Genomic DNA, 56350 nt, shown 5'->3' with positions numbered 1-56350 from the left:
GGTCAAGCCGGAGCCCGCCGACGACGCCCTGCTCACCCGCGTGCACCACCCGGCCTACCTGGCCGCGGTGCGGGCCGCGCCGCGTGACCCGCTGTTCGCCGGGTACGGGTTGGGCACCTCCGACAACCCGGTCTTCGAGGGGATGCACGAGTCCAGCGCGTTGATCGCCGGCGCGACCGTGGCCGCGGCCGAGGCGGTCTGGCGCGGTGACGCCCGCCGGGCCGTGAACGTGGCCGGTGGGCTGCACCACGCGATGCCCGCCCGGGCGTCCGGGTTCTGCGTCTACAACGACCCGGCGGTGGCCATCGCCCGCCTGCTGGATCTGGGCGCCGAGCGCGTCGCGTACGTCGACGTGGACGTGCACCACGGCGACGGGGTGCAGCAGATCTTCTGGGACGATCCCCGGGTGCTCACGGTCAGCATGCACGAGACACCGCTCGCGCTCTTTCCGGGCACCGGCTTCCCGGACGAGACCGGCGGGCCGGGCGCGCAGGGCAGCGCGGTGAACATGCCGCTGCCGCCGGGCGTCGACGACACCGGCTGGCAGCGGGCGTTCCACGCGATCGTGCCGTCGGTGCTGCGCGCGTTCCGGCCGCAGGTGCTGGTGAGCCAGTGCGGCGCGGACGGGCACCGACTGGATCCGCTGGCCGACCTGAACCTCACGGTGGACGGGCAGCGCGCCACCTACCTGGCGTTGCGGGCGCTCGCCGACGAGCTGTGCGAGGGCCGCTGGGTGGCCACCGGCGGCGGCGGGTACGCGCTGGTCGAGGTCGTGCCCCGGGCCTGGAGCCACCTGTTGGCCGTGGCGACCGGCGACCCGATCGACCCGGCGACGCTCACCCCGCCGGCCTGGCGTGAGCTGGCCGCGGCCCGTCGGCCGGGCCGGGAGATTCCGCTGCGGATGACCGACGACGCGGACCCGTCGTACGAGCCGTGGCAGCCGACGGGCGAGCCGAACGCGGTGGACCGGGCGATCGCGGCGACCCGCAAGACCGTCTTCCCGCTGCTCGGGCTCGACCCGTACGACCCGCGGGACTGAGCCGGGCCGTTTCCTGTGACGACCGTGGACCAGCCGGTGGACGTGCTGCTCAGCGACGGCAGCACGGTCCAGTTGCGACAGATCAGCCCCGACGACGCGCCGGCGATCGTGGCGATGCACAGCCGGTTCTCCGAGCGCACCCGCTACCTGCGCTACTTCTCGCCGTACCCGCGCATCCCGGAGCGGGATCTGATCCGGTTCGTCACTGTCGACCACCACGACCGGGAGGCGTTCGTGGTGCTGGCCGGGGACCGGCTCGTCGCCGTCGGCCGGTACGAGCGGCTCGGCCCGCAGGCGCCGGAGGCGGAGGTCGCCTTCGTGGTCGAGGACGCCTTCCAGGGCCGGGGCATCGGCCCGGTGCTGATGGAGCACCTGGCCGACGCCGCGCGGCGCAACGGCATCGGAAGCTTCGTCGCCGAGGTGCTGCCGGCCAACGGGACGATGCTGCGGGTCTTCTCCGACTTCGGCTACCAGGTGCAGCGCGCGTACGCCGACGGCGTGGTGCACCTGAGCTTCCCGATCGCCCCGACGGAGGCGACCCTGGAGGTGCAGCGCGGCCGGGAGCACCGCACCGAGGCCCGCTCGATAGCCCGGCTGCTCGCCCCGCGAGGCATCGCCGTCTACGGCGCGAGCGCCACCGGCCAGGGTGTCGGCGCGGCCGTGCTCGGGCACCTGCGCGACGGCGGGTTCACGGGCGCGGTGGTGCCGGTGCACCCGAGCGCGTCGACGGTGGCGGGGCTGCCCGCGTACCCCTCGGCGGTTGACGCCGGGGTCGCGGTGGACCTGGCGGTGGTGGCGGTCCCGCCGCAGGCGGCGACCGCGGTGGTCGCCGACGCGGCCGCCGCCGGGGTGCACGGCCTGGTCGTGATCTCGGCCGGCTTCGCCGAGGCCGGCCCGGAGGGCGCGGCCACGCAACGGGCGCTGGTCCGCGCGGCGCACGCCGCCGGGATGCGCGTGGTGGGCCCGAACTGCCTGGGCGTGGCCAACACCGACCCGGCGGTACGCCTCAACGCGACCCTCGCCCCGGCGCTGCCGCCAGCCGGTCGGGTCGGCATCTTCAGCCAGTCCGGCGCGTTCGGGGTGGCGCTGCTCGCCGAGGCGGACCGGCGTGGCCTTGGGCTGTCCAGCTTCGTGTCGGCCGGCAACCGGGCCGACGTGTCGGGCAACGACCTGCTGCAGTACTGGCAGGACGACCCGGGCACCGACGTGATCATGTTGTACCTGGAGACGTTCGGCAATCCGCGCAAGTTCGCCCGGCTGGCCCGGCGGATCGGCCGGGCGAAACCGGTAGTGGCGCTGGCCTCGCCGGCCCGCCCGGCCGGTGTGGGCGACACCGCCGCCCCGGACGAGGTGGCGGTGGCCGCGCTGTTCGCCCAGTCCGGGGTGATCCGGGTGGACACCGTGCCGGAGCTGCTCGACGTGGGGGTGTTGCTGGCCAACCAGCCGCTGCCGGCCGGCGGCCGGGTCGGCGTGGTCGGCAACTCGTCGGCGCTGACCGGCCTGGCCGCCACGGCCTGTGTCGGGCAGGGCCTGACCGTCGCCGACGGCTACCCGCGTGACGTCGCGCCGAGCGCCGGCGCCGACGAGTTCGCCGCCGCCCTCGCCGAGACGGCCGCTGACGACCGGGTGGACGCTCTCGTCGTGGTCTTCGCCCCGCCGCTGCCCGGCCAACGCACCGAGGTGGACGCCGACGTCACCGCCGCGTTGCCGGCCGCCCTCGCCCTGGGCAAGCCGACCGTGGCGACGTTCCTGGTCGGCCGGTTGCCGGCCGGGGTGCCCGCGTACGGCGGCGTGGAGGAGGCCGTCCGGGCGCTCGCCCGGGTGCACCGGTACGCCGAGTGGCTGCGCCGCCCGCCCGGGGTCGCGCCCGAGCTGCCCGGGATCGACCGGGACGCCGCGGCGGCCGCGCTGCGCGCCGACGGTACCGACGCGGAGGCGCTGCTGGCCGCGTACGGCATCGAGACCGTGCCGTCGGTGCCCGTGGACTCGGTCGACGCGGCTGTCGACGCGGCGGCGCGGGTGGGTTACCCGGTGGCGCTCAAGGCCGCCGCCGCGGGGCTGCGGCACCGGGTCGACCTGGGCGCGGTCCGCCTCGATCTGCCCGACGAGGCGAGCGTCCGCCGCGCGTACGCCGACATGGCCGCCGGCTTCGGCGCGGACGTGCTGGTGCAGCCGATGGTCGCGCCCGGGGTGGCCTGCGTGGTGGAGCTGGTGGAAGATCCGGCGTTCGGGCCGGTGGTCGGCTTCGGCCTCGGTGGGGTCGCCACCGAGCTGCTGGGCGATCGGGCCTGGCGGGCGGTGCCGCTGACCCACACCGACGCCGCCGAGCTGGTCGACGAACCCCGGGCGGCACCGCTGTTGCGGGGGCACCGGGGCGCCGCGCCGGTGGACCGGGCGGCCCTGGCCGACCTGCTGCTGCGGGTCGGTCAGCTGGCCGACGAGCAGCCCCGGGTGCGCTCGGTGACCCTCAACCCGGTCCTCGCCCGCCCGGACGGCATCTCGGTCCTGCACGCCCAGGTGCGGGTGGGCGGCGTGGCCGCCCGCCCGGACACCGGCCCCCGGCGTCTCTGAGCGCGGCCGCTCAGGCCCGGCTGGAGATCTGCTGGACGCCCCAGGTGTTGCCGTCCGGGTCGGCGAAGAAGATGAAGCCGACGTTGTCCAGCGGGTCCGGCACCGGGCGCGGGTTCTGGCCCACCACCTGGATGTCGCCGACCTCCACGCCACGGGCGACCAGCTCCGCGTGGGCCCGCTTCAGGTCGGGCACCACCAGTTGCAGGCCCCTCAGCGAACCCGGCGGCATCTCCGGGACCACGCCCTTGCCGATCACAATCGAGCAGCCGGAGCCGGGCGGGGTCAACTGCACGATGCGGGCGTCGTCGCTGATCACCGTGTCGTGGTCGACGGTGAAGCCGAGCTGGTCGGCGTAGAACGTCTTCGCCCGGTCCAGATCGGAGACCGGCACGATCACCACTTCCAACGTCCAGTTCATGGAACTCTCCTCGCTCGTCGCGGAGCCGGTCGGCGTCACAGTCAAGCACCCCGACAGCAGGGAAGGCCCCGGCGAACCGCCGGGACCTTCCCTGCTCATCCGGTGCGTCAGCAGGCGTACGCCTCCAGGCGCTGCGCCCGCTCCGGAGCGCGCAGCTTCAGCAACGTCACCTTCTCGATCTGCCGGATGCGCTCACGGGACAGGCCGAACTCGCGGCCGACCTCGTCCAGGGTGCGCTGCCGGCCGTCGTCCAGCCCGAACCGGAGCCGGATGACCGCCTGCTCCCGCTGCGACAGCGTGGCCAGCACGATGCTCACCTCGTTGCGCAGCTCGCCCTGCGCGGCACCCTCGCCCGGGTCGGTGCGCGGGTCCACCGAGGCCACGAAGTCACCGAGCGCGCTCTCGCCGTCGTCGCCGACGGCCTGGTCCAGGCTGACCGGCTCGCGGTCGTACGAGATCAGCTCGATGACCTGGAACTCGGGGATGTCCAGGGCCCGGGCGACCTCGGCGACTCCTGGCTCGCGACCCAGCGTCACCGCCAGTTCCCGGCGGGCCCGGACCATCCGGTTGACCTGCTCGACCATGTGCACGGGAATGCGGATGGTGCGGGCCTGGTCGGCCATGGCACGGGTGATCGCCTGCCGGATCCACCAGGTGGCGTACGTGGAGAACTTGTAACCCTTGGCGTAGTCGAACTTCTCCACCGCCCGGATGAGGCCGAGGTTGCCCTCCTGGATCAGGTCGAGGAAGGCCATCCCGCGTCCGGTGTAGCGCTTGGCGATGCTGACCACCAGCCGCAGGTTCGCCTCCAGCAGGTGGTCCTTGGCGGCGCGGCCCTCGGCGACGATCAGCTCCAGGTCGGCTCGCAGATCCTCGGAGACCGGGGTGCAGGTGGCGAGCTTCTCGTCGGCGAACAGGCCGGCCTCGATCCGCCGGGCCAGGTCGACCTCCTGCGCCGCGGTCAGCAGCTTCGTCCGGCCGATCCCGTTCAGGTACGCCCGGACCAGGTCGGTGGAGATGCCGCGCTCGTCGGTGGCGTCCAGGTCGGTGAGGGCCTCGGCGGCCCCGTTGGTCTCGGCGCTGGTGGCCGGGCGCGTCCGGTGTTCCGTCATCTGCAGGACCATCTCTGTCTCTCCCCGTGTCCACGTCTGTGCCGTGTCTCCGGCCCAGTGGTGCCGGTGTGACACACAGCTTGGCGGGCAGGGCGTGAAACGGGAGTGAGGCGATCGGGCACCCGACAGGAATCCGGCCGGATCGTTGCCGCGGTGTGTCATCCCGGCGGTTGCGTGCCCGGCCCGGCTACGTTGCGGACGGTCGGCCGCCCCGGGTCGGCGTGGTCCGACGATGGAGGACGGTGTGGTCTTCAAGCGGCTCATGAAGGCGATGGGGGTCGGCGGCCCCTCGGTCGAGACGGTGCTCGCCAACCCGAACTGCCGCCCCGGCGGGCAGTTGGAGGGCCACATCCAGGTGCTCGGCGGCGACCATCAGGTCGACATCGACGACGTCACGCTCGGCCTGGTCACCCGGGTCGAGGTGGAGAGCGGCGGCAACGACTACGACACCACCGAGGAGTTCCACCGCCAGCGGGTCACCGGTGCGTTCCGGCTGGAGCCGGGGCAGCGCCACGATCTCCCGTTCCGCTTCGACGTTCCCTGGGAGACACCCGTCACCGAGCTGTACGGGCAGCACCTGCACGGCATGACGATGGGGCTGCGGACCGAGCTGGAGGTCGCCCGCGCGGTCGACACGAGCGACCTGGACGCCGTGTCGGTGCACCCGCTGCCCGCTCAGGAGCGGCTGCTGGAGGCGCTGCTGCGGCTGGGCTTCCGGTTCGCGCGCGCCGATGTGGAGCGTGGACACCTCTACGGCGTACGGCAGACGTTGCCCTTCTACCAGGAGATCGAGTTCAGCCCGGCACCGCAGTACGCCCGCTCGATCAACCAGTTGGAGGTCACCTTCATCGCCGACGCGCGACAGATGCAGGTGGTGCTGGAGGTCGACAGGCGCGGCGGCGTCTTCACCGAGGGCCGGGACGCCTTCGGCCGGTTCACGGTCGAGCACGCCACCGCCGACAACACCGACTGGACCGCCGAACTGGACACCTGGCTCCGCCAGTCCCTGTCCCGCCGAGGCCTCTTCTCCTGACCCCCGGCTGCCCCGGTGATCAAGAGCTTTGCGTCACTTTCGGGCCGGATTCTGACGCAAACCTCTTGATCACCGGAAAGAGGGCGGGGTTAGAGGTCCAGGAGGAGGGTTTGGGGGCCTATGTTGAGGCTTTCCACAAGCATGTGAGCTCGGAAGCGGCCCGTTTCGACAGTGGCTCCGCGTTCGCGTAGGGCGTCGACCACCGCTGTCACCAGGGGTTCGGCGACCTCGGCGGGCGCTGCCGCCGTCCAGCTCGGACGGCGTCCCTTGCGGGCGTCGCCGTAGAGGGTGAACTGGCTGACCAGCAGGATCGGCGCGCCGGTGTCGGCGGCGGACCGTTCACCGTCCAGGATGCGCAGCTCGTGCACCTTGCGCGCCATCGTCTGAGCGGTCTCTGCGGTGTCGGTGTGGGTCACTCCGAGCAGCACCAGCAGGCCGTTCTCGATCGCGCCGACCACCTCACCGTCGACGGTCACGCTGGCCCGCCCGACGGTCTGCACCACCGCCCGCATCAGCGCGCCACCGCGCACATCGCCGGCATCGGCGGGCCACCGCACAGCGCCGGCATCACGCGGTCACCGGTTCGATGAAGCCGCGCTCCACCAGGTGCGCGACGATCGGCCCGGCGGCCTCCGCCATCTCCGCCGGTTCGACGTCGTGGGCCGCCGCGAGCAGGGCGAGCTGGTCGCGCAGCGGCAGCCGGCCGTCGGCCCCACCGACAAGTGCCAGCACCAGCGGGTCGATCTCCTCGGTCCAGCGCAGGCCGTGCGGCATCGCGAGCACCTGCCGGTCCACCGCCCAGCCCTCGTCGCCCATGGTGGCCTCCTGGCGCAGCTGGAGGCCGTCGGTGGCCCGGTAGCGCTCGGCGAGCAGCGCCTCGGTGTCGCGTACCCGCAGGAAGTCCTGGCGGTCGAACCAGGCGTCGATCTGGTCGCCCAGCGGCGGCTCGACCCGCTGACGCAGTTCCTCCACGCGGACCACCGGGTCGGCGTGCCCGCCCTGGCGCAGGGACACGATGCCGAAGCCGATCGCCTCGATCTTGTGCGCGTCGAACCAGTCCAGCCAGACGGCCGCCCGCTGCGGGTTGGCGCCCTCGCCGACGTCGGTGAGCCACAGGTCGACGTACGCCATCGGGTCGGCCACCTCGCGCTGGATCACCCAGGCGTCCAGGCCGGTGCCGGCGAACCAGCCGGCCACCCGCTCGTCCCACTCCTCGCCGGCGACGTGCACCCAGTTCGCCAGGTACTGCATGGTGCCGCCCTCGGTGAGCAGGCCGGGGGCGGCGGCGGCCAGTTCGGCGGCGATCGCGTCACCCACCCGTCCCGAGTCGCGGTAGACGTGCGTGGTGGTGCCCGGACCGACCACGAACGGTGGGTTGCTCACCACCAGGTCGAAGCGGCGGCCGGCCACCGGGGCGACCAGGTCACCCCGCAGCAGCTCCCAGTCCTGGCCGTTGAGAGCGGCGGTGGTCGCGGCGAAGTGCAGAGCCCGCTCGGAGAGGTCCGTGGCGGTCACCGTGTCGGCGTGGGTGGCCAGGTGCAGGGCCTGGACGCCGGAGCCGGTGCCCAGGTCCAGCGCGCTGCCCACCCGCCGGCGCACGGTCGCGCCGATCAGGGTCTGGGTGGCGCCGCCGATGCCCAGCACGTGCTCGGCGTGCAGCGGACGACCCGGCCGGGCGCTGGCCGGCACGTCGGCGAGCACCCACCAGTCGTCGCCGTACGGCTCCAGGTCGACGCCGGCACGCAGACCGTCGCCGTACCGCTCGACCAGCCCGCCCGCCAGCGCCTCCGCAAGACTCAGCGGCGCCAGCGCGGCAGCCACCGCGGCCTCCGGCTCGGTCTGGTCGCAGATGAACACCCGGATCAGGGTGCCGAGCGGGTCGCCGTCCTCGGTGGCGCGCAGCGCGGCCCGGTAGTCGTTGCGGGAGACCGCGGCGGTGGCCTGCGCGCCCAGCCGCTCGGCGATGCCGTGGCTGGTGAACCCCGTTCGGGTCAGCGCGGTCCGCAGCGCGTCGACGCCGGCGGGGGAGAGCAGCATGTCGTGTTCGTCCACGCCCTCATCCTGCCTTTCGCCCCGTCCCGCGTCGGCAGCACCCGCCGGGCGACTGCCGGAGCGTCGGTGTCCGCCCGGATCGGCGGGCCAGGCAAGATGGCAGGTATGACGCTCGTGCTGCCCATCGATCCGGAGGCCAACCGGCTGTTGGAGCGGAGCCCGCTGGCCCTGCTCATCGGCATGACCCTGGATCAGCAGGTGCCGATGGAGAAGGCGTTCTCGTCGCCGTACGTGCTCACCCAGCGGCTCGGCCACGACCTGGACGCGGCGGAGCTGGCCGGCTACGACCCGCAAGCGCTTGTCGCGCTCTTCGCCCAGCCGCCCGCGCTGCACCGGTTCCCGAAGGCGATGGCGGCCCGGGTCCAGGAGGTCTGCCAGGTGCTCGTGGAGCGCTACGACGGCGACGCCGCGCTGCTCTGGGCCGACGTCGCCGACGGGCCCGAGCTGCTGCGGCGGGTCACCGGGCTGCCCGGATTCGGCAAGCAGAAGGCGCAGATCTTCGTGGCCCTGCTCGGCAAGCGGTTCGGGGTGACCCCGCAGAACTGGCGGGAGGCGGCCGGCGGGTACGGCGATCCCGGCGCGTACCGGTCGGTGGCGGACGTCACCGACGCCGATTCGCTGCGCCGGGTGCGGGAGTACAAGCAGCAGATGAAGGCGGCGGCGAAGGCTGCGGCGGGCTGACGCTCAGGCGGCGGTCGGGTGGGCCAGCGACGCCAGCGCCCGCCGGACGTCGGCGAGGGAGACGGTGGCGGAGTCGTCCAGGTCGGCCAGGCCGGCGTCGATCCACTGCCGCATCAGCGTGGTGACGCCGATGCCCCGGGCGTCGGCGGCGGCGCGGACCCGCTCGTAGGTCTCCAGCGGCAGCCGCACCGATCGGCTCACCATCGGCACGTCGGTGTCGGGGGTGGGCAGGTCCACCGCCGGGCTGTCGTCGATCAGGTCGGCGAGCCGGTCGTCGCCGCTGTGGAACTGCTTGGTCGCGTCGTTACGGTGCATCGTCACGGCCTCCTCATCGGCGATCTCTCCGCACGGCCTCGTCGTAGCGCTTGGACTCGACGTCGCTCAACTCGCGGGCGGAGAGGATGTCCCAGTCGTTGTCGGTGCCGTCGGCCTCGGCGAGCAGCACCGCCAGGCGGCGGCCCCGCCGGGCGGCGGCGTAGACCACCATCACGTCGTCGCCCAGGTGGCGGATCACCCGCCGCGCGCTGTGCAGCGCCTCCCAGACTTCCCCGGGTGTGACGTCGTAGACCCTCAGGTTGGCCAACGCCTCGTCGGTGAAGCTGAACCTGCTGCCCACACCGCGCAGCGTACCACGCACGTAACACGGACCGGGCTGGGTCAATTTTCGCTGATCACGCCTGCGTGGTGACAGGATGGGGCGTAATCCCCTCCGAGGAGGTCCATGGTGAAGCGTCAGGCGTACCAGCCGATTCTGATCACCGATGCCTCGCGCAGCCAGAATGATCAGCTCACCAGCCGTCAGCGCCGCTATGTCCTCATGATGGGTATCCGGGTGGCCTGCATCATCGCCGGCGCGATCCTGGTCGGCGCGAACGCCCCACTGCTCTGGGTCTGGCTGCCGCTGTGCGCCCTCGGCATGGTGCTCATTCCGTGGCTGGCCGTGCTGCTGGCCAACGACCGGCCGCCGAAGGAGGAGCACCGGCTGGCCAATCGGTTCCATCCCCGGCGGCAGGACGAGGCGCCGCCGATGAGTCTCACCGCCGAGGAGCGCCCGCACAAGGTCATCGACGTCGAGCCCTGACCCGCGAGCGGGCCAGGGCTCGACCGTCACGGTCGCGCGGTGAGTGCGGCGTCCTTAGGGCTGCGGCCGTGCGCCGGCTGTGGAGACGGCCAGCGCGCCCAGGTCGGTGGCGCGGCTCAGTGCCGCGGTCGGGCTGGCGCCGGCGAGCCACGCGGTGAGCAGACCGGCCGCGAAGGCGTCTCCCGCTCCCGTGACGTCCACCACCGCCACCCGGCGGGCCGGAGCCGTGCAGACCGGCGTCGTGCGGTCGACCCAGACCGCTCCCGCCGCGCCACGTTTGACCACCACCCGCCGAGCCGTCGCCGACAGCGCCCGCCCCTGTGCCGCCGGGTCCAGCCCGCCGGCCAGCACCGTGGCCTCGTCCGCGTTGACCAGCAGCAGGTCGACGTCGCGTACCCAACCCAGGAAGGTCCGCGCGCCGACCCGCCGCAGCGGCGCCGCGGACGCCGCGTCGACGCTTGTGGTGAGCCCGCGCTCGCGGGCGGCGGCCAGCGCCCGCAACCCCGCGCCGCGCGACCCGGCGTCCAACAGGGTGTACGCGGACAGGTGCAGATGCCCCGCGTCGGGCACTGCCGCGAGGGCCTTCTCCACGTGCTCGGCGCTCAACGCGAGGTTCGCGCCCCGCGACGTGACCATGGTCCGCTCGCCGTCGGCGGCCAGCACGATCACCGTGCCGGTCGGGGCGTCCACCACCCGCTCGATCGCGCAGTCCACGCCCGCGCGGTCCAGCTCGGCCATCCGGTCGCGCCCGGCGTCGTCGTCGCCGACCGCGCCGACGAGCGTGACGGCCACGCCCTGCGCGGCGATCCAGGCGGCGGTGTTGGCCGCCTGCCCGCCGCCGCCGAAACTGATCTCGGCCCCGGTGTCCGAACCGGCCGCGAGCGGCCCGGACAGCACCGCCACCACGTCGGTGATCACGTCCCCTACGACGACCACGCGGGCCGGACGGGTCATGCCGGGACGGCGGAGGTGCGGGCGACCGCGGCGACCGCGATGCGCGCGGCCAGGTCGGCGTTGCGCAGGATGATCCGGACGTTCACCGCCAGGCTCGCGCCCTCGGTGGCCGAGTGGAAGTGCGCCAGCAGGTACGGCGTGACGGCCTTGCCGGTCACCCCGTCCCGCTCCAGCAGGGCCAGGCCCTCGGCGAGGGTCCGGTCGTGCAGCTCCGGGTCGAGCTGCTCGTCGACCGGCAGCGGGTTGGCGACGAGCAGGCCGCCGAGGTGCACGGCGTGCCCGTCCCGGGCGGCCAGCACGGCGGCGACCTGCTCCGGCGAGTCCACCGACCAGTCCAGGTCGAAGCCCGCGTCGGTCAGATAGAAGCCGGGGAACCGGCGGGTGCGATAGCCGATGACGGCGACCCCGAGGGTCTCCAGGCGCTCCAGCGTCGCGCCCACGTCGAGGATCGACTTGACCCCGGCGCAGACCACCGTGATCGGGGTCTGGGCCAGGGTGACCAGGTCCGCCGACTCGTCGAAGGTGTGCGCCGCCTCCCGGTGCACCCCGCCCAGGCCGCCGGTCGCGAACACGCCGATCCCGGCGGCGGCGGCCACCGCGCTGGTCGCCGCCACGGTGGTGGCGCCGTCCGCGCCGGTCGCCGACGCCACGGCCAGGTCGCGGACGGAGAGCTTCGTCACGCCATCGACGGTGGCCAGCCGGGTCAGCTGCGCGTCGTCCAGGCCGACCACCAGCTCGCCACCGATCATGCCGATCGTCGCCGGCACCGCCCCGGCGTCCCGGACCGCCTGTTCGATCTCCCGGGCCACCCGCAGGTTCTGCGGACGGGGCAGGCCGTGCGAGACGATGGTGCTCTCCAGGGCGACGACGGGCCGGCCGTCGCGCAGGGCTTCGGCGACCTCGGTGCCGTAGCTGATGCGAAAGTCAGTCACACCGGCACGGTACGGGGTGGGACCCCGGCCGGGCTCAAGTGGACCCGGCCGTGATGACCTGCCAAACTTGACGGTTGGAGGTGCAGACGTGAGCACAGAGGTTCTCGAGCGTCCGGAACTGAAGGACGCCGACACCGGTCCCGAGATGTTCCACTACGTCCGCAAGGAGAAGATCGCCGAGAGTGCCGTCATGGGCACCTTCGTCGTCGCGCTCTGCGGGGAGACCTTCCCGGTCACCAAGGCGGCCAAGCCGGGCTCGCCGGTCTGCCCCAAGTGCAAGGAGATCTACGACTCGTACCGCGAGTGAACCCCGGCCGGCGCTCCGGCCGGCGACGTAGCCTGCGGCGGTGACCACCTCCACCGCCCTGCTCCTCGCCGACCTGACCGGAGTGGCGGTCTTCGCCGCCTCCGGCGCCTCGGCGGCGGTGGCCAAACGACTCGACCTGTTCGGCGTCGCGTTCGTCGGCTTCGTGGCCGCGCTCGGCGGCGGGATCCTCCGCGACCTGGTCATCGACGAGGTGCCGCCGCTCGCCTTCGCCGACTGGCGGTACGCCGCCACCGCGGCGGTCACCGCGCTCGCCGTCTTCTGGCTGCACCCGCAGCTCGCCCGACTGCGCACCACGGTGCTGGTGCTCGACGCGGCGGGCCTCGGTCTGTTCACCGTCACCGGCACGCTCAAGGCGCTCGACGCCCGGGTGCCGGCGGTCGGCGCCTGCCTGATCGGCATGCTCACCGCGATCGGCGGCGGGCTCGGTCGGGACCTGCTGACCGCCGAGATCCCGGTGGTGCTGCGCCGGGAGATCTACGCGGTGGCCGCCCTGGCCGGATCGGTCGCGGTGGCGCTGCTGTACGTCACCGGCCACACCGGGCCGGCACCACTCACCGCCGCAGCTGTCGGGGTGGTCGGGCTGCGCCTGATCGCGTTGCGCCGCCGCTGGTCCGCCCCGGTGGCGACGCTGCGGCCACCGCACGCGAGGGGGGCCGATCCGCGTGCCGACCGGGAGTGGTGAGGCCTACCGTGCTCCGGTGGTGAATGTGACAGGCGTGGTGTCGCCTGGGCCCGCGGGCCCGCGCTGGTTATGCTGAGTCGGCCTTCGCGGCAGCTTCTGCGCGGAGGCGTTTTCATGGGCGGCGGTACTCGTGGCCCTCGCCCGGTGTCCGCCCTCGTGCGGTCGGAGAGGAGCTTTCGCGTGGCAGCCCGGACGCCGGTGCTCGAGACGTTCCCGGCACTACGTGCCTGGCAGCGCAAGGCCCTGGTGGAGTACCTGCGCCGGCGTTCCGAGGACTTCACCGCGGTCGCCACGCCGGGCGCCGGCAAGACCACCTTCGCCCTGCGGATCGCCGCCGAACTGCTCGGCGACGGCACCGTCGAGGCGGTCACCGTGGTCGCGCCCACCGAGCACCTGAAGAACCAGTGGGCCGAGTCCGCGGCCCGGGTGGGCATTCAGCTCGACGCCGCGTTCCGCAACGCCGACGTGCACTCGGCGGCCGACTTCCACGGCGCGGTGGTCACCTACGCCCAGGTGGGGATGGCCCCGCAGGTGCACCGGCGGCGCACCATGACCCGCCGCACCCTGGTCATCCTCGACGAGATCCACCACGCCGGCGACTCCCGCTCCTGGGGCGACGGCGTCAAGAACGCCTTCGAGCCCGCCGTACGCCGGCTGATGCTCACCGGTACGCCGTTCCGCTCCGACGACAACCCGATCCCGTTCGTCACCTACGAGCGGGGCGGTGACGGGCTGCTGCGCTCCCACGCCGACTCGGTCTACGGCTACGCCGACGCGCTGCGCGACGGAGTCGTCCGGCCGGTGCTCTTCCTCGCGTACTCCGGGGAGACCCGCTGGCGCACCAACGCGGGGGACGAGTTGGCGGCCCGCCTCGGCGAGCCGATGACCCAGGATCTGGTGGCGCAGGCGTGGCGTACCGCCCTGGACCCGGCGGGGGACTGGATGCCGCAGGTGCTGCGGGCCGCCGATGCCCGACTCACCGTGCTGCGCAACGCCGGCATGCCCGACGCCGGTGGCCTGATCATCGCCACCGACCAGCAGACCGCCCGCTCGTACGCCAAGCTCATCGAGCAGGTGACCGGCGAGAAGGCCGCCGTGGTGCTCTCCGACGACCAGGGCGCGTCCGCGCGGATCGCGACGTTCGCGGCGTCCGACCAGCGGTGGCTGGTCGCGGTGCGGATGGTGTCCGAGGGGGTCGACATCCCGCGACTGGCGGTCGGTGTCTATGCCACCAGCGCCAGCACCCCGCTCTACTTCGCCCAGGCGATCGGCCGGTTCGTGCGGGCCCGCCGCCCCGGCGAGACCGCGTCGGTCTTCCTGCCCAGCGTGCCGCACCTGCTCGGGCTGGCCAGCGAGATGGAGAACGAGCGGGACCACGTCCTGGGCAAACCCAAGGACTCCGACGGCTTCGACGACGACCTGCTGGAACGCGCGCAGCGCGACGACCAGGCCAGCGGGGAGCTGGAGAAGCGGTTCGCCGCGCTCTCGGCCACCGCCGAACTGGATCAGGTGATCTTCGACGGTGCGTCGTTCGGGACCGCCGCCCAGGCCGGCACCCCCGAGGAGGAGGAGTACCTCGGTCTGCCCGGCCTGCTCACCGCCGATCAGGTCTCCCTGCTGCTCACCAAGCGGCAGGCCGACCAACTCGCCGCCCAGCGCCGCCGTACCGCCGAGCGGGCCGCTCAGCCGGCCGCTGCGGCCACCGCGGCGCCACCGGTACCCCTGAGTGCCGCCCAACGCCGCGTGGCGCTCCGGCGCCAACTGAACGCTCTGGTGGCCGCCCGGCACCACCGCACCGGCCAACCCCACGGCAAGATCCATGCCGAGCTGCGCCGGCTCTGCGGTGGCCCGCCGAGCGCCCAGGCCACCATCGAGCAGCTCGAGGAACGTATCGCCACCGTGCAGACCCTCTAGCCTGCGTGCACCGAGTGTGCGACGCCGGTGAGTCGCGGGGCGCGGTTGGGCAAAAGTGAAAAGCCGGCCGGAGGCGCCCCGTGGGGTGCCTCCGGCCGGCTATGTCGGTTTGCGGACTCAGTTCGCCATCAGATCGGCGCCACGCCAGCTGAACTCGGGGTCCGTCGCGAACCGGACGGTGATCTTCACGAGATCCTCCGCGTACTTGTTCGCGTGGTGCCCACAGAACACCAACTCGCTCCCACCCGAGAGAGTGATCCGGAGCTTGCCGGCAGCATTGCAGCGGTCGCACCGTTCATCGGCGGCTGGGGGAGCCACCGTCTCGGGCGGCGGCGTGAGGGTCGGGGTCATCGCCTTCCTCCTCTGGTCGTCACCGATGAACAATCTCTTCGGTCGTTGCTCACCTATCGTGCAACACCCATGCCGGGCCTTGCCTTCCCTGTGTGCCCGCGGGGGACCGAGGTCACACATGGCAGGGACAGTGTGCCGTGAACCCAGGGTGCCACGTCAACGATCACATTCGTGCATCCGGACGATCACCATCTGGCGTTGCACACCAGGTGGTCAAAACGACACGTTCGGTTGACGAAACCGGCTCAGTCCAGGTAATCCCGGAGAACCTGCGACCGGGACGGGTGACGCAGCTTGGACATCGTCTTGGACTCGATCTGCCGGATCCGCTCCCGGGTCACCCCGTAGACCTGACCGATCTCGTCCAGCGTCCGCGGCTGACCGTCGGTCAGGCCGAAGCGCAGGCGTACCACACCTGCCTCACGCTCGGAGAGCGTCTGCAGCACCTGCTGGAGCTGGTCCTGCAGGAGCGAGAACGAGACCGCGTCGACGGCGACCACAGCCTCGGAATCCTCGATGAAGTCACCGAGCTGGCTGTCGCCCTCGTCGCCGATGGTCTGGTCCAGCGAGATGGGCTCCCGGGCGTACTGCTGGATCTCCAGCACCTTCTCCGGTGTGATGTCCATCTCCTTGGCCAGCTCCTCCGGCGTGGGCTCACGGCCCAGGTCCTGGAGCAGCTCGCGCTGTATGCGGCCGAGCTTGTTGATGACCTCGACCATGTGCACCGGGATGCGGATGGTGCGGGCCTGGTCGGCCATGGCGCGGGTGATCGCCTGCCGGATCCACCAGGTGGCGTACGTGGAGAACTTGTAGCCCTTGGTGTAGTCGAACTTCTCGACCGCGCGGATCAGGCCGAGGTTGCCCTCCTGGATGAGGTCCAGGAAGGCCATGCCGCGCCCCGTGTACCGCTTGGCCAGGGAGACGACCAGACGGAGGTTTGCCTCGAGGAGGTGGTTCTTGGCGCGCTCGCCGTCGCGGGAGATCCAGCCCAGGTCGCGGACCATCTCCCGGGCGAGCTTCTCCTCGCCCTCGTCGGCCGCGCGCAGCTGCTCGGCGGCGTAGAGCCCGGCCTCGATCCGCTTGGCCAGCTCCACCTCCTGCTCGGCGTTGAGCAGCGGGACCTTGCCGATCTGCTTCAGGTACGCCCGGACGGAGTCGGCGGAGGCGGTCAGCTCGGCGTCGCGCCGGGCCTGCTTGAGCGCCTCGGACTCCTCGTCGTCCCACTCGAAGTCGTTGTCGGTGGCCGACGCGGCGGCGTCGGTCTCGGCGGCCTGGGCCAGCTCGGCCGGCTCCTCCACCACCACGTCCTCGATGGCGGCGGCGAGCTCCTCGGGGTCGATCTCACCCTCGGCGCCCTCGCCCTTGGCCTTGCCGCCGGCCTTGACCGGCTTGGCTCCGGCCGCCGCGGCGACCGTCGCCTTGGTGGCGCGGGTGGACTTGGTCGCCTTCGCCGGGGTGACTGCGGCGGCGCCGCCCTCGGCGGTGCTGCCGGCGACCTTGCGGGCGGCCACCTTGCGCGGTGCCGGGGTCGACGGCGCCTCGTCGGAGGCGGGCGCCTGCTTCGGGGCGGGCGCGGCGGCCTTCTTGGTGGTCTTGGCGGTGGTGGCCCGGGACGCGGGGGTCGTCGAGCGGGCCGCGGCGACCCGGCGGCGGGTGCTCGCCGAGCCGTCCACCACAACGGTCACTCCCGCCTCGGAGAGCGCCCGCAGGATCTTCTTGGCCTGGGCCGGAGTCACCTCGGCGGTCTCGACGGTGCGCGCGAGCTGGGCCGACGTGAGCTGACCACCGGCGCTCTGCGCGTGGGCGATCAGGGTGTCGGTGAGCGAGCGAACGTCGGCGCCGGGCTGGCGGGGTTCTGTCACGAATGACCTTCCGGAGGCGAAGAGCGGGCACGGCCGGGTCGTCCGGCACAGCGTGGGGCAACCGGGCCGGGCGATGTGGTTGAGGGACCCCCGTGTCCCGGGCCGGCCGGTGGTCGGCGGTCCGTGGCGCGTGGGCAGGGGTGAATTGTAACGCCGTCTGCGGCGATCATCCTGCGCCGCACGGCGTAACGGCAGCGGGACCGCCGATTCGGCGCAGATGTGGACTTTGTAAGGATGATACTCGCGCACGGCCCGGAACGCCCCGGTCGTACGGGAAGGGGACCCTGGAATGGACCGTTCGGCGCCGACACCGCGGGAACTGTTGGCGATCGCGCTCGACGTGGCGCGGGACGCCGCGGCCACCGCGTACCGGATGCGGGTCGAGGGCGTCTCCGTGGCGGCGACCAAGAGCACGGTCACCGACGTGGTCACGGCGGCTGACCGGGCCGTCGAGCGGCAGGTCCTCGACGCGCTGCGCGCGCTGCGGCCGGGGGACGCGGTCCTGGGCGAGGAGTACGGCACCCAGGACACCGGTCCGGCGGAGCCGGGCGGCGTGCGGTGGATCGTCGACCCGATCGACGGCACCGTGAACTACCTCTACGGGTTGCCGTACAGCGCGGTGTCGCTGGCCGCCGAGGTGGACGGGGTGGTGGTCGCCGGCGTGGTGCGCAACGTGCACACCGGCGAGGAGTGGACCGCCACCGCTGGTGGCGGCGCCTGGCGTGACGGCGTCCGGCTGCGCTGTTCCGGCGAGACGGACCTGGGGCAGGCGCTGGTCGGCACCGGCTTCGGCTATGACGCCGGCCGGCGGGCGCACCAGGCGTCGGTGGTGGCCGGACTGATCGCGTCGGTGCGGGACATCCGCCGCCTCGGCGCCGCCGCCCTGGACCTCTGCCTGGTGGCGGAGGGGCGGCTGGACGCGTACTTCGAGAAGGGTCTGTCGGCCTGGGATCAGGCCGCCGGCGGCCTGATCGCCGCCGAGGCGGGCGTGCGGGTCGCGGGCCTGGCCGGTCACCCGGCCGGCCCGGACCTGGTCATCGCGGCCCCACCGGCCCTCTTCGCCGGGCTGCACGACCGGCTGGCCGCCCTGGACGCCTCCGGCGGCCCCTGACCACCGGGTCAGGGGCACACCGGCCCCACCGTCACTTCTTCTTGGCGGCGGGGGACGGGCAGGCGCCCGCCGGCGCGACAGGTGGGCCCAGGTCGCCCAGGGACTGGTTGACCTCGGTGGTGGTGGCGAGCTGCTGGAAGCCGTTGCCCAACACCACGTCCACGGTGTCGTCGGTGCGCTTCTCGTCGTAGACCGGCTCGGCCTGGTTGAGGAAGTACGCCTTGAGCAGGTGGGCGGAGCTGACGCCCTTGGGGCCGAACTTCAGCACGGCGACGTCGTCGATGCCCTTGGGCGCGTTGCCAACCTTTTTGACCTGGAACTTGCGGTTGCGGAAGTCGTCGGCGACGGTGCCCGCCCGGCCCGGCTCGTCGGTCGCGTTCAAGACGTTGATCTTGACGTCCTTGGGCTCGTGCAGGGTGACGTCGGCCAACGGCCAACCGTCCGGGCAGCCGCCCGCCGCGCCGGCCTCGCCCTGGCTGTCACGGACGATCGCGGTGATCACGAAGGCCAGGGCCAGGACCCCCAGCAGGCCGACGACGACGAGTGCTCGCACTCGCGCAAAACTCATCTGGGCGCTCCCGGGACCTCAGGTGGGTGGCGGCGGCCGCCAACGATCGCACTGACCGCCGGCCGTCGAATACGCCGCTGAGGTTAACGGTTGTCCGGCCGTCGCGTGGAAACAGTCCGACATGCCGGCGCGCCGACCCTGAACCGGGTACTACTACCCCTATCTTCGTGTCGCCTGAATCACATTGGGAACAACTTCGCGTGCGGGGGCGTACATCTCAGCCGCAAGGGCGGTATACATGCCTCGCCCAAGGGGGGGTAAGGTTCCGCGCTCGCAGGGGAGTGGCCCCAGCGGTCCCGACCCGTACGGTCCCGCGGGTCGGGTGCCCGACACAAGTGGTTGCCGGCCAGCGGAACCGAAACAGCGTCGTCCGGCGTTACAACCGGAAGCGACAACATCGATATGGGAGAGTGACATCCGATGGCCACCGACTACGACGCCCCGCGTCGCGACGAGGTCGACCTCGGCGAGGACAGCCTGGAAGAGCTCAAGGCACGGCGCGTCGACTCACAGTCGGGCGCGGTGGACGTCGACGAGGCCGAGGTCGCCGAGAGCTTCGAGCTGCCCGGTGCCGACCTGGCCGACGAGGAGCTCACTGTCAAGGTGCTACCGATGCAGCAGGACGAGTTCCGGTGCGCCCGCTGCTTCCTGGTCCACCATCGCAGCCAGCTGGCGGTCGAGCGCAACGGCGAGCTGATCTGCCGAGAGTGCGTCTGACACTCACGACACCGGCGGCGGCCTCCTGATCGGGGCCGCCGCTACCGGTGTAGGCGTGCGACGCCGGTGGGTACCTGCTTGACTCGTAGCGGGTAGCCACACCACCGGGAGGTCCGACCCATGAGCGATCGAGGCGACACCACCGACGACGGCGCGGACGACCTCGGCGCCACCGTCGCGGCGTTGACCGCGGACGACATCGAGCCGGCCCGGCGGCGGCAACTGCTCACCCGGATGGTGGGACAGGCCCGCAGCCGCGGTATTTCCGACCTGTTCAAGCCCCGCGCCGCCGTGCGCTGGATGACCGACACGGTGGCCGAGATCGCCCCGCACGTACCGGTGCGGGACCTGGCCACCCTGCGTCGACACTTTCCCGGCCTGGACGACGCCGCCCTGGCCGAGCGACTGATCCGCAACGCCTCCCGTGCCACCGCCGGGATCGGCGCGGCCGGCGGCGGAGTCGCCGCCGTCGAATGGACCGTCGCACCCACCCTGCTCTCCGCGCCCGTGCTGCTCGCCGCCGAGACCGTCGCCGTCGTGGCGGTGGAGCTGAAACTGATCGGTGAGCTGCACGAGATCCACGGCGTGTCGCTGCCGGGCGCCGGCAGTCAACGAGCGGTGGCCCTGGTGCACTCCTGGGCCACCCAGCGCGGGGTCAACCCGATGGTGCCCGGCGTGGGGGTGGGCGCGGTGCTCGGCACCGCCGCCCGCAAGGAGATGCGGGACATGCTGCTGCGCCGATTCGGGCGCAACCTCACCACGCTCGGGCCGTTCCTGACCGGCGCGGCGGTGGCCAGCTTCCTCAACCGCCGGGCCACCCGGCAGATGGCCGACCAGCTCCAGGTGGACCTGCGCCGTCGCGGCATCGCCCGGCCGGCGCCGCCGCCGGCCCTGCCCGGCCCGCCGACGGGCACCTGAGCGGGGTCGTCGGCGTCGGTCAGCCCGGCTCGCCGGCCGTACGGTCGGCCGGCCGGCCGGCGTCCCGCGCGGCCAGCACCGCCTCGGCCAGCTCGACCGGACGCCTCGTGCTCACCACCCAGAACGGGGTCGGGTCGGCCGGGTCGTCGAGCACCACCTGCACGGCGCCCCCGATCCAGGGCCGCTGCACCACGAAGGCGAGTGGGTCCGCGCCCACCCCGAGCACCTCACGGCGACCGGCCACATCCAACGGGATCACGTCGGCCACGAAGCGCACCGGCAGTCGGGCGTCGTCCACCCGCAGCTCGGAGTCAGCGACCGCGACGCGGATCCGGCCCAGCCACCACAGCCCGGCGGCGCTGACCGGCAGCAGCACCGCGAAGGGCAGCCAGGCGCGGACGCCGGGGCCGCCCATCCAGATCTCGACGGCCAGCAGCGCGGCGGCCACCAGCCCGGTCAGCCACAGCCACCAGGGCAGGTCCAGCCGTTCGGCGTACGCCGGACGGGCCGGGACCGGCGGCCGATCGGCGGACGGGGAGGGCGACATGCTCACTCCTGCGAGGGTACGGCGCACGGCGGGCCGGCCAACCGGCAGGATGGCAGGGTCACCGGAGACAACCGGACGAAGAGGGGACCCGTGACCGACGTCGTACCCGTGCCCGTACGGCTGCTCGATGCCGAGCTGCCGCTGCCCACGTACGCCCATCCCGGCGACGCCGGGGCCGACCTGGTGGCCGCCGCGGACGTGGAGCTGCCGCCCGGCGGTCGGGCCCTGGTGCCCACCGGCGTGGCCGTCGCCCTGCCGGACGGCTTCGTGGGCCTGGTCCATCCGCGGTCCGGCCTGGCGGCCAGGCTCGGCGTGACGGTGCTCAACGCGCCCGGTACGGTCGACGCCGGCTACCGGGGTGAGATCATGGTCAACCTGATCAACCATGATCGGGACACGCCCGCGAAGATCTCCCGTGGCGACCGGATCGCCCAGCTCGTGGTCCAGCGGGTCGCGCGGGCGCGGTTCGAGCCGGTGGCCGAGCTGCCCGGGTCCGCGCGCGGGACCGGCGGGCACGGCTCGACCGGCGGGCACGCTCAGCTGGTGCCGTCACCGGCCGGCCAGGAGTGGGCCGACCAGCGGCCGGCCGAGCCGGGCCACGGGCAGACGGAAGAGGTGGCAGGGTGATTGTGAACAGCGGAGGGTGGGCGCAGTGATCTTCTCCCGAAAGCGGGCCGATGCCGGGCGGCACACCCGCGACGAGCGGACCACCGAGGTCCTCGACGAGGGCACCGGGACGTCGGCGCCGGCGCTCGTGCGCGGGCCGTACGACATCTCCGAGGTCGACGACGACGTGCAGCGACTCGACCTCGGCAGCCTGCACATCCCGGCGGTGGCCGAGGTGGAGGTGCGGGTGCAGGCCGACCCGCAGGGCGTGATCCAGCAGGTGGTGCTGGTGCACGGGGACAACGCGCTGCAGCTCGGCGTCTTCGCCGCCCCCCGGTCCGAGGGAATCTGGGACGAGGTGCGCGAGGAGATCCGGCAGTCGCTGCTGAGCGACGGCGCCGCCGCCCAGGAGGTCGAGGGCGAGTACGGCCCGGAGCTGCACGCCCAGGTGCGCACCCCGGACGGCCCGACGAACCTGCGGTTCGTCGGCGTCGACGGGCCGCGCTGGATGGTCCGGGGCGTCTTCCAGGGCCCGGTGGCCACCGACCCGGCCAGCGCCGGGCCGCTCGCCGAGTGCCTGGACGGCCTGGTGGTCGACCGTGGCCAGGAGGCGAAACCGGTGCGTGAGCCGCTGCCGCTGCGACTGCCCCGCGAGATCGCCGACCAGGCCGACGCCGAGGGCGGCGCCACGTCCGCCGCCGCCGAGCCCCGCCAGGTCTGACCGAGCGCCCACCGGCCCGCCGGAACCGGCCCCGTCGGCGTACGCTGGCGGGACGGTTCCGGCGTCGCCGGAGCTGGGCGGTGCCGGCCAGAGTCGGCGAGCGTGGAGAGGGTGACGCGGAGGTCATGACGACCGACGAGAGCCGGGTGTCGCTGCGGCGCATCCTGCAACGGTTCACCGCCAGCGAGGCCGAGATCGACGCGCAGGAGCTGCGGCAGGAGAGCGCCGAGTGCGGCGGTGTCCTGGCCCAGCAGTGCTCCCGGGGCCAGGTGGTCTCGGTCGCCGGTCGGCTGCGCACCGTGGTCTACACGCCGCGCACCAACCTGCCCACCCTCGAGGCCGACCTGTACGACGGCAGCGACGTCGTCACCCTGGTCTGGCTGGGCCGGCGGCACATCTCCGGGATCGAGCCGGGGCGGCACCTGACCGCGCGCGGCCGGGTGGCCATGCGCGACGACCGCAAGGTCATCTACAACCCGTACTACGAGCTGGACTCGCCGAAGTGACGGCACCGCGGACGGAAGGCCGGGCATGACGACGGGACAGCACCGGGCAGCACAGCCGGAGACCGATCCTCCGCAGGACGACGAGCCGCTGCCCACGATCGCCGAGCAGATGGCCGACCAGCTCGGCGGCTGGCGGGGGCTGGTCGAGTCCAGCATCCCGGTGGTCGTCTTCGTGCTCGCCAACATCATCGGCGACCTGCGACCCGCCGTGATCGCCTCGGTGGCCGTCGCGCTACTGATCGCCGGGTTGCGGCTGGCTCAGCGTCGGCCGATCCGGCACGCGGTCAACGGGCTGTTCGGCGTCGGCATCGGCGCCGCCATCGCCTGGCGCACCGGCGACGAGCGGGATTTCTACCTTCCCGGCATCCTCTACGGCATCGGCTACGGCATCGCCCTGCTGATCTCGGCGGCCGTCCGGCAGCCCCTCGTCGGGTGGATCTGGTCGGTGCTGGTCGCCAAGGGCCGCTCCGAGTGGCGGACCGACCCGAAGCTGGTGCGCGTCTTCACCCGGCTGACCGTGCTCTGGGGCGTGGTGTGGCTCGCCAAGGTGGGCGTGCAGGCCGGGCTCTACCTGGCCCACCAGGACACCGCGCTGGGCGTGGCCCGGCTGGCGCTGGGCTACCCGCCGTACGCGCTGCTGCTGCTCATCACCGTCTGGACGGTGCGCCGGGTCACCCGGGAGCCGCAACCCACCCCGCTGCCCGGCGCCTGAGCGCCCGCGCCCGGCGGCTCAGTGTGAGCCGCGGGTCCGCTCGACGCTGTCCGGGCCGAGGATGACCGCGCGGACATCGTCCTCCACCTCGGCGGTGCAGACGAAGATCAGCTCGTCGCCGGCCTCGATGGGGTCGTCCGGGCTCGGCACCAGGACGCGCTTGCCGCGCAGGATCGCCACCAGGGCGGAGTCGCGGGGCAGCGGCACCGCGTGCAGGGGCTGACCGACGTAGGGAGCGGTCGGCGGGAGGGTGATCTCGACGAGGTTCGCCTCGCCCTGCCGGAAGGTCATCAGCCGGACCAGGTCGCCGACGGTGACCGCCTCCTCGACCAGGGCGGCCATCACCCGCGGCTTGCTCACCGCGACGTCCACGCCCCACTGCTCGGTGAACAGCCACTCGTTCTCCGCCCGGTTGACCCGGGCCACCACCCGGGGCACCGCGAACTCGGTCTTGGCCAGCAGCGACAGCACCAGGTTGGTCTTGTCGTCACCGGTGGCCGCGACCACCACGTCGCAGCCGGCGACGTTGGCCTCCTCCAGGCTGGCCACCTCGCACGCGTCGGCGAGCACCCACTCGGCGGCCGGAACCCGGTCCGGCCGGAGCATCTTCGGCTGCCGTTCGATCAGCATCACCTGGTGGCCGTTCTCGATCAGCTCCTGGGCGATCGAACGGCCCACGTTGCCGGCGCCCGCGATGGCGATCCGCATGGCTCAGTGCCCCCCTTCCGGCGGGGTCGCCGCCACCGACGTGACCGTCGCCACGATGTCGTCGCTGACCAGCATGAAAACCTGGTCGCCCTCCTGTACGACGGTGGACGCGGTGGGCAGCGTGCCGATGCCGAAGCGGATCAGGTAGGCCACCCGCGCGCCGGATGCCTCCTCCAGGACGCGTACCGGCCGGCCGATCCACTCCTTGTGCACAGGCACCTCGACGATCGACACGGTGCTCGTCGGGTCGCGGAAGATCTCCACGTTGCCCTCGGGCACGAGGTGCCGCAGCATCCGGTCGGCCGTCCAGCGCACCGTCGCCACCGTGGGAATGCCGAGGCGCTCGTAGACCTGGGCCCGGCGTTGGTCGTAGATCCGGGCCGCGACCCGGGACACGCCGAACGTCTCACGGGCCAACCGCGCCGAGATGATGTTGGAGTTGTCGCCGCTGGAGACGGCCGCGAAGGCGTCCGCGCGCTCGATGCCGGCCTGGCGCAGCACCTCGCCGTCGAAGCCCGCCCCGGTCACCGTGATCCCGGCGAAGTCGGGGCCGAGCCGGCGGAAGGCGTCGGCGTCCTGGTCGATCACCGCCACCGAGTGCCCCCGGGACTCCAGGCTGTGGGCGAGGGTCGACCCGACCCGGCCACATCCCATGATCACGACGTGCACGCTGTCCCTCCCAAGGTGCGTACCGCTGCCGCTGGCCCTTTCGCCGCCGGTGGCTCCGAGTCCGAGCCTGCCACGTCCGGGTCGACAGCGGGACCGACCGTACCGCGTCCGGTCGGCCGGCGGTGATCGCCCACCCCCGCGTTCTCACCGTGGTGGTCGTACCCTTGGCGTTCGTGGCCAGACCCACCTCGCTGCTGAAGCGACTGCTGCTCGGTCGACCGTTCCGGTCCGACCGTCTGCAGCACACCCTCCTGCCGAAGCGCATCGCGCTGCCCGTGTTCGCCTCCGACGCGCTGTCCAGCGTCGCGTACGCGCCTGACGAGATCCTGCTGACCCTGTCCATCGCCGGGGCCTCGGCGTTCCTGTTCTCCCCGTGGATCGCCCTCGCGGTGGTCGTGGTGATGCTCACGGTGGTGGCCAGCTACCGGCAGAACGTGCACGCCTACCCCTCCGGCGGCGGCGACTACGAGGTGGCCACGGTCAACCTCGGGCCGAAGTTCGGGGTCGGGGTGGCCAGCGCCCTGCTGGTCGACTACGTGCTCACGGTGGCCGTGTCGGTCTCCTCCGGCGTGGCGAACCTCGGCTCGGTGGTGCCGTTCGTGGCCACTCACAAGGTCATGATCGCGGTGCTCGCGGTGGTCCTGCTGACCGCCGTCAACCTGCGCGGGCTGCGCGAGTCGGGCACCGCGTTCGCCATCCCCACGTACGGCTTCGTGATCGTGATGGGCGGAATGCTGCTCACCGGGCTGTTTCGCGTCTTCGTGCTGGGTGACGACCTCCGTGCGCCCAGCGCCGATCTGGTCATCCAGGCCGAGCACAGTGTGACCGGTTTCGCGCTGGTCTTCCTGCTGCTACGGACGTTCAGCTCGGGCGCCGCCGCGCTCACCGGCGTGGAGGCGATCTCCAACGGCGTGCCCGCGTTCAAGGCGCCGAAGAGCCGCAACGCCGCCACCACGCTGCTGCTGCTGGGCGCGATCGCGGTGAGCCTGCTCGTCGGGATCATCTGGCTGGCCCGGCTGACCCACCTGCAGTTCGTCGAGGACCCGGCCCTGCAGATCGTCTCGGGCCCCGAGGGGTACGTGCAGAAGACGGTGACCACCCAGCTCGGCGAGACGGTCTTCGGCTCCGGCTCGTTCCTGCTCTACGTGGTGGCCGGGATGACCGCGCTCATCCTCTTCCTGGCCGCGAACACCGCGTTCAACGGCTTCCCGGTGCTCGGCTCGATCCTCGCCCAGGACCGCTACCTGCCCCGCCAGTTCCACACCCGGGGCGACCGGCTGGCCTTCTCCAACGGCATCACCTCCCTGGCCCTCTTCGCGATCGTGCTGATCGTCGGGTTCCAGGCCGAGGTGACCCGCCTCATCCAGCTCTACATCGTCGGCGTCTTCGTCTCGTTCACCGTCTCCCAGGCCGGCATGATTCGACACTGGAACCGACGCCTGCGCACCGAGCGGGACCCGGAGGCGCGCAAGCGGATGCACCGCTCCCGGGCCATCAACACCTTCGGCATGGGTCTGACCGGCACGGTGCTGGTGATCGTGCTGATCACCAAGTTCCTGCTCGGCGCCTGGATCGCGATCGCGGCGATGGCCGTGATCTACGCGCTGATGCTGGCCATCCGCCGGCACTACGACCGGGTCGCCACCGAGCTGACCCCACCGGACGAGGGCCGGGCCGTGCTGCCCGCCCGGAACCACGCGATCGTGCTGGTCAGCAAGCTGCACCAGCCGACGCTGCGGGCCATCGCGTACGCCCGGGCCACCCGGCCGGACACGCTGACCGCGGTGACCGTCAACGTGGACGAGAAGGACACCCGCGACCTGCAGGCCGACTGGGAGCGGCGGGAGATGGCGATCCCGCTCACCGTTGTCGACTCGCCGTACCGGGAGATCACCCGGCCGATCCTGGACTTCGTCGCCTCGACCCGTCGTACGTCACCGCGCGACGTCGTCACCGTCTTCATCCCCGAGTACGTGGTGGGGCGCTGGTGGGAGAACCTGCTGCACAACCAGAGCGCGCTGCGCCTCAAGGGCCGGCTGCTCTTCGAACCGGGGGTGATGGTGGTCAGCGTTCCGTGGCAGCTCGCCTCGACCGCGAGCAAGAACCTGGACCGGCTGGACGCCACGCTCTCCCGTACCCCGGCGCGCGGGCCACGGGGCACCGTGCCCCCGGCCGTCACCGCGCCGCCGCCGGACGAGTCCGGCCCGGTGGAGAGCGAAACGGTCGGGAACGGCCGTGACTGAGCGGACCGCGGCGGCCTCGCCACCCGTCGGGGCCGAACGTGGCCTGGCGGAGGCGGAGCGCGTCGAGCTGACCGTCGACGCGGTCGCCCCCGGCGGGCACTGCGTGGCCCGGGTAAACGGGCAGGTGGTGTTCGTCCGGCACGCGCTGCCCGGCGAGCGGGTGATCGCGGAGGTCACCGAGGTGCACCGGGGGTTCGTCCGGGCCGACGCCGTGACCGTGCTGGACCCCTCACCGGACCGGGTGGAGCCGCCCTGCCCGTACGCGAGGCCGGGCGCCTGCGGCGGCTGCGATCTGCAACACGTCTCCCCGGACGCGCAGCTGGCCTGGAAGACCGCAGTGGTGCGCGAGCAGTTGGTCCGCCTCGGCGGGCTCAACGACGCCGAGCTGGACCGGCTCGGCGTCCAGGTCGAGGCGCTGCCGGGCGGGCTGCTGGGCTGGCGTTCGCGGGTCCGCTACGCGGTCGACGCCGCGGACCGCGCCGGCCTGCTCAAGCACCGCTCGCACGAGGTCGTGCCGATCGACCGCTGCCGGATCGCCCACCCGGCCATCCAGCAGCTGCCGGTGCTCACCCCGACCGGGACGCGCTGGCCGGCGGCCGAGGCGGTGGAGACCGTCGCCAGCACCGGCGGGGACGTGAGCGTCGCCGAGGTCCGCGACGGGGTGGCCACGCCGGTGAGCGGGCCGACCGAGGTTCGCGAGGTGGCCGCCGGGCGGGAGTGGGCGCTGCCCGCGTCCGCCTTCTGGCAGGTGCACCCGGCCGCGGCGGACACCCTGTCCACGGCCGTGCTGGAACTGCTCGATCCGCGTCCGGGCGAGAGGGCCTGGGACCTCTACGGCGGCGCCGGGCTGTTCGCCGCCGGGCTGGCCGCCCGGGTCGGCGCGTCCGGTCGGGTGACCCTGGTGGAGGCTGCCGAACAGGGCGTCGCCGCCGCCCGGGAGAACCTGGCCGACCTGCCTTGCGTGGAGGTGGTGGCGGCACGGGTGGAGACCGCGCTGGCCCGCCGACGGATCACCGGCCCGGTCGACGTGGTGGTGCTCGACCCGCCGCGCTCGGGCGCCGGCGCCCCGGTGGTGCGCGCGCTGGCCGCCGCCGGTCCGCGGGCGGTCGCGTACGTGGCCTGCGACCCGGCCGCCTTCGCCCGGGACGTGCGCACCTTCGCCGAGCTGGGCTGGCGGCTGGCCGCGCTGCGCGGCTTCGACCTTTTTCCGATGACCCAGCACGTCGAGCTGGTGGGGCTCCTGCTGCCGGCCGACGCGCCCGTTGTGGATCGGCCCTGACCAGGCGCTCAGCGGCCCGCTGCGGTGCGCGCGGCTCGGGCCAGGCTGCGGAGTGTCGGACGGCCGATAGACTCTCCGGTCATGAGCGTTGAAGAGGACACGGCCAACCACGGTCGGTTGCTGGGGACGGTACGCGGTCCGCAGGACGTCAAGCGGATGTCGGGCGAGGAGCTGGATGTGCTCGCCGCGGAGATTCGGGACTTCCTGATCGCCAAGGTCTCCCGCACCGGCGGGCACGTCGGGCCCAACCTCGGTGTGGTCGAGCTGACGCTGGCCATGCACCGCGTCTTCGACTCCCCCCGGGACCGGCTCCTGTTCGACACCGGCCACCAGGCGTACGTGCACAAGATCCTCACCGGGCGCCAGGCCGGCTTCGACAAGCTCCGCCAGCGCGGCGGCCTTTCCGGCTACCCCAGCCAGGCGGAGAGCGAGCACGACCTCATCGAGAACTCGCACGCCTCCACCGCGCTCTCCTACGCCGACGGCCTGGCCAAGGCGTACGCCCTGCGGGGCGAGGCCCGCAGCGTCGTGGCCGTGGTCGGCGACGGCGCGCTGACCGGCGGCATGTGCTGGGAGGCGCTGAACAACATCGCCACCGCCGGCAACTCCCTCGTCATCGTGGTGAACGACAACGGCCGGTCCTACTCGCCGACCATCGGCGGTCTCGCCGACCACCTCTCCTCGCTGCGGCTCAACCCCGGCTACGAGAAGGTCCTCGACACGGTCAAGGACGCCCTGGGCTCCACGCCGCTGGTCGGCAAGCCGATGTACGAGGTGCTGCACGCGGTCAAGAAGGGCATCAAGGACGCGGTCGCCCCGCAGGCGATGTTCGAGGACCTCGGCATCAAGTACGTTGGCCCGGTGGACGGGCACGACGTGGCGGCCGTCGAGTCGGCGCTGCGCGCGGCGAAGAACTTCGGCGGACCGGTGATCGTGCACGCCGTCACCCGCAAGGGGTACGGCTACCGCCCGGCCGAGGAGGACGAGGCGGACTGCCTGCACGGCCCCGGCGGCGCCTTCGACGTGGAGACCGGCGCGCTGCTGGCCGCCCCGGCGGTCAAGTGGACGCACGTCTTCGCCGACGAACTGCTGGCCATCGCCGACGAGCGCCCGGACGTGGTGGGCATCACCGCCGCCATGGCCGAGCCGACCGGCATCGCCAAGCTGGCCCGCAAGTACCCCGAGCGGGTGTACGACGTGGGCATCGCCGAGCAGCACGCCGCCACCTCGGCGGCCGGACTGGCGCTCGGTGGCCTGCACCCGGTGGTCGCGGTCTACGCCACCTTCCTCAACCGGGCCTTCGACCAGGTCCTGCTGGACGTGGCGATGCACAAGTTGCCGGTGACCTTCGTGCTGGACCGGGCGGGCATCACCGGCCCGGACGGCCCCAGCCACTACGGCATCTGGGACATGTCGGTCTTCGGCGTGGTGCCCGGCCTGCGGATCGCCGCTCCCCGGGACGCCGCCACGCTGCGTGAGGAGCTGCGCGAGGCGCTGGCCGTCGACGACGGCCCGACCGTCGTGCGCTTTCCCACCGGCACGGTCGCCGCGGATCTGCCGGCGCTGCGCCGGGTCGGCCCGGTCGACGTGCTGGCCGAGTCGGCGCGTACCGACGTGCTGCTCGTCGCCGTCGGCTCCTTCGGCCAGCTGGGCATGGAGGTCGCCGCCCGGGTCGCCGAGCAGGGCTACGGCGTCACCGTCGTCGACCCCCGCTGGGTCCGCCCGGTCCCGGCCGAGCTGGTCGAGCTGGCCGCCCGCCACCGGCTCGTGGTCAGCGTCGAGGACGGCGTCCGCGTCGGCGGCGTCGGCGACGCCCTCGGCCAGGCCATGCGGGACGCCGACGTCCGGGTGCCGCTCAAGGACCTGGGCGTACCGGCCGACTGGCACCCGCACGGCACCCGCGCGCAGATCCTCGCCGACCTCGGCCTGACCGCCCAGGACGTCGCCCGCAACGTCACCGGCTGGATCTCCGGCCTGGACGCCACCCCGGACCGGCTGACCCCCACGAAGACCCCGGCCCAGAACTGACCGGCTCGACCGACGGCGGGCGGCCCCTACGGGCCCGTCCGCCGTCGGCGTGCTGACCCAGCCCTGCCGCCTACCTCGATCTGAGGGCTAGCGGGAGCGGGGTGTCACGGAGCGGTAGTGGGTCTTGTCGGTGTTGGCCAGGCTGTAGGTCTGGGTGCGGGCCGGCTCGGGGACGACCACCAGGCCGGGGCGCTCCACCAGCAGCGGGGTGCCGGGCGGCACCGAGAGGGAGCTGTCCCGGGTGGCCCGCCAGCTGAGCACCACCAGCGGCTGGCCGGGCATCGGAAGCTGGTACGTCTGCAACGGCGTGGCCCGGTCGGCCGGCGAGACCACCGGCGCGCTCCCGTCCGCCGGCCGGTAGACGACCGCGGTCATCGTGCCGGCGTCGGTGTCCCAGCTGAGCTGCTGCAACTCGGCCGGCTCGCCGCCGCCGAGAGCCACCTCACCGAGCGAGCGGACCGAGAGCTTCGCCATCGGCCAGGACGTCGGCACCGACTTCGGCGCGTCCCGGTCGCCGATCCGGCGCGGGATGCTGCCGAACGGACCCCGCTCGCCGGCCAGCACGCAGGTGTCCAGGCCGGTGAGCGCCCGCCGGCCCGCGCCGGACTCGTCACGGACCAGCGGATAGCGCGGGTCGGTCGTGCCGGTGCCCAGGTCGAGCAGCCGGTCGGCGGCCCGCCCGCGGGGCAGCGACTCGGTGGCCCGCAGGGTCGCCGTCACGCCGACCGCCGTGCAGGCCGGCACGTCGACCGGGGCGCTGAGGCCGTCGGCGACGGTCAGCGCCCGGCCCTGCGGCCCGAGCAGTTGCTGCACCCGCGCGGAGACCAGGTAGCGCCGACCACCGGCCGTCTGCACCGGCAGCACGTCGGAGTAGACCAGGTAGCCGGGGTCGGTGTATTCGGTGGCGCGGGCGATCGCGTACCGGCCGCCGTCGCCGGTCAGTTGCAGCAGCCAGGAGGCGCTCTCACCGGGCACGTCGGCCGCGACCAGGGCCACCGGCGCCCCGTCCACCCGGCCCGAGAAGAGGATGCCGGACGAGGGCAGGTGCGCCCGGTCGTCGGCCGGCGAGCGCCAGTCGCGCACGGCCCTGGTGACCGCCGCCGTCGCCGCCGCGTCACCGGCCAGGTCGCCCCGGGGCGGCCACACCGCCAGCGTGCCGTCGAGGCTGTCGTACCCCACCCGCAGGTCGCGGGGCGTGCGCTCCGCCACGGGACCGCACGCGGTGGCGGTCAACAGCGCGGTCAGCAGGACGCTGAGCGCCCTGCCGTGCCGGCGGCCCGGAGTCACCTGATCCGCCCCCGATCGCCTCGCCGTCGTTGTGGGAAAGCGCCATAATACGAGATGTCCGACGCGAGGCCGCCGCTGGCCGGCCCCGCACCCACCACAATGGACGTCACCGGGGCTTTAGTGCCTTTTCGCCGCTCGGGTAGACTCCGCCGACTGTGACGCCTGCCGAGTCCCGCGCCCTGTCCGCGCCGCACCCGGAGGCGGCCGGCCCCGACGAGACAGTGAGCCACCACACTCCCACCGCTTCCCGGGCCAGGGCCGTCGGCGCTCCCGGCGGCTCCGCTGCTCCGGGCCCTCGTGCCGGCGCCGGCGTGGGCACCGTTCAGCGCGAGCCCGAGCCCGCACCGGCCACGACGGCGGTCGCCGCCGCGCCGGCCGACGCCCCACCGGCTGCGCCGGTCGAGACCCCGCCAGCGCCGCCGGCCAGAGCGATCCCGGCTGGCGTACCCGCGGACGGCGACGGCGACGAGGGGACCGCCGGGCCGCGCCGACGTCGGTGGGCCCGTTGGACCCGGCGACGGCAGCACCTGGCGGTCGGCGCGCTGTTCCTGCTCGCCGCGCTCTGGGTGACCAGCCGGATCTGGCTGGACCCGGCCGGCCGGGTGGCGTCGCTCTACACCGGAGACCCGGCCCAGGTGCAGTTCTTCCTCGCCCACTCGGTGCGGGTGGTGCTGCACGGCGAGTACCCGTTCTACACCGAGCAGTTCAACTATCCCGACGGCGTCAACCTGATGGCCAACACGGCGGTGCTGGCGCTGGGCATCCCGATGGTGCCGGTGACCCTGCTGTTCGGGCCGGCGGTGTCCTTCGTGGTGCTGGTGACGCTCGGCCTCGCCGGCACCGCGATGGCCTGGTACCTCGTGCTGCGCCGCCACGTCGTGCGTACGCCGCTCGCGGCCGCGGCGGGCGGCTGGTTCTGCGGGTTCTCCCCGGCGATGCTCTCGCACGCCAGTTGGCACCCGAACATCATCAGCCAGTTCCTGCTGCCGTTCATCGTCTGGCGGGTGCTGGTGCTCACCCGCTCGCGCCGGCCGGTCCTCGACGGCGCCCTGCTGGCCCTGCTCGTCACCGCGCAGGCGTTCATCAACGAGGAGATCCTGCTCTTCACGGCGCTGGCCTGCGGGATCTTCCTGATCGCGGTGGTGGCCCAGGAGCCGGCCCGCTGGCGGGCGGCGTGGCGACCGCTGGCCGCCGGTCTCGCCGCGTGCGCGCTGCTGGCCGGGGCGCTGCTGGCGTACCCGCTGTACGTGCAGTTCGCCGGGCCGATGGCGTACCACGGGCTCAGCGACGCGGTGCAGGACTACGGCAACGACATCGCCGCCTTCTTCGCCCCCGGCTCGGCCACTCTCGGCGGCAACCAGCGGGCCAACGTCAACCTGGCCCCGAACTACTCCGAGGAGAACGCCTTCTTCGGCTGGAGCCTGTCGCTGCTCGCCGTCGGCGTCGTGGTGTGGCTGCGGCGGGAGATGGTCGTGCGGGCGCTCGCCGCGACCGGTGGCTTCTTCGCCCTGCTCTCCCTCGGCGAGCGGATCTCCTGGTGGGACCGGGAGCTGATCACCGGGCCGTGGGAGCTGCTGGTGCGCCTGCCCCTGCTGGACGCGGTCGTGCCGACCCGGTTCGGCCTGATCACCACGGTGGTCGTCGGTCTGCTGCTCGCGCTCGCCGTCGAGCGGGCCTGGGAGCTGCGCCCGGCCGACCGGCGTACCGTCCGGACGCTCACCGCCGCCGGCCTGGCGTTCGCGCTGCTGCCGATCGCCCCGATGCCGCTGCGGATGGTGTCCCGGCCGCCGGTGCCGGAGTTCATCACCGCCGACCGCTGGCGGGCGTACGTCGGCCCGGACCAGACGCTCGTGCCGATCCCGGTGCCCAGCATGGGCAACACCCACGGCATGCGCTGGGCGGCGGCCACCAACCTCGACTTCAAGATCCCGGGCGGCTACTTCCTCGCCCCCCGCAACGGCAACACCGGCGACCCCGGTCGGTTCGGCGGCCGACCCAGCGGGGTGGGCCAACTGCTGGAGGAGGTGGCGACCACCGGCCGGACCCCCAAGCTGGACGACCGGCAGCGTCGGCGCTTCACCGACGAGCTGCGGCACTGGCACGCGGCGATCCTGGTGCTGCCGGTCCGTCAACAGCACGTCGAACCGCTGCGGCGTACCGTCGAGGAGCTGGTCGGCCCCGGTCGCCAGGAGCTGGACGTCTGGGTGTGGGACGTTCGGACGCTGACCGACCGCTCGGTCTGATGTCCACCGGAACGACGTCGTCGCCGACGGAGACGGCGACGGCCGGTCCGCCCACCGCGCGCCCACCCCGGCCGGCGTGGCTGCCGGACACGGTGGTCGTCGCCGGCTACCTGGCGCTGGCGGTGCTGCTGACCAGCGCCCAGTGGGGCCACCCCGGGCGGCTGTTCCACCAGGCCGGCGACCAGGTGCTCTTCGAGTGGATGCTGGCCCACGCCGCACACGCCGTCGTCGCGGGGGAGAACCCGCTCTTCAGCACCGCCCTGAACGCGCCGGACGGGGTCAACCTGATGGCGAACACCTCGGTGCTCGGCCTCGGTGTCCCGCTGGCCCCGGTCACGCTGCTGTTCGGCTCGCAGGTGGCGTTCTGCGTGGCGGTGGTCTGCTGCCTCGCCGGCACCGCGACGGCCTGGTACGCGCTGCTGCGCCGTCGACTGGTCACCGCCCGCTCCGCGGCGGCGCTCGGCGGGCTGGTCTGTGGCTTCGCCCCCGGCATGATCGCCCAGGCCGGGGCGCATCTGCACGTGGCCGCCCAGTTCCTGCTACCGGCGATCCTCGCCCTGGTGTTCCGTCCCGGGTCGAGCCCGCGCGGGGTGTGGCGGCCCGGTGTCGGGCTCGGGCTGCTGCTCGTGTGGCAGGTGTTCATCGGCGAGGAGGTGCTCGTCTTCCTGGCGCTCGCCGCCGGGGTGTTCGCGCTGGGCTACGCCCTCGCCGACCGGGCTGCGGCCCGCCGCCTCGCGCCGTCTCTGCTCGGTCGACTCGCGGTGGCGGCCGTGGTGGCGGTGACACTGCTGGCGTACCCACTGTGGTTCCAGTTCCACGGGCCGCAGCACTACACCGGGATGGCCTTCGCCGCGCACGGCTTCCAGCTCGACGCCGCGTCGTTCACCGCGTCGGCCCGGCAGACCGTGCTCGGTGACGACTGGCTGCCGGGGCTGCTCTCACCCAACCCGACCGAGGAGAACTCGTTCTTCGGCCCGGGTCTGCTGGTGCTCGCCGTGGTCATCGTGATCTGGCTGTGGCGACGGCCGCTGGCCCGCGCGCTGGCCGGCTGCGGTGTCGTCTTCGCCCTGCTGTCGCTCGGCACCGACCTGCGGGTGGACGGCACCGCCACAGGCGTCGCGGGCCCGTACCGGCTGGTCGCCGGGTTGCCGCTGCTCGACCTCGCGGTGCCGGCCCGGTTCGCGCTGGTCTGCGTGCCGGTGCTGGGTGTCCTGGTGGCGCTCTTCGTGGACCGGGTGCGGGCGGCTCGCCGGTCACCGGCCGTGCCGGGACTGCCGGTACGACTGCTGGGGGCGGGCGCGGTGGCCGCCGCGCTGCTGCCGCTGACGCCGACGCCGATCCGGGCGGTGCCGGTCGCGCCGGTGCCGGGGTTCGTCGCCGACGGCGGGTGGCGGTCGCTGGTGCCTGCGGGCCGGACCGTGGTGGCGGTGCCCCCGGTGACCGGCGCCGCGCTGAGCCCGGTGATGCTCTGGTCCGCCCGCACCGGCCTGGCGTTCCGCGCCCCGGGCGGGTACTTCATCGGGCCGAGCGGTCCGGACGACCCGGCGGCCCGCTGGGGCGCCCCGGACCGGCCCACCGCCGTGCTGCTGCGCCGGGTCGCCGAGACCGGCGCGGTGCCGGTGCTCACCGAGGCCGACCGTCGTCAGGCCGTCGACGACCTGCGGCACTGGCGGGCCGCCGTGGTGGTGCTCGGCCGGTCGACGCACGACGAACCGGTCCGCCGGACCGTCGAGGAACTGCTCGGCCCCGGCCGCCCGGTCGACGGCGGGTGGGTGTGGGACGTCCGGACGCTGGTCGGCTAGCGCTGATCCACAAGCGCGCGGACGTCCCAGACCCAGACGTCGTCGACCCGCTGCGGCGGCCCGATCAGTGCGGTGACCAGCTCGCGTAGCACCGCCTCGCGCGGGTGTGCGCCGAGCACCACCACCGACGCCCGCCAGAACCGGAGGTCCTCGACGGCCTGGCGGCGGTTCTCGTCGGTGAGGACGGGGAGCGCGCCGGCGTCCATCGTGGAGTAGATGAGGGTGCTGGTGGGCCGGTTCGGTGCGCCGAAGACGCCCTCGCCCAGCTCGTTGGGGCCGATGAAGTAGCCGCCCGGGACGGGAAACTCCTGCCCGGTCAGGGCACTCCAGCGCAGCGTGGGCAGGCCGTGCACGTTGCTCGGGATCGGCACCGGCACGAGGGTCCGACCCTGCGGCACGTACGGCCGCCAGCCGCCGGCGGTGATGAAGTGCGGCGGCGGGTCGATCTGCTGGGCCGGCAGCGGCCGGGGGAAGAGCGGCAGCAGGGCGAGGGCGACCGCCGCGTACCCCAGCGGGCGAAGCCACCGGCGCCGCGGCGCGACCGGCGCGGTCGCGGCCGGGTCGTCGGACGTCGCCGGCTCTCCGGCGGGCGCCGGCTCTCCGGCGCGCGGGGCCGGCACGCGGCCCGGCGCGGCAACCGGACGGCCCTGTCGGTACGCCGCGTCCCAGGTCAGCGCCAGCAGTACGCCCACCGCGGCGGCGACCACCAGGGTCAACCGGGTCGGCATCATCATCTCGACCAGGGGCAGGTCGTCCGGCACGTACGACCAGGGGCCGCGCACCCCGGTCTCCACGCCGTCGAAGCGCACCCGCGGCCCGATCGCGGCCACCGTGAAGACCACGATCAGCACCGCGACGATCCGGGCGGCCAGCGAACGGCGCACCAGCAGCACGAGGGCCACAATCGACAGCAGCACCAGTGGCCAGCCGAACCAGGTGTTCTGCTCGGTCATGCCGATCGTCTGCTCCACCGCCGGGTCGCCCGCCCAGGTGTCCCGGGCGAAGGTCACGAAGGCGACCAGGTCCTCGCCCCAGTTGTGGAACACGCCACCCTGCAGCCCACGGTAGGACTGCGGGCCATTGAACTGGAACCAGATCGGGTACGCCGCCAGCAGCAGGGCCAGCCCGCCGGCGACGCCCAGCCCGGCCAGGAACGCCCCGGCCGCGGCGCGCGTCGCCCGTGGCCGCTGCACCGCGTACGCCAGCACGACGACCAGGCAGGCCAGCGCGGTGAGCAGCAGCATTTCCTCGTTGATGAAGATCTGGTAGGTCACCAGCACCCCGAGCACCAGCCCGTTGCGCCGCCACCGGCCCGGCTCGCCCATCCGCAGCACCCGCACCACGATCAACGGCAGCAGGAAGTTGGACACGAAGTTGGGCTGGCCGTTGGCGTGGTGGATGATGCCCGGCGCGAAGCCGAGGAACGCCCCGCCGACGAAGGCCGCCGCCCGGGAGCGCACCAGGTGCCGCGAGAGCATCCAGTAGGCGGTGCCGGCGGTGGCCGCCAGAGCGCCACCCAGGTAGAGCGCGTACGTGACCTGCGGGCCGAACAGCATCGTCAGTGGCGACAGCGGCAGGGTCACCCCGAGCAGCGAGGTGTTGGCCATCATGTTCACCCCGTCCGGGGCGTTCTGCCGGGCCGTGAACAGCGGGTTCTCCAGGTGCCGCACCGAGTACGCGCCGTGCGCGAACAGCCACTCGAACCAACTGTGGTCGGTGGGCAGGTGCGAGGACACCCGACCGGTCACGTCCCCCCAGTAGTGGAGGCAGACGAAGACGCCCAGCACCACATAGGCTCCGAGGGCCAACAGGTCGGCTCGGGCCGGACGGCGTCGAGGCCGCCGTGTCGGCTCGACCTCGGCCGGCTCGGCGTCGGTCACGGGATTCAGCGAGGGGTTTACCACCGGCACAGCCACGACGCGCCATCGTACAGGCGAGGATGCGTCGCTTTTGCCGGGCCGGTACGCCCACGGCCGGTTTGCCGGGGCCGCCCCGGCCGACCCGACCGGCGATGGAGGGACGGTCGTTGTCGATCATCGAGCTGGGCGAGGTCCGGGACGAGCCCGAGTCGCGGCCGAGGGGGGTCCGCCGACCGCGCGCCGCCGGCCGCCGGCTGCGCAGCGCGGCGGTGCTGCTGCTGGCCCTCGTCACGCTGGCCAGCGCGACCCCGGTGCGGCAACGGATCGTGACGTCGGTGCCGGCCTCGTCGGGCGCCTCGGTGTATCTCACCGAGGACGCCATCGTCGTGGTCGACACGTCGACTCCCATCGGCGATCGGTACCTGACCGCCTACAGCCGTCCCGGGCCGAGCGGCGGGGACAGCGTGCGGCGCCGGTGGCGCGCACCGCTGGAACGCAGCGGCGACTTCCTGGCGGTCTGGGGCGACCGCGGGATGCTGCTGGCGGTGGGTGCCAGCACCGCGAACGGGGTGCTGGAAACCACCGCCTTCGACGCCGGGACGGGCCAGCGGCGCTGGCGCCAGCCGGGAATCGCCAGGCGAACGGCCGACGGGGGCCTGCTCCTCGCGAACGACATGGGCGACGGGCCGGGCACGGTGAGCCGGGTGGTGCCCGACACCGGCCGGGTGCTCTGGTCGGTGCCCATCCCGTCCGGCAGCCCCGACTACCACGCGCCGGCGGGTCAGGTCGACCAGATCGTGCTCGTCCAGCCGACCGGTGAGCTGCAGGTGTACGACGCCGGCAGCGGCAACCTGCTGCGCAGCGTCGACACGTTGCCCGGTGCCCGGTCGGCGTTCCAGCGGGTGCAGGTCGTGGACGACCTCGTGCTGCTCGTCCCGCCCGGCAGCACCGGGCTGGTCGCCTTCCGGCTGCCCGGACTGGTCCAGGTGTGGACGTCCTCGGTGCCACTGGTGGCCTGGGCGGTCCCGTGTGCGGACCTGCTCTGCACGGTCCAGCAGACCGGCGCCATCGGGACCATCGACCCCGCCACCGGCGCCGTTCGCTGGTCGGACCCGGGGCCGGACACGTTGGTCGACGTCCGGCGGGACATGTTGCTGGTGACCGCGCCCGAGCAACGGTACGCGGTGCGGGACGCGCAGACCGGGCGGGAACGCGCTGAGCTGGGCCGCTGGCAGCTGGTGGACCAGCTACGCCGCGACGAACCGCTGATCGGCGTACGACCGACTCCCGACGGCCGGCTCGTCGTCGCCGAGCTGGACCTCACCGCCGGCCGGACGCGGATCCTGGACGTGCTGCCGGGCGTGGTCGGTGGGTGCCAGGCGGCGCTGCCCGTCCTGCTCTGTCGCCGCCTCGACGGCTCGACCGCGCTGTGGCGGTTGCCCCGGTGACCGGTCCGGTGATCGACCTCGGGGAGCTGCGGCATGGGCCGGACCCCGACACCGTCCGGCTGCCCCGCCCGCCGCTGGCCCGGCAACGGCCCCTGCGCTGCGCGCTGGTCCTGCTGCTGGTGCTCGCCGGCCTCGCCGGTTCGGGGCCGTTGCACCGGCGCGAGGTGGTGACGCTGCAGGCCGAGCTCGGTGCCGACGCGCTGGTCTCCGACGACCTCTTCGTCCTCGTCGAGCCACCCGGCCGGACGGGGCAGCGGCGGATCACGGCCACCTGGCTGCCCGGCGGCGAGCCGGCCTGGCAGGTGCCGTTGCCGACCGAGGGCCGGTACTGGGGAGTCGCGCAGCAGGGCGAGACGCTGCTGGTCACCGGCCACGAGGTCGGCCCGGACAGTCAGGGGACGCGCACGATGGCGCTGGACCGCCGGACCGGGGCGTACCGCTGGCAGCAGCCCGGCAACCCCGCCGCGCTTCCCGACGGCAACATCCTCATGTGGTCCGCCGGCATCGACGACCAGGGGGGCACCCTGCGCGGGGTCGACCCGTGCTGCGGGACCGTGCGCTGGCAGGTGCCGCTCAACCCCGGCGGCGAGTTCGTCTTTCACGACGGCGAGTACGGGGTGGACCGCGTGGTCGTCGTCCGCCTGCGCGGGTCGACAGAGGTCCGCGACGCGACCACCGGCGCGGTGCTGGCCCGCAGCGATCTGGGCACCTCCGGCGGTGGGTCCAGCCTGTCCGTGCAACTGGCGGACGACCTGCTGCTCGCCATCGGCGGTCCGTCTCCCACGATCACCGCGTACGGGCTCGACGACCTGCGCCAGCGGTGGCGCGTGCCCGCCGGCGAGGCGCTGTACGCGTCGGACTGCGGCGTCGTCATCTGCGTGCAGACCCGCTCCGGCGGGCTGCGGGCGCTCGACGCCGCCACCGGTCGGGACGTCTGGGGGAGCGACCGCTGGGGGTGGGTCTGGCCCTACGCCGGTCGGCTGGTGGCCACCACGGTGAGCAGCGCCGGGCCGGGCGCGGAGGAACTCGTCGTGCTCGACCCACCGACCGGCCGGGTGCTGGCCGAGCTGGGTCGGTGGGAGCTGGCCCGGTTCGCCCCCGGCGACCCGCTGATCGGCGTCCGCCGCCATCCCGACGGGGGTCTGCTCGTCGCCGAGCTGGACGTCACCGGTGGCCGGGCACGGATGCTGGACGTGTTGCGGGACGCGACCGGGGACTGTCAGGCCCTCACCGGGCGGCTGCTCTGCCGGCGGCGAGACAGCGCGTACGGGCTGTGGCGGTTGCCCGGCTGACCACCGCCGGGTCGGTGCGGGCGGCGAGGGAGGATTGTTGCCCGCCGGCACTAGGTTGTCGGTGGTCAGCAGCGAGGAGGCCGGGATGCGGGTACTGGTGGTGGAGGACGAACGCAACCTCGCCGACGCGATCGCGCGTGGATTGCGCAAGCGGGGCATGGCGGTGGACGTGGCGTACGACGGCGACGCCGGCCACGAGGCGGCGTTCGTCACCCGGTACGACGTGGTGGTGCTCGACCGCGACCTGCCCGGCGTGCACGGCGACCAGATCTGCGCCGACCTCGCCGCCTCCGGTGCGCTGACCCGGGTGCTGATGCTGACCGCGAGCGGCACCGTGGCCGACCGGGTGGAGGGGTTGCAGCTCGGGGCGGACGACTACCTGCCCAAGCCGTTCGCGTTCGACGAGTTGGTCGCCCGGGTGCAGGCGCTGGGCCGGCGGGCCACCCCGGCCGCGCCGCCGGTTCTCGAACTGGCGGACCTGGTGCTGGACCCGGCCCGCCGGGTCGCCACCCGCGCGGGTGTGCCGATGGACCTGACGAACAAGGAGTTCGGCGTGCTCAGTGAGCTGCTCAAGGCCCGGGGCGCGGTGGTGTCCAGCGAGGAGCTGTTGGAGCGGGTGTGGGACGCCAACACCGACCCGTTCACCACCATCGTCCGGGTGACCGTCATGACGCTGCGTCGAAAGCTCGGCGACCCGCCGTTGATCGAGACGGTGGTGGGGGCCGGCTACCGCACGGCCGAGGTCCTGCCGTGAGCCGGCCGGGGCGGTTGCGACCCACCCTGCGGTTGCGCTTGACGCTGCTCAACGGCGTGCTGCTGGTCGGCGCGGGCGCGATCCTGGTGCTGCTGGCCTGGCTGCTGGTCCGTGACGCGCTGCGGCCCACCGACGAGCTGCTGCCCGGCACGACGGTGCTGCTCTCCGACGGTGGGCGGATGGACGCCGCCCAGTGGCAGCGGGAGCTGGTCGACGCCGCCTCCGGGGAGCTGCTGGCCAAGGGCCTGGTCGCGCTGTTGGCGATCAGCGTGGTCGGGGTTGCCGGCGCGTACGCCGTGGCCGGCCGGGCGCTGCGGCCCCTGCACCAGGTCACCGCGACCGCCCAGCGGCTCGGCGAGGCGACGCTGGACCAGCGGATCGGCTACTCGGGCGCGGACGACGAGGTCGCCGAGCTGGCCAAGACATTCGACGCGATGCTGGACCGGATCGCGTCCGCGTTCGAGGCGCAGAAGCGCTTCGTGGCCAACGCCTCGCACGAGCTGCGGACCCCGCTCGCCGTCATGCGGACCGAGATCGACGTGACGCTCAGCGACGACGACGCGGACGCCGCCGAGTACCGCCGGATGGCGACCGTCGTCCGGGACGCCTCGGAGCGGGCGAACAGCCTGGTGGACGCGCTGCTGGTGCTGGCCCGCAGCGAGGCGCAGGCCGGGCGGCGGCTGGGCCGGCGTACCGAGTGCGACCTCGCGACGGGCACCGCCAACGCGCTGTCGGCGATGCGCCGCGAGGTGGAGCGGATCGGCCTGCGCGTGCAGACGTCGCTGGAATCCGCGCCGGTGGTCGGCGATCCGGGGCTGCTCGACCGGCTGGCCGGCAACCTGATCGAGAACGCCGTCCGCTACAACCACCTGCACGGTCGGCTCTGGGTGCGTACCGGCACCGACGGCGACCGCTCGTGGCTGGTGGTGGGCAACACCGGTTTCGAGGTCGACCAGGCCGACGTGCCCGGACTGTTCGAGCCGTTCCGCCGCGGTGGCCGGGAACGCACCGGGGCGCGCGGCTCCGGCCTGGGCCTGTCCATCGTCCGGGCGGTCTGCCAGGCGCACGGCGGCACCGTCCGGGTGATCGCCCAGCCCGGCGGCGGCCTGGAGGTGACGGTGACCCTGCCGACCGCGGACGCCCCGGCGGTGCCCGGTGCGGTGGCCACCACCGGCTGAACGGGGTTGCACACGGCGTTCGGCCGGTGGCAAGATCGCGTCGTCAGCTCGAGAGCGAAAGGGGGTGCGTCGATGTCCATCAGTCAGGGCTCCGCACCCCAGGTCTTCGCAGGCTGACCCCGGGCGGCGGAGCGTCCCGATTCCCCAACGGAGGGACCACCCGTGTATCCACGGATCCGCAACATCAGTTTCGACTGTCACGACACGTACACCCTGGCCGGCTTCTGGTCGGCGGTGCTCGGCTACACCCGGTTCCCGGAGGACGTTCCAGGTGATCCGGAGGCTGCCCTGCTGCCGCCGGACGGTGCCACGCCGAATCTGTTCTTCCAAGCCGTGCCCGAGGACAAGGTGACCAAGAACCGGGTCCACATCTGCCTGGAACCCGTCAAGGGGACAAGGGACGAGGAGATCCGGCGGGTGCTCGGCCTCGGGGCCACCATGCTCGTCGACCGACGGATGCCCGACGGTACGGGCTGGGCGGTGCTCGCCGACCCGGAGGGGAACGAGTTCTGCGTGGTCCGCAGCGCCGGGGAGCGGGTCAACACCACTGTGGAGGACCACGCATGAGTTCGACGATCCACAACATCAGTTTCGACTGTCGCGACCCGTACGCCCTGGCCGGTTTCTGGTCGCAGGTCTTCGACTGCCCCCGGCAGCCCGACGACTTCCCGGGCGACCCGGAGGCGATGCTCCTGCCGCCGGGCGGGCCGGAGGTGCTGTTCATCGCTGTGCCCGAGGGCAAGGCGGTGAAGAACCGACTGCACCTGGATCTGGAGCCGGCCGACCGGTCGCGGGCCGACGAGGTCGAGCGGCTGCTCGGCATCGGCGCGGTGCACGTCGCGGACCAGATCCGGCCGGACGGCTCCGGCTGGGTGGTGCTGGCCGACCCGGAGGGCAACGAGTTCTGCGTGCTGCGCAGCGCGGCCGAGCGGGCCGCGTCACCGGCGGGCGTCGCGGCGACGGGTGACGCCGCGCCGGTCCAGGCGCTGGAGACGGCCGCCGGGGATCCTGTCGCGTCGCCATGATCCACGGGACGGCGTAACGGGTTGGTGTGGTGTTAGATGAGCGACCACAACAGCCAGATGAAGGATGTGTGGGCAGATATGGACACGACGGCGACCGAGCCGGTGCAGGCGTACCTCACCGCGACCGGCGAGCGGCTTCGGGCCGACGGCTGCGAGGTGCGAACCGAGGACTGGGGCGGCGTACCGGTGCTGATCGGCTACCGGGGCGACTTCAGGATGCGGTGGATGGCGACCAAGCTGCACCTGTTCACGGTCGCCGCGCCGACGACGCTGGTCACGGCGGACGCCCTGCAGAGGTTCACCGCCACGGCGATGGACTACGTGTTGGCCCGCAAGGGGCAGCTGCGTGGCTTTCAGAACGGCGTGGCCGTGTTCCCCGCCCTGGTCGGCACCCAGGTCGAGCCGGCGGCCTCGGCGTGGGCGCAGGGGGGCCAGCAGATGAAGTTCGCCGCGGTGGCCCGTCCGGTGGCGGTGGACGCCGGCAGCGGCACGGCCAGCGCGTACCGCGGCAATCCGGCGCTGGGCTTCATCTACGCGGCCCACCTGCGGAGCAAGTTGAACGCGTACTTCCCGGTGGCCGGAGCCTGAGCGGTCCGTGACGTACGGCCGGGCCCCGGTCACCCTGAGGTGGCCGGGGCCCCGGTCGTGCACGGGTCAGGAGCGCTGCTCGATCTGGCCCCGGATGGTGACGAACTCGGCCTTCGTCTCCTCGGCCGACTTGAAGTACATGACCACCAGGCCCACGCTGCCCCGGTCGGCCCAGACGCAGACGCCGAGCGGCACGCCCTCGGTCTTGCCGTCGCCGCAGCGCGCGTCACCGCCGAGCGGGCCCGCCTCGACCACCGCCATGTTGGTCACCGACAGCTCGCTGGAGAGCCCGGTGACTGCCTCGTCCAGCTCCTTCTTCGGGTCGGCCATCACGCCGGACACCGCGGTGATCATGATGAGGTCCTGCTTGGCCGGGTCGCCGTAGAACGCGCCGATCGTGCTGGTCTCGTTCTGCACCTCGGTCTTCATCTCGGTGACCATCTGGTCGGCGATCGTCTGCAACTGCGGGTCGGTGTTCTTCGCCCGGCCGGCGAGGGTGGCCGGCGCGACCACCCGGGTCTTGGTGGCGTCGACGACGTCGCCCACCTCGTCCTTGACCGCGAACCAGGTGATCGCCGCGCCGCCGAGGCAGAGCACGAGCACCACGGCCAGCACGATCAGGATGATCTTGCCGACGTTCGACTTCTTTGCCGGTGGCGGGCCGCCGAACTGGTTCGGGTCGCCGTACGGCTGCCCCGGCTGAGCCGGCGGGAAGCCCTGCTGCTGCGGCGGCGGCCAACCGCCGGGCTGCTGCGGCTGGCCGGCCTGCGGCGGCACGGCCGGCTGGCCCGGCTGCTGCGGCGGGGGAGGGGAATCGTGCGGCGGGCCGAAGGGGTTGGCCGGCGGCTGGGACATCAGTCAGCTCCAGGATGGGTGTGCAAAGCGCGTGATCGTAACCCGGCGACCGCCCCGGCGTTGCCCCTGCCCAGGTCCCGCCCGCTCCCAGCCGGTCACCAACGAGCGCGGTGGCCGGCCCGGTCCACGAGGGACGGTCCGGCCACCGCGACGGTGGTGCTGGGATCTTGTCAGGCGGGCAGGCTCGCCGCTCCGAGCGGCAGGAACCGCCGGCCGGTGACCCGCTCGCTGGTGCCGGTCCGGTCCAGGTACGGCGTGACGCCGCCCAGGTGGAACGGCCAACCGGCGCCCAGGATCATGCACAGGTCGATGTCCTGCGCCTCGGCGACCACGCCCTCGTCCAGCATCAGCCGGATCTCCTGCGCGAGCGCGTCGAGCGCGTTCTGGCGTACCTGCTCGGCGGTCAGCGGCGCATCGCCGACGACGAGCAGCTTGGCCACCTCGTCGTTGACCTGGTCGTCGACCACGATCGGCTGGCCCGAGTCGGCGATCCGCTTGAGGTTCTCGCTGACCCCGAACCGGTCCGGGAACGCGGCGTGCAGGGTGCCACCCACGTGGTACGCGACGGCCGGTCCGACGAGTTGGAGCAGGGCGAGCGGGCGCATCGGCAGGCCCAGCGGGTCCAGTGCGCTGTTCGCCACGTCCAGCGGGGTGCCGGCGTCCACGGCGGCGAAGACGGTGCCCAGGAAGCGGGTGAGCAGCCGGTTCACCACGAACGCCGGGGCGTCCTTGACCAGCACGCTCGACTTCTTGAGCTGCTTGCCGACCGCGAACGCGGTGGCGAGGGTCGCGTCGTCGGTCCGCTCGCCCCGGACGATCTCCAGCAGCGGCAGCACGGCCACCGGGTTGAAGAAGTGGAAGCCGACCACTCGCTCCGGGTGCTCCAGGTCCGCGGCCATCTCGGTGATGGACAGCGAGCTGGTGTTGGTGGCGAGCACCGCCTCCGGGGAGACGATCTTCTCCAGCTCGGCCCAGACCTGCTTCTTGACGCCCAGGTCCTCGAAGACGGCCTCGATGACGAAGTCGGCGTCCGCGAAGGCGCCCTTGTCGACCGTGCCGCTGACCAGGCCGTACAGCTTGGCGGCCGTGCCCTTGTCCATCCGGCCCTTGGTGACGGCCTTCTCGATCTGGGTGTGCACGTAGCCGACGCCCTTGTCCACCCGGGCCTGGTCCAGGTCGCTCATGACGACCGGCACCTGGAGGCGGCGGGCGAACAGCAGCGCCAACTGGCTGGCCATCAGGCCGGCGCCGACGATGCCGACCTTGGTGACCGTGCGGGCCAGGCCCTTGTCCGGTGCGCCGGCCGGCCGCTTGGCCCGCCGCTGCACGAGGTCGAAGGCGTACAGGCCGCTGCGCAGCTCCTCGGAGAAGACCAGGTCCGCGAGGGCCTCGTCCTCGGCGGCGGTGCCGGCGGCGAAGTCGCCGTCCTTCGCCGTCTCCAACAGGTCGAGCGCCTTGTACGCGGCCGGGACCGCGCCGTGCAGCCGCTGGTTCAGCGTCTCCCGGGCGAAGTAGAGCACGCCCGCCCACATGTCCTTGTCGACCTCGGGCCGGGTCACGGTGACCTGACCGCGCACCACGCCGGCGGCCCATTCGAGCGACCGCTCCAGGAAGTCGGCCGGCTCGAGCAGCACGTCCGCGATGCCCAGCTCGGCGGCCTGCTTCGGCTTGAGCATCTTGTTCTGCATGAGCGGGTTCTGGATGATCACCTGCGTGGCGGCGGGGATGCCGATCAGGTTCGGCAGCAGTTGGGTGCCGCCCCAGCCGGGCACCAGACCGAGGGAGACCTCGGGCAGGGCGAGCGCCGCCGCGCCGCCGGAGAGCGTCCGGTAGTGACAGTGCAGCGCCAGCTCCAGGCCGCCGCCCATGGCCGCGCCGTTGACGAACGCGAACGTGGGCACGGTGCTGTCCTTGAGCCGGGCGAAGACCCGGTGGCCGAGCCGGCCGATCTCCAGCGCCTGCGCGCGGTCGGCGAGCTGCGGCAGGCCGACGATGTCCGCGCCCACACAGAAGATGTACGGCTTGCCGGTGACCGCGATGAACGCCGGGTCGGCGGCCAGCGCGGCCGTGATGGCCTCGTCCAGGCTGGTCAGACCGGCCGGGCCGAAGGTGTTCGGCTTGGTGTGGTCGAAGCCGTTGTCCAGGGTGATCAGGGCGGCGGGTCGGTCCAGCCCCGGTACGGTCACCGAGCGCAGCAGCGCCTTGGTGACTACCTCGTTCGGCGCCTTCACTTGTCGCCCTCCGTCCAGTGCGGGTTCTCCCAGATGACCGTGCCGCCCATGCCGATGCCGATGCACATCGCGGTGACGCCGTAGCGAACCTCGGGGTGCTCGGCGAACTGGCGGGCCAGCTGGGTCATCAGCCGTACGCCGGACGAGGCGAGGGGGTGGCCGATGGCGATGGCGCCGCCCCACGGGTTGACCCGCGGGTCGTCGTCGGCGATGCCGAAGTGGTCGAGGAAGGCGAGCACCTGCACGGCGAACGCCTCGTTCAGCTCGAACAGTCCGATGTCGTCGATGGTGAGCCCGGCCAGGCGCAGGGCCTTCTCCGTCGACGGGATCGGGCCGACGCCCATCACCTCCGGCTCCACTCCGACGAAACCGAACGACACCAGCCGCATGGCGACCGGCAGGCCCAGCTCGCGGGCGGTGGCCTCGTCGGCGAGCAGGCTCGCGGTGGCACCGTCGTTCAGGCCCGCCGCGTTGCCCGCGGTGACCTTGCCGTGCGGGCGGAACGGGGTCTTCAGGGTGGCCAGCTTCTCCAGCGACGTGTCGCGGGGGGCCTCGTCCACTCCGGCCAGACCCCAGCCGCCCTCGGCGTCGCGGATGGCCACCGGCACCAGGTCGTCCTGGAGCTTGCCGTTGGCGTACGCCTTCGCCGTCTTCTGCTGCGAGGCGAGCGCGAACGCGTCGGTGCGCTCCTTGGTGATGTGCGGGACCAGGTCGTGCAGGTTCTCCGCGGTGGCGCCCATGACCAGCGCGGACGGGTCCACCAGCTTCTCCGCGATGATGCGCGGGTTGGGGTCGACGCCCTCACCCATCGGGTGGCGGCCCATGTGCTCGACGCCACCGGCGATGGCGACGTCGTACGCGCCCATGGCGATGCCGCTCGCGACTGTGGTCACGGCGGTCATCGCGCCGGCGCACATCCGGTCGATCGCGAAGCCGGGAACGGTCTTGGGCAGACCGGCCAGCAGCGCTGCGGTGCGGCCGATGGTGAGGCCCTGGTCACCGATCTGGGTGGTGGCCGCGATGGCGACCTCCTCGACCCGCTCCGGCGGCAGCTGCGGGTTGCGGCGCAGCAGCTCACGGATGCAGCGGATCACCAGGTCGTCGGCGCGGGTGTTGGCGTACATGCCACCCGCCTTGCCGAACGGGGTACGGACGCCGTCGACGAAGACGACATCCCGAACTTCACGGGGCACTTGAGCCTCCTAGCCGAACGGGCACGTTACCCCGGATGCTACTCGCCAGTAACCAACCTGCCGCCCGCCCCCCGCTGTGGCACAGCCCACAAACTGAGAGCGGGGGCGGGTCAGGGGATGGGGTTGGGTGCCAGGGCCTGGGTCAGAGCGGGGGTCAGCAGGGCGATCTGCCACTCGCGGGCGTTGAAGCCGCGCAGGGACTCCGCCACCGTGTCCTCCGTGATCTCCTCCGGTGGGCTCCACGCCAGACGGCGTACCGAATCCGGGGTGATCAGATTTTCCGGGGGCAGGTTGTGCTCGCCCGCGATACGGACCACCGCCTCCCGGCAACGGGCCAGGCGACCGGCCGCCACCGGGTCCCGCTCGGCCCACCGGTGCGGTGGTGGTGGGCCCTCCACCGCCGGGGTGACCGGAAGCGCGTCGTCCGGCAACTCCCGGGCGTCGTCGAGCGCGGCCAGCCAGGTGCGGGCCAGCCGACGGACCGACCGCCCGCCGAAGCCGGGCAGCGTCAGCAGCGTCTTCTCGTCCTTCGGGTCCAGCTCGGCCGCGGCGACGATGGCCGAGTCGGGCAGCACCCGGCCGGGCGCGGCGTCCCGCCGGGCCGCGATCTGGTCCCGGGCGTACCACAACGAGCGGACCCGGGCCTGGGCCCGCGCCCCGCGCACGCGGTGGATGCCCGACGTGCGTCGCCAGGGTTCCGCGCGGACCCGGGGTGGCCGGGCACCCGTCCGGACCAGGGCGGCGAACTCCTCCGCGGCCCAGGCCGACTTGCCCTGCCGGGCCAGCTCGGCGTCGAGCGCGTCGCGGAGGTCGGTGAGCATCTCCACGTCGAGTGCGGCGTAGGTCAGCCACGACTCGGGCAGCGGCCGACTCGACCAGTCGGCCGCCGAGTGATGCTTCTCCAGGGTGAATCCGAGTAGCTGCTCGGTCAGCGCGGCCAGGCCGACCCGCTCGAACCCGGCCAGCCGAGCGGCCAGTTCCGTGTCGAACAGCCGGCGCGGACGCAGCCCCACCTCGGCCAGACAGGGCAGATCCTGACTGGCTGCGTGGAGCACCCACTCGGCCTCGCCGATCACCGCGTCCAGAGCGCTGAGGTCGGGCAGCGGCAGCGGGTCGATAAGCGCTGTGCCGGCGCCGGCACGGCGCAGCTGCACCAGGTACGCGCGTTGGCTGTAGCGGTATCCCGAGGCGCGCTCGGCGTCCAGGGCAACCGGGCCGGTGCCCGCCGCGAACCGGGCCACGACCTCGGCGAGCTCGGCCGGGGTGGTCACCGGAGCAGGGGTGCCGTCGCGGGGGGCGGTCAGCGGAACGGGCCCACCGTCGGTCGGGTCGGGCCCCTCGCCCGCCGGCTGCGGCTGGGCCGACGGCGGCTGCTGGGGTGCGTGTCCCGGGAGTTCTTCGGTGGGCCGACGGCGCAGGGGTGGTTCGTCGGTCACCTGCCAACCCTAGTGCGCGCCGTGATCCGGCGTGTGCAGCCGGTCCGGCGTGTGTCCCTCAGGTGTCCGCAAGGTGTCCTTTCGGATGCCGGACATCGGGGGAGACAAAGCCCGTTCGCGCAGGTACGGTCCATCGAGCCGCCGGCCCTGCTCGGGTGATCCTGGGCCGTGGCCGCAAGCGCACGACCACGGGGAAGGGCAAGACGATCATGACGGCTGGCTTCGGTGCGGGGGACGCACGGCCAACGGGCGCCGAGCCTGACGACGTGAGCGGGCGGGTGGCCGAACGGCCGGGCCCCCTGCCGCCGCGCATCGAACCGCACCCGGAGATCGGCGCCACCTGGCCCGGTGCACCGGGCCCCGGGGTCGAGCCCTCCGCCGCCGTCCCGGCGCCCCGTGCCGGCTGGACGGCCCCGCCCAACGCCGGCCAATGGGGCGCGGCGCCCCAGGGGCCCGTGCCGGCCGGCCCGCACACCACGGCCGCCGCACCGGGCCCTGCCGCCGCACCCGGCACGGCCGCCGCGCCCGGCCCCGCCGCTGGACACGGCCCCGCCGCGCCGTACGCGGCAGGTCCGGTGCCGTACGGCGCCGGACCGTACGCCCCGGGCGCTCCCACGGCCTACGGCGCTGGCGGCTGTCCGCCCGCCGGTGACCTGGCCAGCGCACCGCCGTTTCCCACCGCGGCTCACCCCGGCCAGCCCGGCTGGCCGGGCGTCACCCCGCCGGCGCGACCCACCCGGCGTCGCTGGCCGGTGGTGCTCACCGCGCTGCTCGTCGTCGCGCTGGCCGCCGTGGCCGGCCTGCAGGCGTACCAGCTCGACCGGCTCGGCGACCGGCTCGCCGCCACCGACCGCCGGTTGGCCCAGGCCCAGGACGGCGACGGGACCCGCCTCGACGGCCTGGAACAGCGCACGGACGCGCTGGAGAAGCAGGCCGGGGCGGCGTTCAACCCCGAGGCGGTGGCAAGCGCCGTGCTGCCCAGCGTCTTCAGGGTGCGGGCCGGCCAGTTCACCGGCACGGCGTTCGCGGTGGGCAAGCCGGCCGCCGGTGGCGGCACCAACCTGTTCACCAACTTCCACGTGGTCGAGTCGATCTGGGAGAGCGGCGGCCGGCAGGTCTTCCTGGAGCGCACGGACCAGCGCTTCCCGGCCACCATCGTCAAGGTCGACAAGGCCAACGACGTGGCGCACCTGCGGGCGACCGGCAAGTTCGCCGGCCTGGTCACCGCGCCCAGCGCCGTGAAGTCGGGCCAGCAGATCATCGTCGTCGGTGCTCCGCTCGGCCTGGAGGACAGCGTCACGACCGGTGTGGTGAGCGCGTTGCGCGCCGCGCAGGGCAGCTCCGGACCGGCCATCCAGTTCGACGCCCCGATCAACCCCGGCAACTCCGGCGGCCCGGTGATCAACGGCAGCAAGCAGGTGGTCGGCATCGCCACTGCCAAGGCTCGTGACGCCGAGGGCATCGGGCTCGCCATCCCGATCAAGGTCGCCTGCGACGGTTTCAAGATCTGCTGACCTGCGGCCCCGGCCGCTCGCGCCACCGACGGCCTCCCTGGCCGCTCGCGCCTGACGGCCTCCCGGCCGTCCCCGACCCATCCGGGTCCTCGGCCCCGGACGATCCCGCCGCTGCACCTGGTCCGTCGCGCCTACCGGCGGAGGACCTGCTCACCTGGAGGAAGAACATGTCCCAGCCACCGACCGGGCCGGAGGGTCTCCCGCCCGCCACCCCGACTCCGCCGGCCGGCTCGCCCGACCCCGACGCGACGGTGCAGCATGCGGCCGGCACCGACCCGACGGTGCAGCACGCGGCCAGCGCCGACGCGACCGTGCAGTACCCGGCCGGGCAGCCCGCGCCGCAGCAGTACGCGCCGGGCCAGACGGCACAGCCGCAGCAGTACGCGCCGGGCCAGCCCACGCCGCCGCAGCAGTACGCGCCGGGCCAGGCCGCGCCGCAGTACGGTGCGCCCGCGCAGCCGCAGTACGGCACCCCGCAGACGCCGGGCTACCCGGCCAGCGCCCCGCCGTACGCCGGCCAGCCGATGTCCGCGCCGCCGGTTTCCGGTCCGGCGTACGGGCAGCCGATGTCCGCGCCGCCGGTTTCCGGTCCGGCGTACGGGCAGCCGATGTCCGCGCCGCCGGTCTCCGGCCCGGCGTATGGGCAGCCCATGTCGGGCCCGCCCGGGATGGCGCCGTACGGCGCTGCCGCGGCTCCGCGGCGGGGGCGCGCGGTGCTGGTGCTGGCCCTGGTGGCCGCGCTGCTCTTCGTGGTCAGCGGGGTGATGACCGGGCTGTTCGTGACCAAGAACAACGAGCTGAACCGGACCGAGAAGCGCCTCACCGGTCAGGTCAGCCAGCGCGACGGGACCATCGCGGCCAACACCACCGAGATCGGGAAGCTCAAGACCGATCTGCAGGCCATGCAGGACAAGCTCGACAACACCGAGCAGGACCTGACCGGCACCCGCAACGACCGCGACGAGCAGGCCCGGCAGAAGAAGGTCATCGCGAGCTGCCTGGACAAGCTGACCACCGCGCTGGGTGCGGCGGCGGCCGGCAACAGAAGCAAGTACGACGCGGCGATGAAGGGCCTCGACAAGGTGTGCGACGAGGCGGAGAACTACCTCTGATCCGCTGTGCCGGCCGCCGCCGGGGTTTCAGGCGGTGGCGGCCGGACGGCGGTCGGCCAGGGCGGTGACCCCGGGTGGGGGCAGGCCGGCCGTCGAGGCGAGCAGGGTGCACCAGCCGAGCAGGTGGGGGGCGAGGTCGTCGTCGACGGGCGTCCAGGAGGCGCGTATCTCGATGTCGCCGGCCGTCGGTGGCCCGGCGAGGTCACCGAACCGGGTCGACATGGTCTGGGTGACCGTCCCGCCGATCGCCCGGTGACCCGCGTCCTGGGTGTCGAGGGCGTCGGTCAGCCACGTCCAGCCGACCCCGGGGAGCAGCGGGTCGGCGGCGAGGTCGACCTCCAACTCCGCCGTCACGTACGTGACCAGCCGCAGCGTGCCCTGCCAGGCCTCGTGCCCGGCCGGGTCGTGCAGCAGGATCAGCCGGCCGGTGGCCACCTCGTCGCCGTCGCGCAGCACCGTCGCGGAGAGCGCGAACGTGAACGGCGCGAGCCGCTGGGGAGCGCCGACCTCCTCGAGGGTGATCTCCGGTCGGGGTGCCGGTGACCGCAGCCCGGCGACCGCGCGGGCGAAGGTCTCCGGGAGCGCGATCGGGGGGGCCATGTCGGCAGCCTATGCCGCCGTCGGCCCACCCGCTTCGACGGCGCGCCGACACGTACCCCGACCGCCCGGCCGCGCGACGGACGTTAGGTGCGTCCCCTTCCGTTCACCCGCGGCGGGCTGGGGTCTGGCGGCGTGGCACGATTGCGGCGATGACCACGGACACCACGGGCACTGCCGCCCGAGACGGACACCCGCGCCCCGGCGGCCCGGCCGACTCGCCCTTCATCCGGGCCTGTCGGCGTCGGCCCGGCCCGCACACCCCGGTCTGGTTCATGCGCCAGGCTGGCCGCTCACTGCCGGAGTACCGGGAGATCCGGGCCAGCGTGCCGATGCTGGAGTCCTGCCGTCGCCCGGAGCTGGTCACCGAGATCACCCTCCAGCCGGTGCGCCGGCACGGGGTCGACGCGGCCATCCTGTTCAGCGACATCGTGGTGCCGGTCGCCGCGGCCGGGATCGACCTGGACATCGTGCCGGGCACCGGCCCGGTGGTGGCCGAGCCGATCCGTACCGCCGCCGACATCGAGCGGATCCGCCCGATCGGCCGCGACGACGTCCCGTACGTGGACGAGGCCGTCCGCCAACTGGTGGTCGAGCTGGGCGACACCCCGCTGATCGGCTTCGCCGGCGCGCCGTTCACCCTGGCCAGCTACCTGGTCGAGGGCGGCCCGTCGCGGACCCACGCGAAGACCAAGGCGCTGATGTACGGCGATCCCGAGCTGTGGCACGCGCTCTGCGCCCGGTTGGCCGAGGTGACGCTGGCCTTCCTGCGGGTGCAGATCGAGGCCGGCGTGTCCGCCGTGCAGCTGTTCGACTCGTGGGCGGGCGCGCTCTCCGAGGCCGACTACCGCCGCTACGTGCTGCCGCACTCGACGGCCGTGCTGAGCGGGCTGGCCCACGCGGGCGTGCCGCGCATCCACTTCGGGGTCGGCACCGGCGAGCTGCTCGGCGCGATGGGCGAGGCCGGCGCTGACGTGGTCGGCGTCGACTGGCGTACCCCGCTGGACGTGGCCACGCACCGGGTCGGCCCGGACAAGGCGGTGCAGGGCAACCTGGACCCGACCGTGCTGCTCGCGCCGTGGCCGGTGGTGGAGGCCGAGGTGCGTCGGATCCTGGCGCAGGGGCGGGCGGCCCCCGGGCACGTGTTCAACCTCGGCCACGGTGTGCTGCCGGAGACCGACCCGGACGTGCTGACCCGGGTGGTCGCGCTGGTGCACGAGGTCTCCAGCCGCCGGGCCGACCAGGGCTGACACGGCGATGCGGCAGCCCTGGCGGGTGGCGGTGGTCGGCGGCGGAATCGCCGGGCTGGCCGCCGCGGTCCGGCTGCGCGACCGCGCGCCGGAGGGCACCGAGATCACGGTGTACGAGCAGTCCGGCGCGGTGGGCGGCAAGCTGCGCACCGGAACGTTGGCCGGTGCGCCGGTGGAGTTCGGCGCCGAGTCGTTCCTGATGCGCGACCCGACCGGGGCCGAGAGCGCGGCGGTGTCGTTGGCTCGCCGGCTCGGGCTGGCCGAGAAGATCGTGCACCCCAGCGTCGGGCAGGCCGCGCTTGTCGTCGACGGAGGGCTGCGCCCCATTCCGGGCGGGACCCTGGTGGGCGTACCCGGGGATCTGGAGCGGGTGGCCACGGTCGCGCGCCCGGCCGCGGACGCCGACACCGACGGCGGCCGGCCGCTGGTCGGCCCGGACGCGGACGTCTCGGTGGGCGCGCTGGTCCGGTCCCGTTTCGGCGACGAGGTGGTCGACCGGCTGGTCGACCCCATGCTGGGCGGCGTGTACGCGGGCCGCGCGGACGACCTGTCGCTGGTCACCACGATGCCGGCGCTGGCGCGTGCCGCGCGGGTGGAGCACACCCTGGTCGGCGCGGTCCGGGCAGCGCAGGCCGCCGCGCCGCGCGCGCCGGGCGCCCCGATCTTCGGCACCCTGGTCGGTGGGCTCAGCACCCTGGCCGAGGCGGCGGTGACGGCCAGCGGCGCGACGGTACGACGGGACGCCGCGGTGCGTGACCTCACGCCGACCGGCACGGGTTGGCGGCTGACGGTCGGCCCGACCCGCGATCCGGAACTCATTGACGTGGACGCCGTGGTGCTGGCGGTGCCGGCCAGGCCGGCGGCCCGGCTGCTCGCCGGCCCGGCCCCGGTGGCCGCCTCGGCCGTGGGCGAGCTGGACTACGCGAGCGTCGCGCTGGTCACCCTGGCGTTGCCGCAGCCGCCGCTGCCCGAGCTGTCCGGCTTCCTGGTGCCGAGCACCGAAGGGCTGCTGATCAAGGCGGCCACGTTCTTCACCACGAAGTGGGGGCACCTGCGGCGGCCGGACGGGCTGGCGCTGGTGCGCGCCTCGGTGGGCCGTTACGGCGAGGAGGCGCAGCTCCAGCGCCCGGACGCGGACCTGGCCGCCACCGTGCACCGGGAGCTGTCGGCGGTGCTCGGCGGCCCGCTGCCCGCCCCGGTCGACGGGCACGTGCAGCGGTGGGGCGGCGCGTTGCCCCAGTACGCCCCGGGGCACGCCGACCGGGTGACCGCCGCGCGGACGGCGCTGCGGGCCGCGCATCCCACAGTGGCCCTGGCCGGCGCCGGCTACGACGGTGTCGGCATACCGGTCTGCGTCCGCTCCGGCGAGACGGCGGCCGACGAGATCATCACAGCACTGGGAGGATCGGCGAGATGACCGAGCAGACCAACGCGGCCCGGTTGCGGGAGCTGAACGACAGCATCCGTTACACGATGTGGTCGGTGTTCCGGGCCAGCGCCCCACTGCCGTCCCTGCGGGACAACGTCACCGGTGAGGTCGAGTCCCTCTTCGACGAGCTGGCCGGCAAGGACGTGGTGATCCGGGGCGTGTACGACGTCTCCGGGTTGCGCGCCGACGCGGACGTGATGATCTGGTGGCACTCCGCGTCGAGCGACGCGTTGCAGGACGCGTACCTGCGGTTCCGCCGCACCACGCTGGGCCGGGCGCTGACCCCGGTCTGGTCGCAGATGGCGCTGCACCGGCCGGCGGAGTTCAACAAGAGCCACATCCCGGCGTTCCTCGCCGGCGAGGAGGCCCGCCCCTACCTGTGCGTCTACCCGTTCGTGCGCTCGTACGAGTGGTACCTGCTGCCCGACGCCGAGCGGCGCGAGATGCTGGCCGAGCACGGGAAGATGGCCCGCGGCTATCCGGACGTCCGCGCCAACACGGTCGCGTCGTTCGCGCTGGGCGACTACGAGTGGATGCTCGCGTTCGAGGCCGACGAGCTGCATCGGATCGTCGACCTGATGCGGGACCTGCGCGCCTCCGGGGCCCGCCGGCACGTCCGCGAGGAGGTCCCGTTCTACACGGGCCGCCGCCGGTCGGTCGCCGAGATCGTCAACTGCCTGGTCTGATCCCCGCCGGCCGGCGCCGCACCCCCGCCCGGGTGCGGCGCCGGACGGGGATCAACTGGTCTTCGTACAGGAGACCAGTGGAACGGGGTTGCTGCCGGTCCACGAGCCGAGGAAGCCGAACGTGGTGCTCGCTCCGCCGGCCAGGGCGCCGTTGTAGTTCACGTTGCGCGCGGTCACCAGTGTGCCGTTGGTGGTGACGTTGGCGTTCCACGCGGACGCGACCTTTTG

General features: G+C 73.4%; 54 protein-coding genes (2 of these 54 running past the window's edge). 32 read left to right on the top strand and 22 right to left on the bottom strand.

Annotated features, from left to right (window positions below; all coding sequences use genetic code 11):
- Nucleotides 1-1039: the 3' portion of an acetoin utilization protein AcuC gene (locus ACGGAQ_RS14210; RefSeq protein ID WP_393048513.1), read on the top strand. 143 nt of this gene lie to the left of the window's left edge; 1039 of the gene's 1182 nt are visible here — the last part of the coding sequence; its start codon lies beyond the left edge, outside the window; the stop codon is at nt 1037-1039.
- Nucleotides 1040-1054: 15 nt separating this feature from the next.
- Nucleotides 1055-3610 (top strand): GNAT family N-acetyltransferase, encoded by a 2556-nt coding sequence (locus tag ACGGAQ_RS14205; RefSeq protein WP_393048510.1) that lies wholly within the window; start codon nt 1055-1057, stop codon nt 3608-3610.
- Nucleotides 3611-3620: 10 nt separating this feature from the next.
- Here ACGGAQ_RS14205 and ACGGAQ_RS14200 read toward each other — a convergent pair whose 3' ends face one another.
- Together ACGGAQ_RS14200 and sigB are read right to left on the bottom strand one after the other, a co-directional pair.
- The gene (locus tag ACGGAQ_RS14200; protein WP_393048508.1) at nt 3621-4028 is read right to left on the bottom strand and encodes a VOC family protein; all 408 of its coding nucleotides are present in this window, start codon (nt 4026-4028) and stop codon (nt 3621-3623) included.
- Between the two features lie 107 nt (nt 4029-4135).
- Nucleotides 4136-5152, bottom strand: coding sequence for an RNA polymerase sigma factor SigB (gene sigB / locus ACGGAQ_RS14195; protein ID WP_393048505.1), 1017 nt, complete (start codon nt 5150-5152; stop codon nt 4136-4138).
- Between the two features lie 232 nt (nt 5153-5384).
- Here sigB and ACGGAQ_RS14190 point away from each other — a divergent pair, with 232 nt between their 5' ends.
- Nucleotides 5385-6173 (top strand): sporulation protein, encoded by a 789-nt coding sequence (locus tag ACGGAQ_RS14190; RefSeq protein ID WP_393048899.1) that lies wholly within the window; start codon nt 5385-5387, stop codon nt 6171-6173.
- 89 nt (nt 6174-6262) lie between these two features.
- Here the strand turns inward: ACGGAQ_RS14190 and dtd are convergent, their stop codons facing one another.
- Together dtd and ACGGAQ_RS14180 are read right to left on the bottom strand one after the other, a co-directional pair.
- Complete coding sequence (gene dtd / locus ACGGAQ_RS14185) at nt 6263-6685, bottom strand: D-aminoacyl-tRNA deacylase (protein ID WP_393048896.1); 423 nt, start codon at nt 6683-6685, stop codon at nt 6263-6265.
- 55 nt (nt 6686-6740) lie between these two features.
- Complete coding sequence (locus ACGGAQ_RS14180; RefSeq protein ID WP_393048502.1) at nt 6741-8225, bottom strand: methyltransferase; 1485 nt, start codon at nt 8223-8225, stop codon at nt 6741-6743.
- Between the two features lie 96 nt (nt 8226-8321).
- On the opposite strand from ACGGAQ_RS14180, the gene ACGGAQ_RS14175 reads away from it, so the two are divergent.
- The gene (locus ACGGAQ_RS14175; RefSeq protein WP_393048893.1) at nt 8322-8906 is read left to right on the top strand and encodes an HhH-GPD-type base excision DNA repair protein; all 585 of its coding nucleotides are present in this window, start codon (nt 8322-8324) and stop codon (nt 8904-8906) included.
- 3 nt (nt 8907-8909) lie between these two features.
- Here ACGGAQ_RS14175 and ACGGAQ_RS14170 read toward each other — a convergent pair whose 3' ends face one another.
- Nucleotides 8910-9221, bottom strand: a complete 312-nt coding sequence (locus ACGGAQ_RS14170) for a hypothetical protein (protein WP_393048891.1) — start codon at nt 9219-9221, stop codon at nt 8910-8912.
- Nucleotides 9222-9234: 13 nt separating this feature from the next.
- Nucleotides 9235-9522, bottom strand: a complete 288-nt coding sequence (locus tag ACGGAQ_RS14165; RefSeq protein ID WP_124771959.1) for a hypothetical protein — start codon at nt 9520-9522, stop codon at nt 9235-9237.
- A gap of 105 nt (nt 9523-9627) precedes the next feature.
- Between ACGGAQ_RS14165 and ACGGAQ_RS14160 the strand changes: the two genes are divergently transcribed.
- Nucleotides 9628-9987, top strand: coding sequence for a DUF3099 domain-containing protein (locus ACGGAQ_RS14160; RefSeq protein ID WP_393048499.1), 360 nt, complete (start codon nt 9628-9630; stop codon nt 9985-9987).
- A 54-nt stretch (nt 9988-10041) separates the two neighbouring features.
- Here the strand turns inward: ACGGAQ_RS14160 and ACGGAQ_RS14155 are convergent, their stop codons facing one another.
- A complete protein-coding gene (locus ACGGAQ_RS14155; RefSeq protein ID WP_393048498.1) occupies nt 10042-10941 on the bottom strand; it encodes a carbohydrate kinase family protein in 900 nt (299 codons plus the stop codon).
- Nucleotides 10938-11873, bottom strand: coding sequence for a pseudouridine-5'-phosphate glycosidase (locus tag ACGGAQ_RS14150; protein ID WP_393048495.1), 936 nt, complete (start codon nt 11871-11873; stop codon nt 10938-10940). Before ACGGAQ_RS14150 ends, ACGGAQ_RS14155 begins: the two co-directional genes overlap by 4 nt.
- Nucleotides 11874-11961: 88 nt before the next feature.
- Between ACGGAQ_RS14150 and ACGGAQ_RS14145 the strand changes: the two genes are divergently transcribed.
- From ACGGAQ_RS14145 to ACGGAQ_RS14135, 3 genes are all read left to right on the top strand, one after another.
- Entirely contained in the window at nt 11962-12180 is a 219-nt protein-coding gene (locus ACGGAQ_RS14145) for a DUF3039 domain-containing protein (protein WP_007456912.1), read from the top strand.
- A 40-nt stretch (nt 12181-12220) separates the two neighbouring features.
- Nucleotides 12221-12883, top strand: coding sequence for a trimeric intracellular cation channel family protein (locus ACGGAQ_RS14140; protein ID WP_393048491.1), 663 nt, complete (start codon nt 12221-12223; stop codon nt 12881-12883).
- A 180-nt stretch (nt 12884-13063) separates the two neighbouring features.
- The gene (locus ACGGAQ_RS14135; RefSeq protein WP_393048488.1) at nt 13064-14797 is read left to right on the top strand and encodes a DEAD/DEAH box helicase; all 1734 of its coding nucleotides are present in this window, start codon (nt 13064-13066) and stop codon (nt 14795-14797) included.
- 117 nt (nt 14798-14914) lie between these two features.
- On the opposite strand, the gene ACGGAQ_RS14130 is transcribed toward ACGGAQ_RS14135, so the two are convergent.
- A complete protein-coding gene (locus ACGGAQ_RS14130; protein ID WP_355234582.1) occupies nt 14915-15148 on the bottom strand; it encodes a hypothetical protein in 234 nt (77 codons plus the stop codon).
- 245 nt (nt 15149-15393) lie between these two features.
- Nucleotides 15394-17010, bottom strand: coding sequence for an RNA polymerase sigma factor (locus ACGGAQ_RS14125; RefSeq protein WP_393048485.1), 1617 nt, complete (start codon nt 17008-17010; stop codon nt 15394-15396).
- Between the two features lie 289 nt (nt 17011-17299).
- On the opposite strand from ACGGAQ_RS14125, the gene ACGGAQ_RS14120 reads away from it, so the two are divergent.
- A complete protein-coding gene (locus ACGGAQ_RS14120; protein WP_393048482.1) occupies nt 17300-18121 on the top strand; it encodes an inositol monophosphatase family protein in 822 nt (273 codons plus the stop codon).
- A 31-nt stretch (nt 18122-18152) separates the two neighbouring features.
- On the opposite strand, the gene ACGGAQ_RS14115 is transcribed toward ACGGAQ_RS14120, so the two are convergent.
- Nucleotides 18153-18674 carry a LytR C-terminal domain-containing protein gene (locus ACGGAQ_RS14115; RefSeq protein ID WP_393048888.1) on the bottom strand — a complete coding sequence of 174 codons (522 nt, stop codon included), beginning with the start codon at nt 18672-18674 and terminating at the stop codon, nt 18153-18155.
- 435 nt (nt 18675-19109) lie between these two features.
- On the opposite strand from ACGGAQ_RS14115, the gene ACGGAQ_RS14110 reads away from it, so the two are divergent.
- Nucleotides 19110-19406, top strand: a complete 297-nt coding sequence (locus ACGGAQ_RS14110) for a DUF4193 domain-containing protein (protein WP_007075406.1) — start codon at nt 19110-19112, stop codon at nt 19404-19406.
- A 120-nt stretch (nt 19407-19526) separates the two neighbouring features.
- Entirely contained in the window at nt 19527-20324 is a 798-nt protein-coding gene (locus ACGGAQ_RS14105; RefSeq protein WP_387262621.1) for a hypothetical protein, read from the top strand.
- Between the two features lie 19 nt (nt 20325-20343).
- Here the strand turns inward: ACGGAQ_RS14105 and ACGGAQ_RS14100 are convergent, their stop codons facing one another.
- On the bottom strand, nt 20344-20877 hold the full coding sequence (locus ACGGAQ_RS14100) for a DUF3093 domain-containing protein (protein ID WP_393048479.1): 534 nt from the start codon (nt 20875-20877) through the stop codon (nt 20344-20346).
- A gap of 84 nt (nt 20878-20961) precedes the next feature.
- On the opposite strand from ACGGAQ_RS14100, the gene dut reads away from it, so the two are divergent.
- From dut to ACGGAQ_RS14080, 4 genes are all read left to right on the top strand, one after another.
- Nucleotides 20962-21498, top strand: coding sequence for a dUTP diphosphatase (gene dut / locus ACGGAQ_RS14095; RefSeq protein ID WP_393048476.1), 537 nt, complete (start codon nt 20962-20964; stop codon nt 21496-21498).
- A 25-nt stretch (nt 21499-21523) separates the two neighbouring features.
- Nucleotides 21524-22198, top strand: a complete 675-nt coding sequence (locus ACGGAQ_RS14090; RefSeq protein WP_393048473.1) for a DUF3710 domain-containing protein — start codon at nt 21524-21526, stop codon at nt 22196-22198.
- 125 nt (nt 22199-22323) lie between these two features.
- Nucleotides 22324-22704 (top strand): OB-fold nucleic acid binding domain-containing protein, encoded by a 381-nt coding sequence (locus tag ACGGAQ_RS14085; protein WP_357498525.1) that lies wholly within the window; start codon nt 22324-22326, stop codon nt 22702-22704.
- Nucleotides 22705-22729: 25 nt separating this feature from the next.
- The gene (locus tag ACGGAQ_RS14080) at nt 22730-23416 is read left to right on the top strand and encodes a DUF3159 domain-containing protein (protein WP_393048470.1); all 687 of its coding nucleotides are present in this window, start codon (nt 22730-22732) and stop codon (nt 23414-23416) included.
- 18 nt (nt 23417-23434) lie between these two features.
- Here ACGGAQ_RS14080 and ACGGAQ_RS14075 read toward each other — a convergent pair whose 3' ends face one another.
- Both ACGGAQ_RS14075 and ACGGAQ_RS14070 read right to left on the bottom strand, forming a co-directional pair.
- Entirely contained in the window at nt 23435-24124 is a 690-nt protein-coding gene (locus ACGGAQ_RS14075) for a TrkA family potassium uptake protein (RefSeq protein ID WP_234587936.1), read from the bottom strand.
- 3 nt (nt 24125-24127) lie between these two features.
- Nucleotides 24128-24793, bottom strand: a complete 666-nt coding sequence (locus ACGGAQ_RS14070; protein ID WP_266251020.1) for a TrkA family potassium uptake protein — start codon at nt 24791-24793, stop codon at nt 24128-24130.
- A 173-nt stretch (nt 24794-24966) separates the two neighbouring features.
- On the opposite strand from ACGGAQ_RS14070, the gene ACGGAQ_RS14065 reads away from it, so the two are divergent.
- From ACGGAQ_RS14065 to dxs, 3 genes are all read left to right on the top strand, one after another.
- Nucleotides 24967-27036 (top strand): APC family permease, encoded by a 2070-nt coding sequence (locus ACGGAQ_RS14065; RefSeq protein ID WP_393048465.1) that lies wholly within the window; start codon nt 24967-24969, stop codon nt 27034-27036.
- On the top strand, nt 27029-28315 hold the full coding sequence (locus ACGGAQ_RS14060) for a class I SAM-dependent RNA methyltransferase (protein WP_393048462.1): 1287 nt from the start codon (nt 27029-27031) through the stop codon (nt 28313-28315). Before ACGGAQ_RS14065 ends, ACGGAQ_RS14060 begins: the two co-directional genes overlap by 8 nt.
- Nucleotides 28316-28396: 81 nt before the next feature.
- Nucleotides 28397-30343, top strand: a complete 1947-nt coding sequence (dxs, locus tag ACGGAQ_RS14055) for a 1-deoxy-D-xylulose-5-phosphate synthase (protein ID WP_393048459.1) — start codon at nt 28397-28399, stop codon at nt 30341-30343.
- 87 nt (nt 30344-30430) lie between these two features.
- Here the strand turns inward: dxs and ACGGAQ_RS14050 are convergent, their stop codons facing one another.
- Complete coding sequence (locus tag ACGGAQ_RS14050) at nt 30431-31630, bottom strand: hypothetical protein (RefSeq protein WP_393048457.1); 1200 nt, start codon at nt 31628-31630, stop codon at nt 30431-30433.
- A gap of 431 nt (nt 31631-32061) precedes the next feature.
- Here ACGGAQ_RS14050 and ACGGAQ_RS14045 point away from each other — a divergent pair, with 431 nt between their 5' ends.
- The gene (locus tag ACGGAQ_RS14045; RefSeq protein WP_393048886.1) at nt 32062-33873 is read left to right on the top strand and encodes a hypothetical protein; all 1812 of its coding nucleotides are present in this window, start codon (nt 32062-32064) and stop codon (nt 33871-33873) included.
- Nucleotides 33873-35675 (top strand): hypothetical protein, encoded by a 1803-nt coding sequence (locus tag ACGGAQ_RS14040; RefSeq protein ID WP_393048454.1) that lies wholly within the window; start codon nt 33873-33875, stop codon nt 35673-35675. The genes ACGGAQ_RS14045 and ACGGAQ_RS14040 overlap by 1 nt, the downstream gene beginning before the upstream one ends.
- On the opposite strand, the gene ACGGAQ_RS14035 is transcribed toward ACGGAQ_RS14040, so the two are convergent.
- The gene (locus tag ACGGAQ_RS14035; RefSeq protein ID WP_393048883.1) at nt 35672-37585 is read right to left on the bottom strand and encodes a hypothetical protein; all 1914 of its coding nucleotides are present in this window, start codon (nt 37583-37585) and stop codon (nt 35672-35674) included. The genes ACGGAQ_RS14040 and ACGGAQ_RS14035 overlap by 4 nt on opposite strands.
- A 116-nt stretch (nt 37586-37701) precedes the next feature.
- Here ACGGAQ_RS14035 and ACGGAQ_RS14030 point away from each other — a divergent pair, with 116 nt between their 5' ends.
- From ACGGAQ_RS14030 to ACGGAQ_RS14000, 7 genes are all read left to right on the top strand, one after another.
- Nucleotides 37702-38982: a PQQ-binding-like beta-propeller repeat protein gene (locus tag ACGGAQ_RS14030; RefSeq protein ID WP_393048451.1), complete on the top strand. Its 1281-nt coding sequence runs from the start codon at nt 37702-37704 to the stop codon at nt 38980-38982.
- Nucleotides 38979-40274, top strand: coding sequence for a PQQ-binding-like beta-propeller repeat protein (locus tag ACGGAQ_RS14025; protein WP_393048449.1), 1296 nt, complete (start codon nt 38979-38981; stop codon nt 40272-40274). Before ACGGAQ_RS14030 ends, ACGGAQ_RS14025 begins: the two co-directional genes overlap by 4 nt.
- A gap of 85 nt (nt 40275-40359) precedes the next feature.
- The gene (locus tag ACGGAQ_RS14020) at nt 40360-41028 is read left to right on the top strand and encodes a response regulator transcription factor (RefSeq protein WP_039907546.1); all 669 of its coding nucleotides are present in this window, start codon (nt 40360-40362) and stop codon (nt 41026-41028) included.
- On the top strand, nt 41025-42206 hold the full coding sequence (locus ACGGAQ_RS14015; protein WP_393048446.1) for a sensor histidine kinase: 1182 nt from the start codon (nt 41025-41027) through the stop codon (nt 42204-42206). The genes ACGGAQ_RS14020 and ACGGAQ_RS14015 overlap by 4 nt, the downstream gene beginning before the upstream one ends.
- A 162-nt stretch (nt 42207-42368) precedes the next feature.
- The gene (locus tag ACGGAQ_RS14010; RefSeq protein WP_393048444.1) at nt 42369-42773 is read left to right on the top strand and encodes a VOC family protein; all 405 of its coding nucleotides are present in this window, start codon (nt 42369-42371) and stop codon (nt 42771-42773) included.
- Nucleotides 42770-43231 carry a VOC family protein gene (locus ACGGAQ_RS14005; protein WP_393048441.1) on the top strand — a complete coding sequence of 154 codons (462 nt, stop codon included), beginning with the start codon at nt 42770-42772 and terminating at the stop codon, nt 43229-43231. The genes ACGGAQ_RS14010 and ACGGAQ_RS14005 overlap by 4 nt, the downstream gene beginning before the upstream one ends.
- 36 nt (nt 43232-43267) lie before the next feature.
- Entirely contained in the window at nt 43268-43819 is a 552-nt protein-coding gene (locus tag ACGGAQ_RS14000; protein ID WP_393048439.1) for a levansucrase, read from the top strand.
- A gap of 66 nt (nt 43820-43885) precedes the next feature.
- Here ACGGAQ_RS14000 and ACGGAQ_RS13995 read toward each other — a convergent pair whose 3' ends face one another.
- The 4 genes from ACGGAQ_RS13995 to ACGGAQ_RS13980 all read right to left on the bottom strand — a co-directional run bounded on the left by ACGGAQ_RS13995 (nt 43886) and on the right by ACGGAQ_RS13980 (nt 49534).
- A complete protein-coding gene (locus ACGGAQ_RS13995; protein WP_393048436.1) occupies nt 43886-44674 on the bottom strand; it encodes a hypothetical protein in 789 nt (262 codons plus the stop codon).
- 170 nt (nt 44675-44844) lie between these two features.
- A complete protein-coding gene (locus ACGGAQ_RS13990; protein ID WP_393048434.1) occupies nt 44845-46905 on the bottom strand; it encodes a 3-hydroxyacyl-CoA dehydrogenase NAD-binding domain-containing protein in 2061 nt (686 codons plus the stop codon).
- A complete protein-coding gene (locus ACGGAQ_RS13985; RefSeq protein WP_355063967.1) occupies nt 46902-48098 on the bottom strand; it encodes a thiolase family protein in 1197 nt (398 codons plus the stop codon). The genes ACGGAQ_RS13990 and ACGGAQ_RS13985 overlap by 4 nt, the downstream gene beginning before the upstream one ends.
- A gap of 110 nt (nt 48099-48208) precedes the next feature.
- Nucleotides 48209-49534 (bottom strand): ribonuclease D, encoded by a 1326-nt coding sequence (locus ACGGAQ_RS13980; protein WP_393048431.1) that lies wholly within the window; start codon nt 49532-49534, stop codon nt 48209-48211.
- 209 nt (nt 49535-49743) lie between these two features.
- Between ACGGAQ_RS13980 and ACGGAQ_RS13975 the strand changes: the two genes are divergently transcribed.
- Both ACGGAQ_RS13975 and ACGGAQ_RS13970 read left to right on the top strand, forming a co-directional pair.
- Nucleotides 49744-51048: a trypsin-like peptidase domain-containing protein gene (locus tag ACGGAQ_RS13975; protein ID WP_393048429.1), complete on the top strand. Its 1305-nt coding sequence runs from the start codon at nt 49744-49746 to the stop codon at nt 51046-51048.
- 167 nt (nt 51049-51215) lie between these two features.
- Complete coding sequence (locus tag ACGGAQ_RS13970; protein ID WP_393048426.1) at nt 51216-52160, top strand: hypothetical protein; 945 nt, start codon at nt 51216-51218, stop codon at nt 52158-52160.
- A gap of 27 nt (nt 52161-52187) precedes the next feature.
- On the opposite strand, the gene ACGGAQ_RS13965 is transcribed toward ACGGAQ_RS13970, so the two are convergent.
- The gene (locus tag ACGGAQ_RS13965; protein WP_393048424.1) at nt 52188-52760 is read right to left on the bottom strand and encodes a DUF3000 domain-containing protein; all 573 of its coding nucleotides are present in this window, start codon (nt 52758-52760) and stop codon (nt 52188-52190) included.
- Nucleotides 52761-52909: 149 nt separating this feature from the next.
- Between ACGGAQ_RS13965 and hemE the strand changes: the two genes are divergently transcribed.
- From hemE to hemQ, 3 genes are read left to right on the top strand one after another with little or no spacing between them, the layout of a single operon-like run.
- Nucleotides 52910-54007, top strand: coding sequence for a uroporphyrinogen decarboxylase (gene hemE / locus ACGGAQ_RS13960; protein ID WP_393048421.1), 1098 nt, complete (start codon nt 52910-52912; stop codon nt 54005-54007).
- A gap of 7 nt (nt 54008-54014) precedes the next feature.
- Entirely contained in the window at nt 54015-55424 is a 1410-nt protein-coding gene (gene hemG, locus ACGGAQ_RS13955; protein ID WP_393048418.1) for a protoporphyrinogen oxidase, read from the top strand.
- Nucleotides 55421-56122, top strand: coding sequence for a hydrogen peroxide-dependent heme synthase (gene hemQ, locus ACGGAQ_RS13950; RefSeq protein WP_354858136.1), 702 nt, complete (start codon nt 55421-55423; stop codon nt 56120-56122). Before hemG ends, hemQ begins: the two co-directional genes overlap by 4 nt.
- A gap of 51 nt (nt 56123-56173) precedes the next feature.
- Here the strand turns inward: hemQ and ACGGAQ_RS13945 are convergent, their stop codons facing one another.
- Nucleotides 56174-56350: the final stretch of a lytic polysaccharide monooxygenase gene (locus tag ACGGAQ_RS13945; RefSeq protein WP_393048415.1), read on the bottom strand. 957 nt of this gene lie beyond the right edge of the window; 177 of the gene's 1134 nt are visible here — the last part of the coding sequence; its start codon lies off the right edge, out of view; the stop codon is at nt 56174-56176.

It is taken from the genome of Micromonospora sp. NPDC047557, assembly GCF_043205095.1.
In the GTDB taxonomy this organism is placed as follows: domain Bacteria; phylum Actinomycetota; class Actinomycetes; order Mycobacteriales; family Micromonosporaceae; genus Micromonospora.
The sequence above is the reverse complement of the archived record's forward strand: the minus strand, read 5'-3'. Positions and strand labels throughout refer to the sequence as shown.

Bases quoted from the DNA above. Each gene is read 5' to 3' on its own strand.
- ACGGAQ_RS14170 (WP_393048891.1), bottom strand. From the start codon at position 9,221: ATGCACCGTAACGACGCGACCAAGCAGTTCCACAGCGGCGACGACCGG.
- ACGGAQ_RS13995 (WP_393048436.1), bottom strand. From the start codon at position 44,674: ATGTCCCAGCCGCCGGCCAACCCCTTCGGCCCGCCGCACGATTCCCCT.
- dtd (WP_393048896.1), bottom strand. From the start codon at position 6,685: ATGCGGGCGGTGGTGCAGACCGTCGGGCGGGCCAGCGTGACCGTCGAC.
- ACGGAQ_RS14105 (WP_387262621.1), top strand. From the start codon at position 19,527: ATGAGCGATCGAGGCGACACCACCGACGACGGCGCGGACGACCTCGGC.
- ACGGAQ_RS13975 (WP_393048429.1), top strand. From the start codon at position 49,744: ATGACGGCTGGCTTCGGTGCGGGGGACGCACGGCCAACGGGCGCCGAG.
- hemQ (WP_354858136.1), top strand. From the start codon at position 55,421: ATGACCGAGCAGACCAACGCGGCCCGGTTGCGGGAGCTGAACGACAGC.
- ACGGAQ_RS14005 (WP_393048441.1), top strand. From the start codon at position 42,770: ATGAGTTCGACGATCCACAACATCAGTTTCGACTGTCGCGACCCGTAC.
- ACGGAQ_RS14175 (WP_393048893.1), top strand. From the start codon at position 8,322: ATGGCAGGTATGACGCTCGTGCTGCCCATCGATCCGGAGGCCAACCGG.
- sigB (WP_393048505.1), bottom strand. From the start codon at position 5,152: ATGGTCCTGCAGATGACGGAACACCGGACGCGCCCGGCCACCAGCGCC.
- ACGGAQ_RS14130 (WP_355234582.1), bottom strand. From the start codon at position 15,148: ATGACCCCGACCCTCACGCCGCCGCCCGAGACGGTGGCTCCCCCAGCC.
- ACGGAQ_RS14085 (WP_357498525.1), top strand. From the start codon at position 22,324: ATGACGACCGACGAGAGCCGGGTGTCGCTGCGGCGCATCCTGCAACGG.
- ACGGAQ_RS14120 (WP_393048482.1), top strand. From the start codon at position 17,300: ATGGACCGTTCGGCGCCGACACCGCGGGAACTGTTGGCGATCGCGCTC.
- ACGGAQ_RS14075 (WP_234587936.1), bottom strand. From the start codon at position 24,124: ATGCGGATCGCCATCGCGGGCGCCGGCAACGTGGGCCGTTCGATCGCC.
- ACGGAQ_RS14110 (WP_007075406.1), top strand. From the start codon at position 19,110: ATGGCCACCGACTACGACGCCCCGCGTCGCGACGAGGTCGACCTCGGC.
- dxs (WP_393048459.1), top strand. From the start codon at position 28,397: ATGAGCGTTGAAGAGGACACGGCCAACCACGGTCGGTTGCTGGGGACG.
- ACGGAQ_RS14040 (WP_393048454.1), top strand. From the start codon at position 33,873: ATGTCCACCGGAACGACGTCGTCGCCGACGGAGACGGCGACGGCCGGT.
- ACGGAQ_RS13970 (WP_393048426.1), top strand. From the start codon at position 51,216: ATGTCCCAGCCACCGACCGGGCCGGAGGGTCTCCCGCCCGCCACCCCG.
- ACGGAQ_RS14155 (WP_393048498.1), bottom strand. From the start codon at position 10,941: ATGACCCGTCCGGCCCGCGTGGTCGTCGTAGGGGACGTGATCACCGAC.
- hemG (WP_393048418.1), top strand. From the start codon at position 54,015: ATGCGGCAGCCCTGGCGGGTGGCGGTGGTCGGCGGCGGAATCGCCGGG.
- ACGGAQ_RS14160 (WP_393048499.1), top strand. From the start codon at position 9,628: ATGGTGAAGCGTCAGGCGTACCAGCCGATTCTGATCACCGATGCCTCG.
- ACGGAQ_RS14020 (WP_039907546.1), top strand. From the start codon at position 40,360: ATGCGGGTACTGGTGGTGGAGGACGAACGCAACCTCGCCGACGCGATC.
- hemE (WP_393048421.1), top strand. From the start codon at position 52,910: ATGACCACGGACACCACGGGCACTGCCGCCCGAGACGGACACCCGCGC.
- ACGGAQ_RS14080 (WP_393048470.1), top strand. From the start codon at position 22,730: ATGACGACGGGACAGCACCGGGCAGCACAGCCGGAGACCGATCCTCCG.
- ACGGAQ_RS13965 (WP_393048424.1), bottom strand. From the start codon at position 52,760: ATGGCCCCCCCGATCGCGCTCCCGGAGACCTTCGCCCGCGCGGTCGCC.
- ACGGAQ_RS14200 (WP_393048508.1), bottom strand. From the start codon at position 4,028: ATGAACTGGACGTTGGAAGTGGTGATCGTGCCGGTCTCCGATCTGGAC.
- ACGGAQ_RS14000 (WP_393048439.1), top strand. From the start codon at position 43,268: ATGAGCGACCACAACAGCCAGATGAAGGATGTGTGGGCAGATATGGAC.